Consider the following 57,671-nt stretch of genomic DNA (forward strand, 5'->3'; position numbering starts at 1 on the left):
CTTAGAGAATACCGTACTTATTCCCATATAGGCCAAAACTATGGGATTAGTGAAAGTTCAGCATATAAAGCTGTAAAATGGGTAGAAGATACCCTAGTTAAACACCCAAACTTTACTCTTCCATATCGTAAAGCTCTAATGAAGAGTGATATGAATTATGAAGTAGTCTTGATTGATGCTACTGAAAGTCCTATAGAAAGACCTAAAAAAAACAAAAATTCTATTATTCAGGAAAGAAGAAAAGGCATACACTAAAAACTCAAATAGTGGCAGATAAGAAAATGCGCCAAGTAATATGTACAGATTTTTCTAACGGTAAAAAACATGACTTTAGATTATTTAAGAAATCCAAAATTCTTATCCATCCTAAGGTAAAAGTGATTACTGATACAGGATATCAAGGCATACAAAAAATTCACAATAATTCTGAATTACCAAAGAAAAAAAGCAAGAAAAATCCTTTAACTAAAAATGATAAGACGAAAAAACAGCCAAAAAACACTGTGTAGTTTATTAACTGCAGCCTGTAAAAGTAATGTCTCAGGAATGAGATGTGAAAGAGATAAGATTTGAAGAGAAAATATGGCATATACCCAAAAAAACTAAGAGTAAAAGTGGAAAGACACTATATATAGGATTAGCTGATGCATTAATAACAATATTGAAATACCTAAAGCAAGAAACAAATAGTGAATGGGTATTGCCAAGCCCAAGAGATAATAGCAAACACTGATCAAATGAGGCAATACAATGTGCATGGGATAAAATTCGCAAAAAATCTGGAATACCGAATGTAACAATACATGATCTTAGAAGAACGTTTGCAACTTGGTCGATAAATAATAGAGAAGAACTACAGATAATAGCTGAAATGTTATGGCATAGTCGTATTTCAACAACAGCTAAAATTTATACTAAAATTAGTGTAGATAAGGTAAAAGCAGCTACAAATAAAGTTGTAAACAATATATTAACAAGTGATAATGCTAATACTGAACTAGACAAGATAATACCTGAAATCTTAGCATCATTAGGTCGCCAAGAAGAAAGACAGATAATAAACAGCTTATCTGAGAAATAAGGCTTGATATATTAGATAGATTTTGTAAATTTTTGAAAATCACAGTAGTAGAATGAGAAATCTCATTCTTCAATTGAGGCTGAAGGTAATTATGCAAAATCAAAAATTATGTTGGGCGTTATCAAGGCCGTTGAAGTATATGGGTTTGAGCATAGTTTTCTGGTTTACAATACTTCTATTAATTTATCTGCTAATTTATCTGCTAACCCTATATATAGAGTTTTACCATTTTTACTCTTAGTTTTTGGTATACACAATATTTTTTCGCTAAGGCTTATCTCATCCCATCTCATTCCTAATGTATTGCCACTACGAGATGCTGTGAATAAAGCTGTAAATAAAAACAGTTTTTCTGATATCTTTGATTGTTTTTGCTTTTCTGTTAATTGACTATTTTCTTTCTCTGCCAGCACTTTCATTACTCTTTCCATTTCTTCATTTGTTACATATCTAAATCTTGATTCTTGCTTGTACCTTTTTATTCCATGAACAGGATTTTTATCTATTAATCCCCACTCTATAGCCTTATTGAATATAGGATTTAAGTTCATAAGAATATTGTTTGCTGTCACATAGTGCTTTCTTGCTGTTATTTCATCAAAAATTTTTTGAATATCTTCTTTGGTAATCTTTGATATCTTTTTATTGTATAAAAATGCTGCATATATCTTTATTCTTTCAGCGGTTCTCTTCCAACTTTTATGATAAAGACTACTATATTCAGTATATTTTACATGCACCTGTCCAATTTCGTTTGTACTTTTATTTTATTTAATGCTGATTGTGTAAATTTAAATACTGTTACTGGCATATTTATCACCCTTCATTAATTTTAAATTGAAGTAATTAAATAATAACTTATTAATTTTTAAAATTAGCTTAAACTTATAGTCTGTAGTATGATTTTTATTTAATAGCAAATACTTTTGTAAAAATAAAAAATATTTTTAAGCGACGTTATCAACTGAAGGTTACTCTAAGCTTATCAACTATAAATTCAAGTTGCTTGATTAAAAATTAGCACTTCAACTAGCCAAATATTAGACATAAATTTCGTTATATTTTCGCAATTAACATTAAGATATTATTGTCATATTGACAAATAATATTAATACATCTACAGTTAAATTCATGTATCAATTGGCTAACTCAGCCATCCTTACATCATCTCCAAATCCTTATGTTTCACACTTATACTTTGAATACTTACCTAATTACGTAAGAGTTATAAGGACTTCTCAAGTTGTGTCATTAATCTTTACAAACTCGCTGACGCCTACGCCACCCGTGGTTGAAAATTTTTGAATTTTCACTAGTTTGACCTCCAATCTTCTTTTGCCTACTATGTAGTAGAGCATATTGGCTTCCACTACATCATACTTTCGGAGCTATCACGTTCACCATTTGGTTTCAGTTAGAATGTTTCACTGTCTACGCTTTACTACTGTCGTTACCTTCAACTGCACAAGACTCGCTATATGGTTGAGCTAGCTTCTCCTTCCATAACTAGGCTTTTAGCAGAAGATTAATTCACCTTATCTTGACTCACATACTATTCCTTACTTTGTATAAAATTCCATCTAGCTTTTATGATTGTACGAGAACATTGACTATATAAATCAAACTTTTTAGCTTTTTGATGATGCGCAAGTTGAATTGCATAACTGTTTATGCGCTAAGTGAGTCAAAAAAACTTTTTAAATACACCATCTATAACTCCGCTAATTTTACAAGTTTAAATTTTTGTAGCTTGATCTGGTAATAATACAGGTATTCCATTTTTAATTGGATAAGCTAATCTAGCTTCCTTGCTTATTAAAGTGCTACTTTTTTCGTCATAAACTAACTTACTTTTAGTAACTGGACATACTAAAATGTTGAGAAGGCTAGTAGAAATTTTCATAATTACTTATAGAACTTATGCAAGATGCTATTTAATAATAAAAATTCAGTAAAAATTACTTAACATCAAACTAATAATATTATGTAGTTAATTATGGATTAAAGCTAAGTAATTTAAATTAACCTGGCTCTACTAATTATCAATTGATAATACAGCTTGTTGCCAAGTAATTGGTTGGCCATCTAAATCTAGAACCACTTCGCCTGTGCTTTCATATTCAGCTGCTAAGAAAGAGCGAGATGAAGTTATTAATTTTACAGGCTTAATTTTTTGCTTATTATAAAAATAACCTTTGGCTACCTCACGAACAGTAGGGTTATTCTTAGATGCAGTTTTTGCTTTGCCCTTAGACATGTTTAACTCCTAATTATTAGATTGATGCTTTGGTGATAAATATAATGTTAAAAATTTAATCTTTAGTAAAATACTTCAAGTATAAGCGCTGCTAAAACTTTTATAATCAAGAAATAATGGTTGCGGAGATAGGACTTGAACCTATGACCTTCAGGTTATGAGCCTGACGAGCTACCACTGCTCTACTCCGCGTTAAACTTATAACTTAATATTCTTCTTAAATTTATAACGCTGATACTATATTACAATATATAACAACATTATACTAAAAACAACTATTTTTTAGTAGTGAATAACCCTGGAAACCGGTTATTAAATTCATTAATATCCTTATTTGATGTATCAAATACGTTTCTTCCTTTTCCAGTCCATGCAGGATGTGTTCTATAATCTACATCCATTAAAACCTCATCACCAGGATATGTAGACATAACTTCAAAAGTATCACCACTAATTTTAACCAATAGCCGTTTATAAGGAGGATGAATATTCTTTTTCATAATCAAAATTTAACTTTTACTTTCATTGTTTTTAATGATCTTCTTTACTTCTATAGCAGACTTAGATAAAGTTTTATCACTAGCAGATAAAAGATAACAATCTAATCCCCCAACTTTATCTAGCGTTCTCATTGCTCTTGCTGCAACTTTAAATTTAAAAGCCTTTTTAAGGCTATCACTAAACAAAGATACATTTTGTAAATTAGGTAAAAATTTACGCTTAGTTTTTCTTTGAGAATGAGATACATTATGTCCTGATTGAACACTTACACCTGTTAATTCACAAACTCTTGACATATTAATCTTAAAACTATTGAACTATTACAATGTTAAGTACCTTATACTAACACTTACTAGCATTGTGTCAAGCTATAATTTTATTTATTTATAAAATTATCTAGTTGTATGGAAAATTACTATATAATCTGTATAATTAATAATTTTTAGTATATTAATACAAAGATGCTACCTTGTAAAAGCTAATTTTGATATATTAAAACTTAACAAGTAAAACATACATGCATTTGCAACTTAAGAATTATGAATTCTGACTTACACAACTATTTGAAAGGAATTCTTTGGTTTTTTCTAGCATTATTATGTAGTGTGCTAAATGATATAATATCCAAAAAAATAGGCTTAAGCCTTAGCGCTGCTCAAATATCATTTCTTAGATCTTTTGGAAGCACTTTAGCACTAATACCATTTATATTGTTTACTGGTATAAAAACTCTTAAGAGCAAAACATTAAAAATACATTTTCTAAGAGGAATATTATTATTTTGCTCTCTATCAACATGGGTATATGGACTAACAATCACGTCTGTAGCATCAGTAACAATTATATCTTTTTCTATTCCATTAATTACATTAATTTTAGCTAATCTAGTACTCAACGAAGATGTTAAATGGTATAGATGGGTTGCGACTATATTAGGATTTATAGGAGTAATAATTGCAATACCAACAACTAAAACAATATTTGATATTAGAATTTTAGTGCTGTTCTTATCAGCATTTATTTTTGCTATACTTGATATTATTAATAAAAAATTTGTTAATAGCGAATCAATGCTATCAATGTTATTTTATTCTGCTTTTTTCACTACTATTGTAGCATTACCATTTGCATATTACTCATGGAAACCTCTAAACTATACCTATTGGCCTTTAATTTTTATTTTAGGTTGTAGCGCTAATTTAATTCTCTATTTTCTTCTTAAAGCTTTTAGTTTAGTAGATAGTAGCGCTGTTGCTCCTTACCGCTACATAGAGCTAATACTTTCTGCTATAGCTGGATTTTTATATTTTAACGAAGCAGTAAGCTATGATATTTTGTTTGGAGGGGCAATTTTAATTTTTTCAACTACTTTCATATTTTATACTGAAAAAGCTAATATCAACAAACATTAAAAATTATTAATTTTTAAATGCTAAACAAAAATTACAAAATTATTCTAAGTAGCTGTATTGCTAATATCTTCGAGTGGTATGATTATACGTTATTCATTCATTTCTCCATTACTATTGCAAACAACTTTTTTCCAAAAGCTAATCAATCAGCTATTTTATTAGAGGCGTTCTTAGTTTTTGCAGTAGGATATTTAGTTAGGCCAATTGGAGGTGTATTTTTTGGTATTATAGGAGATAAATTCGGCAGAAAAGAAGCAGTAGCAATGTCAGTAATATGCATTTCTTTACCAACTACAATTATCGGCATTCTACCTACTTATCAATCAATAGGAATCAGTGCTACTATTATTATCACCATAACTAGGTTGCTACAAGGATTATCTGTTGGAGGCAATTTAACCGGTTCAGTTTCATTCTTAATTGAACATAGCAATAAAAAAAATCATGGACTACTTGGTAGTTTATTGATGTCTAGCTTATGTATCGGTATATTGCTAGGATTACTAACATCATACTTAATTAAAGCTATCCTAACTCCAGAACAGTTTAATAATTGGGGCTGGCGCATTCCATTTTTACTCGGCTCTCCAATAATTTTACTAGGCATTTATATTAAATATGCTATTCAGGATACTCCAATTTTTAAGCAGATGCAAACTGCTAATAAAATTGAAAAGTTTCCACTCAGAAAAACTTTGAGATTACACTGGAAAGATATATTGATTTCTATTATGATTAACTCTACTGGATCAGTTATATTTTACTTTGAAGCAGCGTATTTAATAAATTACTTAGAGTTTAACAAAGGATTTGATAAAATAGCAATTGATTTTCTAAACAGATGTTGCTGTATAATAATGGCTATAGTTACACTGTTTAGTGGATGGCTATATGATCGAATAGGGGCTAAAAAATTATACACAACAATCATTACATTAATTATATTATCTATCGGATTCATAACTCAATTACTAGAGCAAGAAAACTTCAATCTGGTTATTTGTGCTCAAGTCGCAATAGCGATTTTAGCAGCATTATATATAGGGGCTGAACCAGCTATGCAAAGTGCATTGTATTCTAATAACATTAGAAATACAGCATTATCTTTATCATACAATATTTCAGTAAGTATTTTTGGCGGCACTGCTCCAATTATTTTTGAGTATTTAGTGCAAACTACAGGCTCTCTTAATTCTGTAGCATATTATATTATAGCTTGCTCACTTATAAGCTTGATAGGAATATGTTTATATAAACAAAGTTCAGATATATAAGAAATATGATAGAATATATTGAAAATCGATCTTGCTATAACCAAACTACTATAAAATAGTCATAATAGTTTGACTATCACTATGATCTAGATATACTTTTCAAGAAGTATATAACATAACTGTTTTATACTAGGTTAGCTATAGCATTCGCTTTTTCTGTTCTCCTATACTATTGCCAAGTGCCAAAGCAAATAACCAGATCACTTCTCTTTTAAGCAAAGCCTGACAGTATCTTTGGCTTTTTATTAATAACGACATTTAGTAGTTCACTTATGTTAACCTTACCATTCTAGCCTGCCTCTAACCACATGAGACTAGTAATCTAATCTTCCTCTCACGATTCCGATCCCCTTTCGAGTCGAGTACATTGTCCTAATAGCTTTTTTTTATATATCGAATCACTTCTTTGCATATATCAACACAGGCTACCTTGGCAGAACAACATGTTTAATCTATTTTCATAGTCAAACAATCATATACATAACTTCACATCTCACATTCTCAAAATATTTTAATTTGCTATTTTCAATATAACAAATTATAATTAATGTAGTTTTTATCAATTTATAGTAGTATTACTAATATGCCACGTACAGTTTCAGATTCATCAGAAGATAAAGAAGAACTATTAGTTACTAAAATAGCAGAATTAGAACAATCATTAAAAGGTTTAGAGCAACAACTCGACAAGTATATCAAGAAGCATGGACTTACTGAACAATCAAAGAATCTTCTAGATGGGCTAACGAGCTCACAGGAAGAACTAGAAAAGCTGAAATTAAATAACGAGCCTACTAATACTGAACCTATTTGGACATCATTAATAAAAGCACTTACTAAGTTTATATCAACAATCAAGGAATGGATAACAGGAGAACCAGATCAAAGTATATCCAACTCTATGAATAAAATTAGTAGTTTTATTGAAGAAGCTGAAAAGATTGTGCAAGAGGACCCTAGTATACTACAAAGCGTATATAATAAATTAAAAAAGCTTTATAGTAGTACAATAAGTAGTGATACTCCTGAAAAAGGTATTGGTGGTACCACAACTACATCCCCAGAAGAACCAGCGCATGCTTCATTCAAAGGTGGAGCTGCAGGATTTGCAGCACTTGCTGAACAATTAGCTGAGAAGTATGGGCATAGCAGCACAAGAGAGGAGGAGGATAGCAGCAAGAGCAAGCATACTAAAAAATCTTTACTAGCATCTTCTGAAAATTTAGCAAGCTCTTCTGCAGCTTTTTTAGAAACTGCAAAACTGCTAAGCAGCAGCAATCTTAATCCTTCTGCTACTCCAAAAACAACTCCAACTGCCAAAAGCAAAAAAGGTGGATATAGTAAGTAACTATGAATGTATTACGTTTGCGTTTTATTTAAAATTGGGAAAGAGAAAAACTTTTGTCCTGTAGAGTTTTATTTTACTAGCAATGCTTTTATGAGCAACCAGTAACAGTATAAAAATTCACACAATATAAGAAAAAAAAGAGTGAGGGAGGAAATGCATAGCAATACTAAAGCATTGCTATGCTCCTGCTATTTAAAGCAGCAGATCCAGCAATGGAATATTCTTAGATAAAACTATTTAGTTGCTGCATTGCTTCTTTTTTTATTTTTTCTTTAACAAGAATAGAGTCTAGTTATCACATAATTCAATAATGATTGAACATTAAACTGCTCTGCAGCAGGATCATTAATTAATAATTTAGGTATAAAGACATTACTTAGCATTGCAATACTAACTGACTTAGATGGTACATACCATAACTCACTTCTTGCACAATAATTACCATTATGACCATAAACTTTCTTTCCATTAGCCAATAATCCAATTTTTAATCCATACCCGTAATATGACTCTGTAAATAACTCATTTTCATCTGTATCATTAATCACAGCATGCGATGTTGTCATTTTTATATATGAATCCTTACTAACAATTTGCATATTATGTAAAGCTAAATTCCATTTATGGAGATCATGTACATTAGATATAACTCCTCCTGCAGAAAAAGTAGCAAGCACCCTACTCTGTAATTTTACTAATGATACATCTTTCTGATTCATATCCCGCTGAAACACGCATGTATCTGGAATTCTTTTACTACCTAGCATTTGTATCTTGAATCCTTCTCGAAAAGTTAATAGGTATGTATTATTCATTTTTAGCGGTTTAAATAAATTTTCAGCAAAAAAATCTTTTAGTTCTTGCTTACTCACATTCTCAATGATCAGACCTAAAATAAAATACCCTATATTAGAATAATGGTACTGCCCAACAGATTGTAACTGCTGATCAACAATGGAATTTAATATAATTTGTTTAATTTCCATATCACTCATTTCTGGTCTAAACAACTTTTTAGAAACATCTGAACTGTTTATACCTTTAGGATCTACTATACCGCTAGTATGACTCAGCAGCTGATGAATACTTACTGTATTACTCCAAGCAGGAATTTTGCCATTAAGCCAATAATTCTCAGGTATGTGCTTAGCAATACAATCATCTAACTTTAATTTCCCCTGCTCATGCAGAATCATAATAGCAACTGCAGTCATTGACTTAGTAACAGAAGCAATTGGCATCAAAACATCATACTTTATTTTATGTTGTTTTGTACTGCAATCAAAATGCCCTACTGCTCCTCGAGCAATAATTTTATTTTTATCAGTAGCAATATAATAACTAGCATTAATATTCATATTCTTTAGATAGTTACTAATATCCTTACTCATAGTTTTATTGCTTTTAGCAAAAGAAGCGCTTGGTATTAGTAGTAAAATCAATACTAATAAAATATAAAATTTTGTTATTTTCATTATCTTCATATCTATATTCTTTTATTAAAATAATTTATTTAATTCTTTCTTTAGATATTAACTTTAGCTGTAACTCCTGTAATTGTTTGTCAGTTACAGCTGCAGGAGCTCCCATTAATAAATCTTCAGCCTGTTGATTCATTGGAAATGCTATCACTTCACGAATATTAACAGAATTAGTTAATAGCATTAGTATTCGATCAATTCCAGGAGCAATTCCTCCATGAGGTGGAGCTCCATAGCTAAACGCCCTAATCATTGCTCCAAATTGCTTATCAACCTCATCTTTTGAATAACCAGCTATAGCAAATGCCTTATACATTAAATCTGGCTTATGATTTCTAATAGCCCCACTAGATAACTCAACTCCATTACACACTATATCATATTGAAACGCTTTAATACTAAGTAAATCCTCAACAGTTTTAGCTTTATTAAAAGCTTCTATTCCTCCTTGTGGCATCGAAAAAGGATTATGACTAAATGTTATTTTATTTATTTCAGAATCTAACTGATAAAAAGGAAAATCAATAACCCAACAAAATTTATAACAATCTGTTTTTATTATGTTTAGCTCTTCTCCTACTTTAGCTCTAATTTTAGCTGCAACTTTAGTAGCATCATTTTCTTTATCACAAATAAAAAATATTGCATCTCCATCCTGGCATTTAACCAGTTTTTTAATTTGAGCTAATAATGCTTCATCAAAAAATTTAGCTATAGATCCCTTAACACCATCATTAGTAAACTGAATGTACGCTAGCCCACTAGCACCAAGATGTTTAGCATATTCAATCATTTTATCAAAAAAGCTGCGAGGCCTATTAGCTGACATTGGTGCTGGAATTGCTCTTACAACAGCCCCACAATTAATACTATCTTTTAAGTTAGAAAACTCAGAGCATTGAAAAATATCAGTTACATCACTAATCTGAATAGGATTACGTAAATCTGGCTTATCTGAACCATACCTTAGCATTGACTCATTGTAAGTAATACGTGGAAATGGTATATCAGTAATAGAGTAATTAGAAAATTTTTTAAATGTATCGTAAAGAACTGGTTCAACAAGCCCAAAAACATCTTCTTGAGTAACAAAAGCCATTTCAATATCTAATTGATAAAACTCTCCTGGAGATCGATCAGCTCTTGCATCCTCATCCCTAAAACACGGAGCAATTTGAAAATATTTATCAAATCCTGACATCATTATTAACTGCTTAAACTGTTGAGGAGCTTGTGGTAAAGCATAAAATTTACCAGGATGCAATCTACTTGGTACCAAAAAATCTCTAGCTCCTTCAGGAGAGCTTGCTGTAAGTATAGGTGTTTGAAATTCAATAAAACCATTACTGAGCATCTGATTTCTTAGCTCTTGAATCACTTTTGATCTTAACACAATATTCTGATGTAATCTTGCTCCACGCAGGTCAAGAAAGCGGTACTTTAACCTAGTTTCTTCTGGAGCTTCATATTCACCATTAATTTGTAAAGGTAACTCTTCAGCAAATGATTCAACAACATAACTGCTTACTACTACTTCAACATCGCCAGTACTAATATTCTTGTTAATAGTTTCATTACTTCTAGCAACAACAGTCCCATCCACAGTAATCACAGTTTCAAATTTTATTTTACTAATTTCTGCTTGGATAATAGAACAATCATCATTGAATACAAGTTGAATAATACCATAATGATCTCTTAAATCAATAAACAATAAACCACCATGATCACGCCTTCTATATAACCATCCTGATAACTTAACTTGCAGCCCAACGTGGACTAAATTAAGCTCCCCGCATGTATGTGTTCTGTATTTATTCATATTAAATTATTAGTTATATTTTAATACTTAAAATGATTTTAGATACCAAATGATACAAAATACATTTCATCAATTTTGTATCTAAAAACTAGAAGGTATGATTATAATACTTACAGAGTATAATTACAAATGTCAACATCTCCAAATTATAAATAATAACTTCAAATTATATATTTAATAATAGATCGAATAAGCAACCTCAACTACATTTAGCTTAAATAACAATTCATTTAACAATAAAAAAATATTTAGTTTTAGACTTTAGACTTAAGTTAAATTTATGCTTCAGTATTATTTTCCTGTAATTCTTCCTCCCTAGCTGCAATAATTTCTTTATCACGTTGCCGTGCTATCTTTTTAATTTCATTAATATAAAACCCTGTACCAGCCGGTATTGTTTGCCCTACAATGACATTTTCCTTCAATCCTTCAAGCTTATCTACTTTACCAGCAATAGCAGCTTCAGTAAGAACTCTTGTAGTTTCCTGAAATGAAGCAGCAGATATAAACGATTGAGTTTGTAATGATGCTTTAGTAATACCCTGTAATATTGGACGATATTGAGCTTCCCTTAATCCTTTTGCTTTTAATTTTTTATTAGTATTAATTACTTCTCGTTTATTTACTTTTTCTTCAATAACAAAATTACTATCTCCTGAGTCAGTAATTTCAACTTTTTGAAGCATTCTTGTAATAATAACTTCAATATGCTTATTATCAATTTTAACTCCTTGAAGTCTATAAACTGCTTGAATTTCATTGATTATATATAATCCTAATGCTTCAACACCCATAACTTTTAAAATATCTTGTAATACTGGGCTTCCTTCAATCAACATATCACCTTTTTTAACAACATCACCTTCATTTACTGTCACATGCCTACCTTTAGGTAGAATATATTCAATAGGCTCATGACTCTCATCATTAGGATGCAGTATTAAGCGACGCTTAGACTTATAATCTTTGCCAAATTTTACACAACCATCTATCTCAGCTATAACAGCATGATTTTTAGGTTTACGAGCTTCAAATAATTCTATTACTCTTGGCAAACCACCAGTAATATCTTTAGTACCAGCAAACTCTCGAGGAATACGAGCTAAAATATCTCCAGCACTCACATTCACTCCTTCTTCAACACTCAATATTGAATTCACTGGCAAAAAGTATTCAGCTTCTAATCCATTTGATAAGGTAAGAGGCTGCTTATTCTGATCTAATAAGCAAATTCTAGGTCTTAAAACAACCTCACCTCTACCTTGTTTAGGCTCAATAATTACTCTATTAACAATACCAGTAGACTCATCTATTATATCCTTAACTGAAACTCCATCAATCATATCTTTAAACATAACATAACCAGATTTTTCAGTAACAATAGGCATTGCATATGGGTCCCACACAACTAAAGCTGTACCTTTAGTAACTTCTTGTCCATCAGTCACGAGTAGTATAGAACCATATTGAGCTTTATATCTTGTTATTTCTTGACCTACATTATCAGCCAATATTACCTCACATGATCTACTCATAATAACAGACTTGTTATTAGAGTTTACTACAAAATTTGGATTTATAATCTTAACTCTACCATCAACTATTGCTTCAAAAGATGAAGCTTCAACTCCTCTAGTAGCTGCACCACCAATATGGAACGTTCTCATAGTTAACTGAGTTCCAGGCTCACCAATAGATTGAGCCGCAACAATACCTACTGCTGTTCCTATAGCAACTAACTTACCAGTAGATAAATCACGACCATAACATTTAGCGCATACTCCTTCTTGCAGTTCGCAAGTAAGAACAGAACGTACCTTAATAGAGTTAATTCCTGCTGTATTAATTAACTCAACCTTATACTCATCTATCATCTCTCCTTGTTGTAATATCAACACCTTTGTAACTGGACAATAAACATTACTAACTGCTACTCTACCTAAAACTTGCTCTGCTAAAGTAACTACAATTACTCCTCCTTCAACAACAGCAGTAATGATAAGTCCATTTGTAGTACCGCAGTCCTCTCTTTTAACAAAATAACCATGAGCAGATTCGCTTAACTTACGAGATAAATGGCCTGAAACTTTTGTCTTTACAGCAGTATCAGCTAAACCTTTACGTGTTCCTGGAATTCCAATAAAACATTCAAAAACTGTCAATCCTTCACAAAAATTAGACAAGATAGGTCTATCAATAATTTCTCCTGACGCCTTAGCTATTAATCCTTTACTCCCTATTAACTGTTTAATTTGAGTAACAGAAGATCTAGCTTCAGAGTCTGCCATCATAAAAATTGAATTTAATCTTTCCTGATTAGTTAATCCAACAGAAGTTTGGTCTCCAGCAGCAATGCCTTTCATCATATCATTCGCAACTCTGTCAGTATATCTTGACCATGCATCAATCACTTTATTATATTTTTCACCAGAAGTAATTAATCCTTCAGAGTATTGCCTCTCAAATTCCTGAACCTCAAGTAAAGTATCATTGACATGTTTAGATTTAGTCTCAGGAACTATCATGTCATCCATACCAAATGAAATACCTGACATACAAGCATACTTAAATCCCAATTTCATAAGCTTGTCAGCAAAAACAACAGTAGCTTTTTGACCATAGTAACGATATACCATATCAACAATGGCTGAGATACCTTTTTTAGTCATTACTTTATTAACTACATCAAAACTTATACTATCACCATCAGGTAATAACTCGCCTAAAATTAATCTGCCTGGAGTAGTATTAACTAAAGCCATAACCTTATCTCCATCAGCATTAATAATATATTTTCTAAATTTTATCTTACTATGTAAACTCACAACTTTATTAAACAGAGCATGATGTATTTCTGCCATGCTACCAAATAATCTGCCTTCTCCAACTTCACCATCAATAGATAAAGTTAAATAATAAAGGCCTAGCACTATATCTTTATCAGGAACAATAATCGGCCTTCCATTAGCTGGACTAAGAATATTATTGGTTGACATCATCAATACTCTAGCTTCTAACTGTGCTTCAGTAGAAAGAGGAACATGCACTGCCATCTGGTCACCATCAAAATCAGCGTTAAAGGCTGTACAAACTAAAGGATGTAACTGTATTGCTTTATCTTCAATTAATACAGGTTCAAATGCTTGTATACTCAAGCAATGCAACGTAGGTGCGCGATTTAACAGTACCGGGTGGTGTTTAATTACCTTTGCTAATGCATTCCAGACATCTGGAGTTCCTAACTCAACTATTCGCTTAGCTGCTTTAATAGTAGTAGCAATACCACAACGCTCAAGCTCAGCATAAACAAATGGCTTAAAGAGCTCCAGAGCCATTTGTTTAGGCAAACCGCATTGATGTAATTTTAATTCTGGACCAACTACTATCACAGAACGCCCAGAATAATCTACTCTTTTACCAAGTAAATTTTGTCTAAACCGCCCTTGCTTACCTTTAAGCATATCACTTAAAGATTTAAAAGGACGCTTATTACTATTTTTAACAGCTTTACCACGTTTCCCATTATCAAATAAAGTATCCGCTGATAACTGAACCATTCTTTGCTCATTACGCAAAACAATACCAGGAACTCCATCTTCTTCTTTTTTCAAATATTTTAATCGATTATTACGGTTAATCAATCTTCTATAAAGCTCATTTAAATCTGAAGATGCAAATCGCCCAGCATCTAGCATCACAAGCGGCCTAAGTTCAGGTGGAATAATAGGCAATACAGTAACTATCATCCACTCTGGTTTATTACCAGAACCTATAAAATCTTCAATAAGCTTTAATCGTCTAAGAATTTTTTTTCTTTTAAAGTCAGAATTAATAACATTATTAACTTCTTCTTGCAATGCATTCCGTAAACTTTTCAAATCCAATTCAGCTAACAAAGTACGTATAGCTTCAGCCCCTATACCAACTATAAAATTATCTTCACCATATTCATTCTGTGCTTGCTGAAGCATTTCCTCAGTTAATAAATCACCTTTATGCAAAGGCGACAACCCAGGATCCATAACTATATAAGCTTCAAAATATATTACCCTCTCTAAATCTTTAAGATTCATATCTAATAAAATACTTATACGCGAAGGTAATGACCGCACAAACCAAATATGAGCAATTGGGCTAGCTAATTCGATATGCCCCATTCTCTCTCGTCTGACTTTTGAAGTCGTAACCTCTACCCCGCATTTCTCACAAACAATACCTCGATATTTCATCCGTTTGTACTTGCCACATAAACATTCATAATCTTTAACTGGCCCAAAAATTTTTGCACAAAACAAACCATCTTTTTCAGGTTTAAATGTACGATAATTAATTGTTTCTGGTTTTGTTACTTCTCCATAAGACCATGAACGTATCTGCTCAGGACTGGCAATATTAATCCTAACCTGATTAAATGCTTGTGAACTATCAGCTTTGTTAGTCTTTTTAAAAAAATTAGCAATATCGACCATAACAATACTTTCCCTAAAAAATAACCTTAAACTTTTTTTAATTCATTGAACTAATGAATTTTTATAGAGCTTTAAGAAATAACTCAATAACAAATATTACTCTAAAAGATAAAATTAATAATTCTCATTTTGATTCTCATCTTCTTCATCATTCTCCTCTAACTGAATATTAAGACATAGAGACCTTAATTCTTTAATCATAACATTTAACGACTCAGGAACACCAGATACAAAATTGTTGTTACCACGTATTATTGCTTGATACATTTTAATTCTACCTTCTACAGAATCAGATTTAGTTGTCAAAAGCTCCTGAAGTGTATAAGCTGCACCATATGCTTCCAGTGCCCAACACTCCATTTCTCCAAATCTTTGACCTCCAAAGTGAGATTTACCTCCTAAAGGTTGCTGTGTTACGAGACTATATGGTCCAATAGAACGAGCATGTATTTTTTCATCAACCAAATGATGCAACTTCAATAAATATTGATAACCTACAGTGCATCTTCTATCAAAATATTCTCCAGTCCTACCATCAATAAGCCTCACTTGTCCAGACTTATCTACATCAGCTAACTCAAGCATTTGCTTTATATCTGCAATTTTTGCCCCATCAAACACTGGAGTCGAAAAATATATTCCTTGACGCAACTCTTGACATATCTCAATTAATTGTTGATCATTTACTTGGTCAATAGTATCAGCAATACTATTATTTGCATATATCTTTTTTACAAATTTTCTAATTTCATCAGTACATTGATTATTACCAGAATAATAATCATCAACCATCTTTCCAATCTTCCGTCCTAAATTCACTCCAGCCCAACCTAAATGAGTCTCTAAGATTTGTCCAACATTCATTCTAGCAGGTAACCCCAACGGATTTAATACTATATCAACAACGGTACCATCTTCAAGAAATGGCATATCTTCCTCAGGCACTACTTTAGAAACTACACCTTTATTACCATGCCGCCCGGCCATTTTATCTCCAGGCTGCAACCTATGCTTGATAGCAATGAAAACTTTAACAACCCTTAAAGCTCCTTGAGGTAAATCATCACCACATTGAATTTTCTCTATTTTACTATTAAGCTGACTCGTTAATTGAGCACGAGTAGTTTCATAATGACACTTGATTTCTGAAATCTCATCCATGATACTGCTATTATCTGCTTTCAATTTCAACAATTGCTCGTTAGTTAACTTATTCAGCATAGCTTCATTAAGCTTATCTCCAATTATAATGCTATCTAAACTACAAGCAGCTACTTGCCCTACTAATAGCTCCTTTACCCTAACAATAGTAAAATGTTGAATAACTGCTAACTCATCCTCATAATCTTTGACTAATTTTCTAATTTTTTGCTTCTCAATTGCTAAAGTTCTCTCATCTTTATCTATACCACGACGTGAAAAAACTCGTACATCAATTACAGTTCCAGTAATTCCAGGAGGAACATACAGTGATGAATCCTTTACTTCAGAAGCTTTTTCACCAAATATAGCTCTTAATAACTTCTCCTCTGGAGTCACTGGTGACTCGCTTTTTGGTGTTACCTTACCAACTAAAATATCACCAGTTCGTACTTTAGCTCCAATATTTACAATACCAACCTCATCTAAATGACGCAAACTTTCGTCATTAACATTAGGAATATCTCTAGTAATTTCTTCAGGACCTAAACGCGTATCTCTAGCAACAAGCTCTAACTCTTCAATATGAATTGACGTGTATATATCCTCTTTAACAATTCTTTCAGAAACTAATATAGAATCCTCAAAAGTATACCCATTCCAGGCAATAAATGCTACTAAAACATTACGCCCTAAAGCTATCTCTCCTTTATTAGTAGCTACCCCATCAGCAATAACATCACCTTTTTTTACTATGTCTCCAACATTTACTAATACCTTTTGATTAATACAAGTATTATAGTTTGATCTCTGAAATTTTTTAAGATTATATATATCAACACCAGGAGCTCCAGCATCCTTTTTAACTGAAGTTTTAACAACTATTCTAGTCGAATCTACTTGTTCCACAATTCCATCATGTAAAGCAGCAACAACTGTCCCAGAATCATGAGCAACAACAGATTCAATTCCAGTCCCAACTAAAGGAGCTTGACTCTTTAACAATGGCACAGCCTGCCTTTGCATATTAGCTCCCATCAACGCACGATTAGCATCATCATTTTCTAGAAATGGAATCATAGAAGCAGCAACTGATACAACTTGCATAGGAGTTAAATCAATAAAATCTACTTCTTGAGCAGGCACCATAACAAAATTACCATCATAGCGACAACTAACTAATCCATCAATAAGACAGTCATTAGTACATAAAGAAGTATCAGCTTGAGCTATTTTATATCTTCCTTCCTCAAGCGCAGAAAGATATACTACTTCATCTGTAACACGTCGATTGATAACCCTGCGATAAGGACTTTCTATAAATCCATACCTATTAATTTTAGCAAAAATAGCTAAAGAATTAATTAATCCAATATTTTGACCTTCTGGAGTTTCAATCGGACAAATACGACCATAATGAGTTGGATGTACATCCCTAACTTCTAAAGCAGCTCTATCACGATTCAATCCACCTGGACCAAGCGCAGATAATCTTCTTATATGAGTTATCTGCGATAAAGCATTTGTCTGATCCATAAACTGAGATAATTGAGAAGTCCCAAAAAATTCTTTTATTACAGATGTCAATAATTTAGCATTAACTAAATCGTTAGGCACAACAGCATCAATCTCAACACTTCCTATTCTCTCTACAATAAATTTTGCAATTCTAACCAACCCAGTTCTAAATTGATTTTCAACTAACTCACCTACTGATCTAACTCTACGATTACCTAAATGATCAATATCATCTACTAAAGCTTTACCATCTTTAATGTCAACCAAAAGCTTAATTATCTTTTTTATATCCTCTACAGTTATACATGTATTTTTTAAATCTACATCCAAATTCAGCCTAGAGTTAATCTTAATTCTTCCAACTTCAGAAAGATCATATCTATTATTATCAAACAGTAAACTATCAAGTAATCCACGACTAGCTGCAGTTGTAGCCATTTCACCAGGCTTCAATACTCGAAATATCTCCACTAATGATGATTTTTGATCCTTATTTTTATCTAGAAATAAAGTATTACGCACATATGGACCACATTGCCCACCTACTGCTAAAACCCTAACAGTCGTAATTTGCAAATCATTTACTATTGTTAGGATATCATTAGTAATTTCTTCCCCTACACCTAATAATACCTCACCAGTTTGATTATTAACTAAATCTTCAGCTAACAATTTCCCAACCAAACTATCATTCTTAACTAATATTTGCTTGACTCCTTTATCAGCAAGCATTTTTGCTATCCTAAATGTAATCTTTTGACCCGCATTTAATAATACCTTACCAGTCTGTGCATCAATTAAATCATAAGCCAAATGCTTAGTACTAACTAATTCAGGTAAAAAGTCAACAATCCACCCATTCTCACTTTTTTTATAAGCTGCAGATTCATAATAAAAATTTAGTATGTCATGTGATGACATACCTAAAGCCATAAGCAAAGTAGTAACATAAAGCTTTCTTTTGCGATCAATTCTAAAATATAATAAATCTTTAGCATCAAATTCAAAATCTAACCATGAACCACGATAAGGAATAACTCTTGCTGAATATATTAATTTACCAGTAGAATGTGTTTTCCCATCATCGTGATCAAAGAAAACTCCTGGAGATCTATGCATCTGTGATACTACTACTCTCTCAGTACCATTAATAATAAAAGTACCATTAGCAGTCATTAATGGAATATCCCCAAAATAAACTGCTTGCTCTTTTATACCCTTGATTTCTTTAGAATCGCTTTTATCACTATCATCTAATACAATAAGACTTAAAGTAATTTTTAAAGCAGCAGTATAACTCAGCCCCCTTTGAATACATTCCTCAACATCATATTTAGGCTCATCAAAATCATACCTTACAAACTCTAATATTGCACTTCCATCTAAATCATGAATAGGAAAAATAGAATTTAATACCCCTTGCAATCCCTTGTTTTCACGGCAATCTACAGGCACTCCTAGCTGCAAAAATTCTTTATTATAAGAATTTTTTTGCACTTGAATAAGATTAGGTATCGAAGACACCAAATTTATTTTACCAAAATTTTTTCTAATACGTTTCTTAGATAATAAGTATTGCATATATAATATTATTTTCCTAAATAGCTATAAAGTATAAGCCTAGATTTCATTTATACAACTAAAGATTTAAAACTAATTCTACATCCTGCACTTTCTGTTATATATCAATCTCATACCAAAATTTTATACTGCATGTAACAAGCGCAAAAACAACAACACAACTTAAAGCAAAACATCGATTATAAAGATAGAGTTATACTATCAGCTTCTAAAATAAAATTAAAAACTAAGTAACATAGCGATATAAATAAACCTAAATATATAAAAAATTATTATTTTAACTTATATTTCACATACATATTTAACTAAAATAACCTATTTTAACTCCACTTTAGCTCCAACATTTTCTAACTGCGACTTAATATCTTCAGCTTCTGCTTTACTAATAGATGCTTTTATAACTTTCGGAGCACTATCCACCATTTCTTTAGCTTCTTTTAATGCAAGCCCAGTAATATTCTTTACTATCTTAATAACATCAACCTTTTTTTCCGGAACTGTTGCAAGTATAACATCAAACTCATTTTTCTCTTCTTCAGATTCCTGAACAGGAGCCATAGCAGTAGCTACTGGAATATTACTTGGAATAGAAGACACTCCCCACTCTTCTTCAAGAACTTTGGTTAATTCTAATAATTCAATCACAGAAAAAGTTGATAACATATCAACAGCTTTCTTTACATTCTCAGACATAGTTTTTGACATAATTTTTTACCTTGATAAACATTAAGACTTATTATTTACATAATTTTTCAATATAGTTACTAATTTTACCAATGGAGCATGCGAAACTGTTGCAAATCTTCTTATTGGTATTTGTAACAAACTTAAAAAATTACCTTTATGTGATTCAGATGTAGCTAAACTAGCTAATTGCTCTATATCATTCATTGTAGCAACTTTCTGATCAACAAAGCCACCCACTACCTTTAAACTAGGATACTGATCAGCAAATCTTAAAATAACTTTAGGAACAGTAATATAATCCTCAGAGTAAGCTATAGCTATCGGCCCAGAAAAAATATCAGCTTGCTTTATCTTCAAATTAGCTACTGCAATTTTTGCAAGAGTATTTTTAACAATTTTTAACCTAGCACCAGATACACGCAAATCTTTACGTATTTGTGTTAACTGAGCTACAGTTAATCCATGATAATGGATAGCAACAATTGTGTTAGCATTTTTATATATTCCCTCTAAAAACTTAACAAACTCCTTTTTTTTAGAATACAACATTAACTATCTCCTTTCATTACCGCTTTCAGTAAAATTAGAAATTTCAAGTCTTACAGAAGGCCCCATAGTTGTAGATAAGTATATCCCCTTCAAATAAGTTCCTTTTGCTTCAGAAGGTTTACTTTTTATTATCGCTGAAACCAATGCGTTAATATTAGCTTCTATTTCATCAATAGAAAATGAAATTTTTCCAATTCCAGCATGAATATTCCCAGCTTTATCAACCTTGAATTCCACTTGCCCACTTTTAACTTTTTTAACAACAGCAGCAACATCATTAGTAACAGTACCTAATTTAGGATTAGGCATTAGCCCTTTTGGCCCTAAAATTCTAGCAACTTGACTAACAGCGACCATCATAGCTGGAGTGGTAATATAAACATCGTAATCAATATTTCCTGATTTAATTGCCTCAATAATATCAAGAGACCCAACTATATCAGCTCCAGTTGTTTTAAACTCATCTAATTTCTCTTCTTGACAAATTACAGCAACTTTTACTGTTTTCCCAGTGCCAGATGGCATAGCAGCTATGCCACGCACTACTTGATTAGAATGATTAGGATTAATCCCAAGTTTAATTGCAATGTCAACAGTTTCATTAAATTTTGCAAATGATATTTCTTTAATAATTGAGCATGCTTCACGCACATCATAGCACTTTTGCTTATCAATCTTTGACTTAGCGAGTCTAATATTCTTGCTATAAACATAGCCACCTTTAGCTATTTTATTATTTATATTTAACATTTCTTAGCTCTCAACTATTTCCAAACCCATTGATTCAGCAGACCCTTTGATAATCTTAGTTGCAGCTGCCAAATCATTAGCATTGAGGTCATTCATTTTTATTTTTGCAATTTCTTCACATTGAGATACAGTAATCTTAGCAACATAAGGATCTTTCTTAGGAGCAGCAGAACCTTTATCAATATTAGCATATTGCTTTAAATAATAAGATACTGGAGGAATCTTAATAACAAAAGTAAAACTTTTATTTTCATAAGCAGTAATTTCTACAGGAACTGGAATACCAGACTCCATTGATTGAGTACTAGCATTAAAAGCTTTGCAAAACTCCATAATATTCAACCCTCTTTGCCCTAAAGCTGGACCTATAGGTGGCGAAGGATTGGCTTTACCTGCTGGTATAACAAGCTTTATTAAACCTATAGCCTTACTAGTTACCTTCTTTTTCATCTTTATTTAGCCTAAATTAACAAAATTTATTTTTAAAATTTAATCATTTTTCAACTTTTCCACTTGAGAAAAATCAACAGTTAACTCAGTAGAACGCTGAAATATACTTATTGAAAGTTTTAAAATCTTTTTTGCATAATCAACTTCTTCAATTCTGCCAACAAAAGTTTCAAAAGGGCCATCATTAACTCTTACCTCCTCTCCAATTTGATATTTCTCTAAAAAGGAAGGATCTTGAGCTTTATTTTCTAATTGAACCATCATCTCTTGTACTTCTTTTTCAGTAACTTGTACTATCTTACTTTCATTCCCTGGAAAACGATTCAGCTTTACTACTTTTTGCATAAAGTCTTTTACCTGATCAATCATATCCATCTTAATTAAGATATAACCTGGCATTGTCTTCTTATTAACATTAATAGCTTTTCCTCTTTTCATTTTCACTACTTGTATACCAGGTATAATTATCTCTTCAAAACAATGAGCAATCCCCTTCTTGGCAGCTTTTTCTAAAATAGTTTGCTTAATGCTACTCTCTGAACCAGATGTACGAATTATATACCATTGATATGCCACAATTTTTACCTTACCCAATAATCTTTTTTAGTAGCTATAATTTACTTCCCTATATTCAGTAATAGTTGCACAACATTATAGATACCATAATCAAGTATTACGCACAGTATACTAAATAAACCTACAGCTACTAAAACAACTAATACAGACATCCAAACTTCTCTAATATCCACCCATACTACTCTCATAGCTTCACTTTTTACCTGTTTACAAAACTCAATCATTCTTTTTACTTTCAACATCTCTTTCAAAAAAATATCTTAACTTAATATTACACTCATTGAACTCTATTTTATATAGAAGTGGCAGGAGAGACAGGACTTGAACCCGCAACACCCGGTTTTGGAGACCGGTGCTCTACCATTGAGCTACACTCCTAATTAAATAAAATCATATAATAACACCAAGAAATAGAGCCCAATTCTATAACCTTTTTTTGATAAGAAAAAAAATATAGTTAACATTATGCAACAAATTAAATCAATCTCTATCTTACTTATTTTATAATTTTAGAGACTTTGCCAGCACCAACAGTTTTACCTCCTTCACGAATAGCAAAAGACAACCCTTGATCCATAGCAATAGGCGCTACTAAATTAACACTTAGTGTAGCATGATCCCCAGGCATCACCATCTCTTTTCCAGATAATAACGCTATCTCACCAGTAACATCTGTTGTTCTACAATAAAACTGAGGCCTATAATTTTGAAAAAACGGAGTATGCCTACCACCTTCTTCTTTAGTTAAAACATAAACCTCAGCTTCAAAACTAGAATGCGGAGTAATAGTTCCAGGCTTAGCTAAAACCTGCCCCCTTTCTACATCTTCACGCTTTATCCCACGTAATAATATACCTACATTATCTCCAGCCTGCCCTTGCTCTAACTCCTTCTTAAACATCTCAACACCAGTACATATCGTCTTCTGAGTACTACGCAATCCAACTATTTCTACTTCATCACCAACTTTAATAACCCCCCTCTCAATTCTTCCTGTAACTACTGTACCACGACCCAATATTGAGAACACATCCTCTATCGGCATTAAAAACGGCTGATCTAAAACTCTAGTAGGCTGTGGTATGTAATCGTCTATGGCATCCATTAATTCTAATATACCTTTCTTAGCATTAGAATCACCATTTATCGCTTTTAAAGCTGAACATCTAATTATAGGAACAGTATCACCTGGAAAATCGTATTTCGTCAACAATTCCCTTACTTCCATCTCAATTAATTCCAACAATTCTGGATCAGCTTGATCTATCTTATTTATACAAACTATAATACTTGGCACTCCAACTTGCTTTGCCAATAACACATGCTCCCTTGTTTGAGGCATAACACCATCAACACCAGATACAACTAATATCAAGCCATCAGTTTGAGATGCTCCAGTGATCATATTTTTAATATAATCAACATGCCCAGGACAATCTACAAGCGCATAATGTCTCTTCTTACTTATAAACTCTACATGAGCAGTCTGTATTGTAATCCCTCTAGCTCTTTCTTCTGGTGCAGAATCAATTTCATCATAATTCTTCACCTTTACAGCACCATCACTTAACTCTGACGATACTATAGTTATTGCTGTTGCTAGTGATGTTTTTCCATGATCAACATGCCCTATTGTTCCTATATTACAATGCGGCTTATCTCTATTAAATGCTACTGCCATAATCTTTTATAATTTATAATTACTCCATTGTAAATAATTTTTCTATTAAACTTTATATTATCTTAGAAAAACTTAAACTTAACTACTAAATACAAATACTAAATATTTGCTATAATTGCAAGAATTAATTTTATATTACATTAATTAACATATAATTCTTCAACTAATTTTTTTTATTGACTATTAGTTATCACATTCTTTAACAAAAGTTTTTTTCTCTCAACAATTAAAGATTCAACTAAATTATTCAACTCTCGAATAGCAAGCATCTTATAATCTTTATATTCAATAACAGGCCCTAGTATAATCTTTATTATTCCTGGCTTAATTAACAAACTCCTTGCAGGCCAGAACACTCCAGCATTATGGGTCATCAATACAATAGGCACTTTAGATAAACTAGCTAATTTCACACCACTAGGCTTAAATTTTTTATCTACATCTATCGGCACTCGCGCTGACTCAGGAAACATTATCATCCATAAGCCATCTTTAATCTTTTGCTGCCCAATAGTTAAAATTTTTCTTACAGACCAAAAATCATTTCTATTAACATGAACTGGATCCATTAATCTTAATCCCCAACCAAATACTGGAATATTGAATAACTCACGCTTCACTACCCAACTTTGCATAGGAAACAACAGTAATACTACAGCATTCTCCCAAAAAGATTGATGATTAGATAACACCACTGCCGGTCCTAATGGCAACTTAGCATCATACCTAACTTGAAAATTTAGCCCACAAATTATTTTTAAAAGATTAATAAAAATCTTCACATATAACTTAGCTATAAAATACTTCACCTTATAATTATTTCTTGAACATAATAGTACAACAAACATAACAGGCAAAAATGCAACACTAACAATGGATATCATTATAAAAAACAAGCCAGTACGTAAATAAACCATAAAACTGCATTTTAGCTTCATAAAGTAATTACCATAACACTTAAACTATTCTATAATATCGAACCTTAATTCTACAATCTTACTTCTTCATTACAAAATTTAAATATTTCGTGATTTTCTTAATCTAGCAATCAATCATCTTTCCCAAACATCCACAAAAATATCAACTAAAAAATCATTTAAAGTCATAACAAATCATGAGATTGTCTAGCCTTAAATGCTGCCAACAAAGTACCTTCATCTAAATAATCTAACTCACCACCTAACGGAATTCCGGAAGCCAATTTTGAGATTTTTAAATTTTCATCTTTCAAATAATCAATAACAAAAAAAGCAGTCATTTGCCCATCTATTGTTGAGTTAGTAGCTAAAATTATTTCTTGTACTTTATACTCACGAATACGATTCAATAACTTAGGTAATTTTAGGCTATTAATAGCATCGTTACCGCTAACAGCAGATAATGTTTTCCCTAAAACATGATACCAGCCTTTAAAAACCTTACTACGTTCTAAAGCCCAAAGATCTGCTACAGACTCAACTATAGCTATGATTGATGAATCACGCTCAGAATGTCTGCAAATATTACAAATAGAAACTACATCTAAATTTCCACAATAATCACATTCCATAATATTATTTAACACAGAAGTTAATTGATTATTAAGATTTTTAATTCTAACTTCCTTATCTTGCATTAAATAAAGCACTATCCTCCTAGCAGAGCGGTTACCTAATCCAGGCAACTGAGCAAAAGAAAATATTAATTCCTCTATTATATTAGAATCTTTATGCATTACAATAATCTTTTACGCTTTTAGCTTTTATACTCTTCCTTCACCTTACTATACTCTTGCTTCTTAAGAAACACCTTATGAAGTTATCTTAATCAATTTTCTTTTGATGCTTTAGCAAAAACGGCAATTGCGTCAAGAAAAACAACACTGTCAAAGGAAAAACTCCAAATACCTTAAAGGCAACCCAAAAAGCCTCAGAATAACAACGCCATGTAACTTCATTTATTACAGCCATAAAAATAAGATAGAAAGCAGATCGCAGTGAAAAAGTTAACCAATGCCGATCATCCATTTGAAATAATTGTGAGAATACTGGCTTTAGTAAAGGCAATTTTTTTAAGTAGCCAATATATAATATCAATGCCAATATTATGTATAATATTGTTGGCTTCATTTTAATATATTTAAAATCATTTAACCATATCGAAATTATACCTGAAACAAGCAACACACCTCCTGAAATTAATAGCGGCAATGAAACTTGTTTATAAATAATATAGCTAATAAGCAGTGATATACATGTTGACACCATAATACATAAAGTTGCCATACCCATATCACTACCAATGTTATAAGTCACAAAAAAAACTATGACAGGACCAGATTCTAATAAAATCTTTAACATTTTTTATTTTTTCCACTTTTTTTGAAATTGATTTAGATTATCCATTGAACAGCAATAATGCAGCATATATAACCCTAACAAAGTTGAAATATAAAATATAACTTGTAGTGTATTTGGAGTAGCAGTATATCCAATTAACACTTTTAAAAATCTACCGAAAAAACTGCCATCTAATACTAACCATGAAGAATCCCATAAAACTTCTGAACAGCTTGTAATTATGCCAGATGATGTCATAATAGCAGCTGCGTCCGAGGACATAGCTGCTGCTATAAAAATTAATACTCCAAGAGATACTTTAAACAAATATTTTGGCGCAATAATTATCAAACCATTATATAAACCATATCCTATTAATACTGCGCTTATACCACCCATCATACCACCTATTAAATAATTAGTAATACATACCATCTTATCAGTTGCAATAATACCACCAAGAAAAAGCACTATCTCAACCCCTTCACGCACAACAGTAGCAGCAACCATTAATGATATCGCCAATTTTGATTTAATTCCAACTTGAATACCATTTTGCAAATCACTAAATCGCTGTTTTAGTTCATTATTATAGTTCATCACCCTAACAATTGTATATGCAACCATAGCTATAGCTATGAAAATTATTGCAAGAGAAAAAAATTCCGCTCCTAACCCATCAAACATAAGTGATATTTTAGCAAAAATCAAAGCAACTAATATAGATATAATACTACCAATGACAATTCCTAAAATAATATAATTTCGAGAATTTATTATACTTCTAGTAGCAATGCTAATAATACCAATAAAAATTGAAATCTCTAGCATTTCTCGAAAAACTATTATTGATACTTTAGCCATAACTTATGTGTTGTTTGATTTACTTGTTTCACTCTACAATAATTACTCCTTGAGCAGTTTCTTCATTAAATTCTCCGAAAAACTTATAACTACCTTGCTTAAGAGGCGGCAATATTATTTTTACTGTACTATGAGCAGGAATAATTTTTTCTCTCTTTAAATCTCGGCTTTCGAACTCTTCAACAGAGTCATCAAGATTTTCTATGATTAATTCTATTCTCTTATTAGCATGTACATGTATTTCGCTAGGCTCAAATTTATGATCTTTTATTACCAATTTACACAGCTCAGAATCACTATCTGAACGCCAAGATGCTAAAGTTAGCAATACAAGCAATAAATATACACCTATCGATAACTTAGCAAACCAATTTTTTACACCAGCATTATTCATTTTAAAACAATTTAAAATTATAGAAACATAATACTACAGCTAAAAAATCAAAATCCAATATTTATTATAATCACTTTCCAATATTTGGAAATTATTATAATGCTATCTACTGTTTACTTTGTATAATTTTCTTAGGACAAGTTAAGAAAAACTTAAGCCCTATAATAGATGCAATAATATCAATTCTATCTTTGACATACAACAATTTTTATTAATAAATCTTGACACTATACAAAATTTATCTCATTTTCCATTAAAGCTCATTAAAGTTTACTGTATACTGTTTTTAGTATTATAATAAAGTTTATTAAATAGTTTTAAATAATTCGATATCAAAACATAAGTGAATTTCATTTAAGCTATGCGAGCCTGTAGCTCAGCTGGTAGAGCACTTGACTTTTAATCAAGGTGTCCCGGGTTCGAATCCCGGCAGGCTCACCATTTTAATATATGCATAGAAGTTATTATCCACTATTCCAAGGCTTATAATGCATCGCAGGAGCAAAGAAGTTACCTTGCATATAATTCACATTAATATCCATTAAAATTTTTGCAATCTGTCCATTTTCAACAAATTCAGCTACGGTTTCTATTCCACGTCCTGCTGCTGTTTCTACTAAGGTTTTAACTATAGATTTATTATAATAATTATCATTAATATCTCGTATAAAGCAACCACCAATCTTAATTATATCTACTTGCAACATCTGCAAGTGCTTAAACGAAAAAAAGCCTGCTCCAAAATCATCAATTGCAACTTGACAACCTTTATTATGCATTGCTTCAATAAATTCTATAGTTTTAATTACATCATTATTAAAAGCAGTTTCAGTAATTTCTATAGTTAATCTATCTGCTACTGGATACGATGATAGCAATTCATCAGCCATTGCTATCAAACTAGAATCTAATACTCCTATATTTGAGATGTTAACAGCAAGCGTTAAATCTGGAACAGAACTTAACTCTTTAATAGCAAACTGCAAAACCATCTTATCAATAACATTAATAAAACCATTCTTTTCTGCCAACAAGATAAACGGCTCAGCAGAAGTTAACTTATTGGCAGCATCTAGAATTCTCAATAAACACTCATAATATAATATTTTTCCAGTTCTAGACTCCACTATCGGCTGATAAGCAAACAACAACTTTTCACTCATTTGAGCCTCTTTAAATAGAGCTAATGCCTTAAATTCTTTCTTCAGCCCTGTTGTAAATTCTAAAAAATTAAATTCCGAATAGTAACCTAAAAAACTACTATCATCCAAGTAACTCTTTAAATATTTTATCAATAATAACAACTTAGTACCATATTCTGGAAATTTTATACTTGATATTTTACATTTTAAAAACAATTTATCCTTGTCAAAAGTAACCATTTGTGATTTATAATAAATATCATATGCTATAGTTGAAACTTTACTCCTATCAATTTTAGGAAAAACAATGATGAAATAATAGTCCCACTGAAACACATAGTGTTTACTTACATACACTTTACATATAGTTGATAAAATTAGTTTAAACTTCTGGAATATTTGCTTTAACCTTTTATTTGCTGCTATCAATAGCAAATTATTATAGTTTTGTATCTTAATTAATAGCACAACTCCACCACCATGGTTTATAAAATCATCAAATACATTAGTAACCTTTAACCATGGTCGAGTAGAACAAAAATTATGCCTCATCATCTTTCAACTCAATTAACAAAATTTATAATAAAAAAATCTAAATAACAGTATACTATTTTTAAAAACTATCACTGATAAATAATCAACTACTTTGTAGTATTAGTACTAACTATCTGCTTAGCAATTCTAAACACTTTACCAAAACCTCATACACCTTGCTTAGGCTCAAACATAATTAAAACTCATCAACAAAAATTTCGCAAATTTTCAAGAAATAACCTTGCACGATGGGACTTTGGATTCTTAAAAAAATCTTGTGCAAGCTGACATGCCAGAACCTGCCCCTTATCCATAAAAATTATTCTATCAGCAATAACTTTAGCAAATGCAATATTATGAGTTACAACTACAATAGTCATACTATGTTTTAACTTAGCAATAGTATTAACTACCTCCATAACCGACTCTGGATCAAGAGCTGAAGTCGGCTCATCAAATAACATAACCTCTGGATTCATCATTAGCGCTCTACAAATCGCCACTCTTTGTTTTTGCCCTCCTGAAAGTTTAGAAGGCATATCATTTTTTTTGCTTTCTAGACCAAATGACAGTAATAATTCATCAGCTTTCATTATTGCATTTTGTGCAGACATTTTAAAAACTATTTGTGCAGCATAAATTAAGTTTTTAAGAACCGTAAAATGAGGAAACAAGTTAAAATGCTGAAACACAATACCAACTCTAGACAATAATTCCTTTTTATTTGATTGGTTAATTTGTTGCCCATTAATAAAAATCTCACCACTACTAATATTTTCCAATTGACAAATACACCTTAATATAGTCGACTTACCGCTTCCAGATGGGCCTAAAATAATAGCAGCCTCATTTTTAAAAAGTTCAAAATTAACATTATAAAGAGCTGAAAATTTATCAAACTTTTTTGAAACATCTTTTAATTTTATTACACTAATCATATTTCAACTTTAACTTTTTTTCTAACAACTGAGCCAAAAAACTTAAAATTAATACTAAAATATAATAACATAATGCAACACTAATCATAGGAGTAAAGAAATCATATGTAGCTTGAGATAAAATTTTAGCTCTACCCATTAAATCCATACCCCCTAATACTGAAATAATAGATGATTCTTTAAGAAGATTAATAACTTCATTAACTAATGAAGGAATAATTTTTCTAAGAGCTTGCGGTAAAACAATATCTTTCATAATATAAAAATAAGGTATATTAAGAGCTAATGCAGCTTCAATTTGCCATTTATCCACTGAATTAATTCCAGACTTAATAATTTCTGCAACATAAGCACCAGAATTTAATGAAAACACTAATACGCCGGCATAGAACACATTACTTAACTTAAAGGAAAAATATATTACATATAACTGTATTATTAACGGAGTACCACGAAAAACTGATATATAAATATTAGCTCCAAATTTTAATAGCTTATATTTAGACATTCTGCTAACTGTTAATAAAACAGCAATAACAAACCCAAAACAAACAGCACTAAAAGCATATTGCAAAGTAACAGGAATTCCTAACGCAATATTACTAAGCACATGACACAAAGTTTTAATAATAAAAACCTCCCTTGTTAGTACCAATAATCATATTCATAAATAAAACAATTTGTCAAAATCATATTTCACTACCTAGCTCACGCGAGCAAGTAATAATCTAGAATAGAACAACTTCAATAATATAGCAAAACAATTTTTAATATATTATAACGATATGCAAAAATGTTTATAGATACTTAATTTGTTTCATATTATATTTTTTTATCATATTCTTTAATTACAGCAATTATAGCTACATAAAATAATTGAGAACTGAATATGATTCTTCATTAGAAATTTTCTAGTTAATAGATGATTTTTGCAAGTATTCTGAAGAAGTAATAAAAATATATGATACCAAACCCTCATAGAAAAAGCAATTTATCATATAAAATCGTAGCTACAAGGCATGCGCAAAAACGCTTTTCCTTCCAAAGAACCGCACGAGCGAATTACTCAGCATAATGCTCAGACAATTTACCATATAAATACGTCTACGAAGATTATTAACCTTTTGTAATTTCTTTCCAATTTATTGAATGCTAATAGATTTTTTTGAAATTATCCTTAGTACTAATTATTACATTTGCATTTAGCATTCAACTTTTTTAAAGTAATAGTGAAATTCGATCAGATTAAAGAGCTAAAGGAAAGGAACATTCTCAAAGATGGTAGATATTTTGAGGAAAGCTGATAGTCTTAAGAAATCAAAAGATGGGCGTAAAAATAAGCTCAATTTGGAGGAACAGTTGCTGATGGTGTTAGAATACCTTAGAGAATACCGTACTTATTTCCATATAGGCCAGAACTATGGGATTAGTGAAAGTTTAGCATATAAACGCCAGATTAGGATAAGGTAGTTATGGTTTGTTCTTACTCTTTAAGCTTCATCTTATAATCAATAACAAAGGTGAAATAATATCAGTTAAAATTACTAAAGGCAATAAAAGCGACCTATCTATGGCTTCAGTTATTTCTGAAGGCCTATCTGGTAAATTGTTTGGTGATAAAGCTTACATATCTAAAGAGTTATTTCATCAACTATTCTCCAATGGTCTACGTTTATTTACTAATCTTCTTAAAGATATGAAAACATATTTATCAGACATAGATGATAAGCGTTTATTATAGCTATTTACAATGAAGTTTGAGCATAGAAAAAGCGACAATAGCATCATAAGATTTACCAACATGATATTTTATATGCAAACTTCATTGTAAATGACTATAAATAAACGTTCCTTAATTAAATCTGTCTTTAATGTACTAAAAAAAACTTATCCATTTAGAGCATACTCTACATCGCTCTCATATTAATTCCTTTGTTCATATAATTGCTTTTCTTGCTAGTTATTCTATCTCCAAACTTTATCCCTATCTTATCTCCTCTTCTTCTTCCTTATCCTAAATTAGCGTAGAAAAAGATGGATATATATTAGAGTATTTATTTCCTTATTCTCCTGATTTAAATCACATTGAAAAAAGCTTTCAAGCTAAATCAAGAAGAATGAAATATCGCTGTGACGTAGTTACGCTTTTTGAAAAGTATATAATAAACTGTTTTATACTGGTTTGGCTATAGTATCTAAATTTACTGTTGACTAACGCAATTTAAAGTTGTATTTAAGCTTCTTAAAGAAAAAAATACGAGATTATTTTATGTACATAAAAACTAGACATATACTTTCTTTCTCTCAATCAGATTCAGTTGATAATTTTGACAGCCATACAAATCTTCCAAACCTACCAGCTATTGATTTTAGTAATATTGGCATTGGGAATCCTAAGTTTGTTGCTTCTGAAGAGAGTTTATCAGTTGCTAAGCTACCCAAAGCAGATTATGTTGCTATCGTATGGACAAACGCTGAATTTGCAGCCTTGAATCATGTTTTTTTTTCCAATAACAGCAGTATAAAATATAGAGAAGCTGATAGTAATGCTTTTAACAATACTAACTGGCGCTTATACAAATCTGGATATCAAGATTTTATGCATGCAGTTGAGTTAAATGGGGCTGTTCTTCCTTCTAAAAAACTAGAAGCTTGGGGAAGATATGCAATATTTCAATTATCAAATGGAAAAACACTTTTATTATACAAGTCAGATATGCATCCATCAACAGATGGGCTAATTACAAATATTAATGACGATACTGTAGCAAAAAAGTTTAATTGTGAAATAAATCAAGTGCCAACTACTGTATTAATTGAAAAAATTATTCATGAAACTTCTCCTAGTCTTATAATAACAAGCGGTACAGCTGGTGGAACTGTAATTGAAGATGTGATTGGCACTGTCAATATTACAAATCAAGCGCTATGCGAGCTTAATAAAGGTCATGGAATAAATTTTGAAAATGCTGTATATAAAGGTATTAAAATTAATAATAGCTGCTATACCTCAAAATGGAAACCACAAATAACATCACAATTATCAAAATTCTTTACTAAAGTTCCACTCAATAATAATGAACTTGAAAAAATATACGAAAAACTAATTCGCCATGAAGTGACTAGGCACTATGATATTTCGCAAATAAAGTTAAGCGATTTATTAAATGACTCTATTGATCCTGAATTAGCGCTTCATCCAAAGCTAAACAATCTGTGTGATAAGAAACCAATATTGTCTACGAATACTTTTGAAGTTGCAAATACTAGTGGTAATCATAGTAAATATGCTGCTCAAGAAATGGACGATGCATTTGTAGCAGTGGTAGCTGATTATATGAAAGTTCCTTTTGGAGTAGTAAGAAATATATCAGATCCTGTATCAAATTGCATAGTTGCTAATTTATCAGGATCAGCATTAAGTGACGTACAAAAAAGTTGGTGTTCGCTAATATATAGAGTATATGGGCTGTATGCTAGTGTAAACAGCGCTCTTACTATTGCTTGTTTGCTTAGCAAGTAACTCAAGTGTGTTAATATTTTCATAACTATTTTTTGTTAACTAGAATGTCTCTGCTATGAGGATCATAATAAGTTCTATATGCCTTCATAGTTAGAGACATATCGTGCATTAATTTAAAATAGACTTCTTTCGAAACTAGAGAATGATGTAGAATAGTGTTATAAAGATCTGATTGGAGGTAATAACGAAATTCGATCAGATTAAAGAGTTAAAGGATGAAAAATTTCATCTATTAACAGGAGTAAGGAAGGTAACATTTTCAAAGATAGTGGATATTTTGAGGAAAGTTGATGGTCTTAAGAAATCAAAAGGCGTGAGTAAAAATAAGCTCAATTTGGAGGAACAGTTGCTGATGGCGTTAGAATACCTTAGAGAATACCGTACTACTTATTTCCATATAGGTCAGAAGATGTAGCTATTAAGTGTAATCCAGATTGTATAGAAGCTTGTATTAATAAAGGAATTGCTTTAAGGGAATTATGACAATATCAAAAGGCAATTGAAAATTATGATACTGCTATTCGATACAGACCAGATGATGCAGAACTTATGTTAATAAAGGAAATGCTTTAAAAAAGCTGGAAAAGCTACTAGAAGCTATAGAAAATTTTTAAGTATCGACCAGATTTTTTAGATGCTTACAATAATAAAGGAACTGCTTTATATATACTAGAACAATATCAAGATGCAATAGAGAATTTTGATTTGGATATTAAGTATCAACCAGATTTTTCAGACGCTTACAATAATAGACTTCTTTCGAAACTAGAGAATGATGTAGAATGGTGTTATAAAAATCTAATTTGAAGTAATAATGAAATTAGATCAGATTAAAGAGTTAAAGGATGAAAAATTTCGTCGATTAACAGGAGTAAGGAAGAGGACATTTTCAAAGATGGTGGATATTTTGAGGAAAGCTGATGGTCTTAAGAAATCAAAAGGTGGACGTAAAAATAAGCTCAATTTGGAGGAACAGTTGCTGATGGTGTTAGAATACCTTAGAGAATACCGTACTTATTTCCATATAGGTCAGAACTATGGAATTAGTGAAAGTTCAGCATATAAAGCTGTAAAATGGGTAGAAGACACCCTAGTTAAACACGCAAACTTTGCTCTTCCAGGCCGTAAAGCTTTAATGAAGAGTGATATGAATTATGAAGAGTCTTGATTGATGCTACTGAGAGTCCTATAGAAAGACCTAAAAAAAACAAAAATTCTATTATTCAGGAAAGAAGAAAAGGCATACACTAAAAACTCAAATAGTGGTAGATAAGAAAACGCGCCAAGTAATATGTACAGATTTTTCTAACGGTAAAAAACATGACTTTAGATTATTTAAGAAATCCAAAATTCTTATCCATCCTAAGGTAAAAGTGATTACTGATACAGGATATCAAGGCATACAAAAAATTCACAATAATTCTGAATTACCAAAGAAAAAAAGCAAGAAAAATCCTTTAACTAAAAATGATAAAAAGAATAATCGGTAGATTCGCAGGAGAAAGAGTTGTAAATGAAAACGTTATTGGTGCGCTAAAACGCTTCAAAATTATTGCTAATAAATATCGAAGTTGAAAAAAATTTTATGCCAAACCTATATAAATCTTCATACTGATACTATCTGCCTTAGAAGACCAATTTTACCTATAGTACATCTTATAATCAATAATTAACGCATAGAAGCAACAAGGATAAGCATTAGACCTCTTTCGAAACTGGTTAAGGTAGTTCAAAATTATTGCTGACAAATGTCGAAATAGACGTAAAAGATTAGGTCTTAGATTTAATTTGATCTCTTGCATTTATAATTTTGAACTACCTTAACCAGTTTCGAAAGAGGCCTAATAAAGGAATTGCTTTGAATAAATTGAGGCGACATCAAGAAGCAGTGGAAAGTTGTAACCTGGCTATCAAATATGATTCTGATAATGTGTACGCATACCAGTTAGCAAATGAACTTGCAAAAAAAATTAAAAAAAGCAATCTCAGCATCATAATGGATGTGTGTAGTATAGTTCTCAAGTATCTCTCTTTTGCTGGCCATGATATTTTTTAGCATAAAATATTGCTTTTTCAACTCTATCAAGATCAATTTTGGTGTTAAATCTTACATTAGACCTCTTTCGAAACTGGTTAACATAGTTCAAAATTATAAATGCCAGAGGTCAAATTAAATCTAAGACAGAATCTTTTACATCTATTTCGATATTTATCGGCATTTATCGGCAATAATTTTGAACCGTTTTAGCATACAAATAACGTTTTCATTCACAACTCTTTCTCCTGCTAATCTAAGGTTATTCTTTTTATCATTTTTAGTTAAAGGTTTTTTCTTGCTTTTTTCCTTGGTAATTCAGAATTATTGTGAATTTTTTGTATATCTTGATATCCTGTATCAGTAATCGCTTTAACCTTAGGATGAATAAGAATTTTGGATTCCTTCTTTTAATGTTTTGACTTCACTTGGTATTTCTTCTATCCATTTCGCTCTCAAGTCTACAGCTTGTTCTATTCTAGAAATCGCTTCTCTTGACTCATGATTTTCCGTAAAAGTTATAGATTCTTTCGTTTTACCACTTTCAGATAAAAAATACGAAACAAGCATTATTGTGATGCTTATAAAAATTAAGGCAATTACTAGCTTTCAGCGAATAATACTCGTTAGTTCTGATAATTTGCTATTAGACCTAACATCAGATTCAGCATTTGGTTTGTTATTTAGCTCTAAATCTTCTTTAACACTGATTTTCATATGTTCTTAGAATACTACTTATATCGGCATAGATTTAATTTAAGTATGATAATTAGTTGACTAATTTTGAATATAGTATCATAATTATTATGTTGATAGCTGTATGGCTACACAAAATTTATAGATTTGTGAGGAAAGTCCGAGCTCCATAAAAGCATAGTGCTGGGTAACGCCCAGCAGAAGTAATTCTAGGGAAAGTACCACAGAGAATATACCGCCAAATAAATTAATTTGGTAAGGGTGAAAAGGTGAGGTAAGAGCTTACCGGTAGTTTAGTAATAAATTACGCATGGTAAACCCCACTAGGAGCAAGACCAAATAGAAGCAACATAACTAATAAGTTAGAAGGCGTTTTTATCTAGTTGCTTGGGTAGGTCGCTTGAGGTAAATAGTAATATTTATCCCAGATAAATAGCCGTAATTAATATATTAATTAATATATTTTACAGAACTCGGCTTATAGGCTATCAATACAATTTAGATTATGTAAAATACATGAGAAAAGTATATTATTATCCTTTATGTCCTTTTTCAAGACAACTGCGAATTATATTAAAAGAAGTAGATTCAGTATTTACTTTGATAAAGGAGGAATTTTGGTTAAAGAAAAAAGAATTTATTACTCTTAACCCAAATGGCAAGTTGCCTGTGTTAATTGAGACATCAGGATTAGTAGTATATGATATTTTTACTATTATTGAATATCTAAGGGAAATTGACCCAAACTTTCATTTTATATGCAATGAGCCAGAAAAAAATGTCGCAATTAGAAAGCTGTTTACTTGGTTTAATGATAAATTTTATCATGAAGTCACAAAAATAATATTAGATGAAAAATTAATTAAATTTTTAAAAAATTACGGTTCACCAAGATCTGATTTGTTAAAAATAGCTAAAACAAGTCAAAAAGTTCATTTTAATTTTATTACCAATCTTTTACAATCAAATTCATATTTAGCCGGAGATCAAGTAACTATTGCAGATATTGCTGCAGCTAGTCATATCTCAGTAATTGATTATTTTAACGAAGTTATTTGGGATTATTATCCCAGCGTTAAAAACTGGTATGTATTGATAAAGTCTAGGCCTAGTTTTAAGCCTTTATTACAAGATTATACCCCTGGTTTTTTTCCGCCTAAATATTATGCTGAACTAGATTTTTAAGTTAAGTATATAGTATTAATCACACATATCTAAATTGTGCTAAATTAATGTAATTTGCCAAAGATATATAGCTTAATTTGCTAAGGTAGTTATAATAGATATCTTTCGAAACTGGTTAAGGTAGTTCAAAATTATAAATGCAAGAGATCAAATTAAATCTAAGACCTAATCTTTTACGTCTATTTCGACATTTGTCAGCAATAATTTTGAACTACCTTAACCAGTTTCGAAAGAGGTCTAATGTAGATGTTTCGTTTTATAATAATTGTTTAATAGTAGTTTGGCTATATAATAATTTACAGCCTCTAATTTCTATTAGAAACTCAGCTATAACTGCTTTATGAAAACTTATATTATACCTCTTTCGAAACTGGTTAACGTAGTTCAAAATTATTACTGATAAATATCCAAATAGACGTAAAAGATTCGGTTTTTGATTTAATTTGATCTCTGGCATTTATAATTTTGAACTACGTTAACCAGTTTCGAAAGAGGTCTATTATCTATATTAATGTTTGTCTAGTAGTTAAGTCTTGGGTCAACATAGCCTATGCGTAAACATCAAAAATATTTTTATTGCAATTGCTTTTAAATAAAAAAAGAAGCAATAACCTGCCAATTACAAAGGCCAGCTATCGTACTATGAATATTCTACTACTTTTTGTAAAATGATAGGATATTATGACACTTTAGTTTAGAAATTTGTTCGTACATTGAAACTAATTTTTTCTAATAAAGAGTTAACAAAGCCAATTTCACTTTCTTTAACAAAATCATTAGCTATATTTGTAAACTCATTGATTACGACTTTATATGGAGTGCTAGTAAAAAATTTTAATTCACAAGTGGCAACACGTAAGATTGATAATAGAATTAAATGTAGGTCTTTAATTTGCCAATTGTCTGCAAGATAAGATGAAATTATCATGTCAATGGTTTCTAAGTTGTCTATAGTTTCATTCACTAACTTTGTTAGATAATTTGTCCTTAGCTTAAAGCAAGGTATAGCAGAATCTAATTCAAGATCTTCTAAAGAACTTTTATCTTTATAATATGTAATAATAAAATCTATTATAGAATCTATTGTAGGCTCTGAGCCCAAAATTTGATAACTATAAACTCCTTGAATACTTGCAATTCTAGTTATAGTCTTAGTATTAATCTTAATCATATAATAGAGCAACCAATTTGATATTAAGAGCAGTTATTTTGCAAATAGCTAAGTAGTTCATTATGTATTATTACACATTCATTACTAGTATCTAAGTCTTTGATTCTATAACTTTGTTCTCGCACTTCGATTGCTCCAATAAATATCACCTTACTTGCCTTAATGTAATTAGCTCGATTTAATCTTTTTGAAATGCTGTCCTGCAAATCAATTACAGTTGTAATATTATTATTTCTTAATTTTTGCAGCAACATAATACCATGTTGGTGATGTTCCTCATCTACTGGTATAATAACTATAGGTCTTACATCCACTGGAGTATAATTAGTTAAAAGTGCTAATCTTTCTATTCCAGCAGCAAAACCGATAGCAGGCAACGTTTTTTTGCCACTTGCTAATTTACCTCCCATTTGTTCGAATAGTCCATCATATCTCCCTCCTCCCAAAACAGTAGATTGAGCGCCAATTTGAGTTGATACATACTCAAAAACTGTATGACAGTAATAATCTAACCCGCGCACTAAATTAGCATTTACAGTATATTTAATACCACAAAATTCTAAATATTCTAGCACTTTATCAAAGTAACATCTAGCTTTAATAGTGTAATAATCATGTATGCTAGGCGCTGAAGCAGATATTTTTTTATCCTGCAAATTTTTAGAATCTAAAATTCGTAGTGGATTTTCAATAAGACGACTTTGACTATCTTGCGATAATTCAGTTCTGTATTTACTAAAATACTCAACCAAAGCTTGTTGATATTTTGCTCTTGATTCCATGCAGCCAAGTGAATTTATTTCTAAGTTCACTTTATCAACTAAATTTAATGTTTTTAATATATCATGAGCTAGCAACACTATTTCTGCATCACTGAATGGAGAATCGTCACCAATACACTCCAAATTAATTTGGTGAAATTGACGCTGTCTACCAGCTTGAGGATTATCATATCTAAATGCTGGTCCTGATGAAAAAAATTTTAATGGTAGTTTTTTATTTTGTAGATTATTATAAATAACTGCCCGCATAATACTTGCAGTAAACTCTGGCCTTAAACTAACACTACGATTTCCTTTATCAAGAAAAACATACATCTCTTTACTAAGAACATCTGAGTCTTTGCCTAAAGTACGATTAAATATTTCTGTGTATTCTATGATTGGAGTAGATATAGGTTGAAACCCATATAACTTACTTAAATTCCTAGAAACGCTAACAATATAGTCATGTTTTCCAAATTCTTCAGGTAGTAAATCTTTGCTACCTTTAACTGGCTGCAATTTGATTGACATTTTTAATGCCTGCTAGAAGAGATTTTAAAATAGTTACTGCCAAAAAGTTCAGAGAATACTTTGCCAATCATTCTTTCAACATTTATAGCTGATTGTGTAAAATATATTTCCCCTTTGTCTGCAATATAATTTTCCTCTATTCCAGGAATAATAGTAATATACTTCTCCCCTAGTAGTCCTCGGTTCATAATTATTGCTTGAGAATCATTAGGAAGATTTATATCTGCAGATAGTTTTAATTCTACAGCTACATCAAAAGATAACGGCACTAGAGTTAATTTTTCAACTGTGCCAATCTTAATACCAGATACGAATACACTGCTCCCCTTGTTTAATCCTTCAACATTCTGAAAAGTAGCAAAAACAGTTTTAAAGTTATTATCTTTTATATAATAATCATTATATGTTTTATAACCAAAATATATGCATAGTGTAACAAATAGCATTACACAAAAGCCTATAAATGTTTCTAAATAACTATACTGCATATTCTTATTTTTTTGGTTGCCAAGATTTATAATCAGAAGATACTTCTTGTCTTAACAAGCTATCACCATTTCTTATTAATGGAGAATATGAAAATTCCGTACCAGTCATATTTGGTATTCTGTTAATTTGCCAATCATACTTTTTAAAATTTGCTAGATATGGAGCATGATCAGTCATATAATGCAGCCATTGATACCACTCGCATGGTATTGATGAAGGATCTTCTATACCATTAAAAATTATTATTCTCTTTTTATTCTTTAAATGATTACTTTTCATTAAAGAAATATAATAATTATTACCATATTGGTCAACACCAACAAACTTACTTGTATATCTAATCAAGAAATTTCTTAGTATTTTCATTATTTTTAACTATTTTCATTGCTTCAATTTTTCCATTAGTTGCTAATTTATCAGCAATTTCATTACCTATATTGCCAGAGTGTCCCCTCACCCAATGCCAACTAACTTGGTGTTTTTGAATCAAAGTATATAACGACTGCCATAAATCAACATTACAAACCAATTGCTTATTGCTTGTTTCCCAATTATTTTTTATCCACTTTTTTATCCATTTAGTAATACCCATTTGAACATACTGACTATCAGTATATAATTCTACTTTACAGCTATACTTAAGAAGCCGCAACGCCTCTATTGTTGCTGTTAACTCCATTCTATTATTTGTAGTATTTATGTTAGATCCATAAACTTTTCTTTCATGATTCTTATAACTTAAATATACACCCCAACCTCCTGGTCCTGGATTACCGCTGCATGCACCATCTGTATATATCTTAACTGGAATGTTATTAGTAGCAGAGCAAGCATAGTCAATCACTAGATTTTCTTCCTAAAGCTGTCGAGACTAACAACTTTATTTCCTACTATGTCTTTCATATTTTTCAACTTTTCATTTGTGGCTACTAACTGATCGCAATATTGATTTTTATTTTCTTTGTTACTGTCCTCAACAATACCATCTACATTTTTATAAAGCTGCTGCTTATACTTATTTACATAATAAAACAGCTTGATTCTTAGCTGAGCTTCTGGATCAATAAACATAATTATTGATTTCCATGGAACAACAATTTTTTCAATTTTACCACTAAAACTTAGACAAACTGAAAAAAAATCACTCTCAATTACTAAATCTGAAAACTGATGTTGTAACACAATAGTCATTTGTTCTAAATACTTAACTCTTAAGTGTTCAGATATTTTTACACCTGGAAATGTTGTACAAAATGATATATAAAAATAATTATCTTCAAAATTGCAGTTAGTAGAAGCAAACTTAAGAGCTTGTTTAACAACATTTAACATTGATTGATCAATAAGTTCTTCGTAATTGATTTTTTTCATTGTTATTTACCAAGACTCTAAGTTTAATATCTTATTTAAATTTACTTATCAGACTTATGAATCATATTATTATAGAGTAACACTTATCAAATGTCCATAATTTTACTAATCACGCAACTTTACTGTTTTTATTTAAGATGACAAACAATAGCTTTGTTTTTTTCCCTAGCTTCATTAACCCCCTGTTGTAATTTATCAACTAAGCCTGTATATACCTTATTACCAATGACTGTGAGTGGTACTCCATTTAAATTACACTTAGAAGCTATATTATTAATCATAGACAATATATTCTGTACATTAGAGCTATTAGTTAAATTATTAACTTTATCAACATCTATTTCAGCTTCAACTAAGATATTTTCAATATCCTGTAAAGTAACTTTAGTTAAACTCATTATTTTATTATGGAATATATGAAATTTACTTGGAGCTATTTCGTAGACTGCTAAAGCAATTTTAGCAGCATGTTCTGATAGCCCTCCCAAGATTGTTAAAGGTACCCATATAATTTTTATATCTTCATTTTCAACAATTAACTTATTAACTATGTTATTTAATAGTTTGCAATATTTACAATTATAATCATAAAAAATAGTTATAATTATATCACCATGTGTATTGCCAACCATAGGCAAGTTATGAGTATCATGCAAAATTTTGAGTTGTTCACTAATAGCATTAGCAAGATACTCTTGTTCTTGCTGCTGTTGCTTTTGTTGCATAATTTCGATAGACTCTATAATTACCTCAGGATGACTAAGAATATATTGTCTTATCTGATCATTAATTTTTTCAGGAGTTAGCTCATTAGCTTGATATGGAACTAGCTCTATTGTAGTTGATGCATCTTTTAATAATTTAGCGCAAACTATACTAATGCTATTACACAGAATCATTAGTAATAATATTATTATAGCAACTGTTTTTTTATATAAGGATAATATCATCATAATTATTACAAATTTAGTATTTTTATTAAAAAGTTACTTTATCATCGACCTTAAGTAGCCAGTTTCTAATAAATTAATATACACCATAATCTGCACCTCTACTTTAATACTTAGTAGCAATTAATAATATTATTTTGAAATGCAATACTTCTCAAACTTATTAGTTTCATCCTTATACAAATCAGCTTGAGGTAGTGGAGCTTTTTTATGTAAAATCTGTGGCCATTTCTTAGAAAATTCCTGACCAAGCTCTATCCATTTAATTAACTCTTCAGCTTCTGGTTTTATAGCTCCTACTGGACATTCTGCTTCACAAACACCACAATCAATGCATTTTTCAGGATCAATAACAACCATCATTTCTCCTTCATGAAAGCAGTCTACAGGACAGACTTCTACACAATCAGTATACTTGCATTTTACACAAGAATCTGTAACAACGTAAGTCATAATATTACCTAAAACTCGTAGAATTAAATAACTTTAATCGAATAAATAGTATATTTACTCTACAAATAATTACAATAATAAAATAAATTACAAATGCTAAGAACATTACTATCAGAGGTTTTAACATTGAAATATGAATAGCTGGTCCTCCGATTTTTAGAACGCTAGATTGTTGATGTAGCGTGCTCCAAATGTTAACTGAAAATTTAACGATAGGTATATTAATAACTCCAATTAGAGAAGTTACTGCAGCTGGCTTTTCACAGCGTAATATATTATCTCCAGCATTTACTACTATAATATAACTTAGATATAATAATAACAATACTAGCGTTGATGTTAATCTAGCATCCCATACCCACCAAGTACCCCAAGTCACTTTTCCCCAAATTGAGCCGGTAATCAACGTAATTGCTGTAAAACAACAACCGATAGGAGCTGCTGATATAGCAATTATATATAACATTCTAATCTTCCAAACTATTGATCCAAAGCTGCATATAGCCATTATAACATATATCATTACTGCTAACCATGCTGATGGAACATGTATATACATTATTCTTACTAACTCTCCCTGCTGATAATCAATTGGAGAATTAAAAAGCGCTAAATAAATACCATAGCTAAAAATAGCTACAAATATAACTATCAAATAAGGTAATATTTGTCGTGATAACTGTAAAAAAATTTTAGGATTAAGTAACTTAAGCATTATTGATCACTATAGTAGATAATATATGGTAATTTATATGACGATCACGTCTATAGCTTGGATACAATTTTGGTAACAAGTAAGTATTATCTTGATAAACTTTAACTATCTCAACATTTTCTTCTAATAATTTTGCTTGTACAAGACCTACCAAATCAAATAAAAATTTACCATCAAAGTCTAATGGTTTAAAAAAAGATTGATAATCGCTATTTTCTTGTATAAAAGCACTATACAAATTTTGATCAACTTCATAAGAAGCTTGTTGAATAGCCGGTCCTATTATAGCTTTTATATTAACCATATTATTTAAATTTCGCATTAAGTAAATAACATTCTTTAGAATATTAGCTTTAGTACCTCGCCAACCACAATGAGCTGCTCCAATTGTTGTGCCATCTCTATCAAACAATAGAACAGGCACGCAATCAGCTGTTTGAATGCTCAGTATTAACTGCGAAAGATTAGTAACTACACCATCAGCAACAGGTTCATGTATACAGTTAATCTCCTTAGCGTAATATACACTATTGCCATGTTTTTGATTTAAGATCATCAGACCTTTGGCTGAAAAATAATTGATAACTAACTGCCTATTATTTGCCACTTGCTTAGAATTAATAGTTTTATTATCCTGATGTGAAAGTGAGTATACTCCGCTAGATTGTATAAAACTTTTATCAAAAAATTTATAGGATATATTGTCAGGTATTAAGTTTTGCATGCAGAATAACGATTTTCCATTAAGCCTATCAAATAATTTAAAAAAAGTAAACGCATTAGAGCAATTGCAAAAAAAATTAGCACAAAATTTTAATTACAAGATTAGAGTTGGCGTAGAAATAGAATTTTACTTAGAACCAAATGACGTCAAACAAAAATTATACTCATATCTCAAACCCTATAATTTAAAAAAAGAAAGAGGATACTGTCAATATGAAATTGAAATTTCACCTACTGAAGACCTAACATACTTAGCTCAATCAATTAATAATACTATTACCAAAATTCAGTTAATGGCTAGATCATATAATGGAGTATCAAAGTTTGATGCTAAACCATATCTATCTGATTATGGTAATGCATTACATTTTCACATCGAATTGTTAGATTGCAACAATTTAAACGTCTTTGAACAAGATTCTAATATTCTAACCTCAACAATTAATAGTATTTGTCATTATATGAAGGAAACTTTTTTAGTATTTGTCCATCGTGAAGAAGATTTTTTAAGACTAAATAAAAATTTCATGGCCCCAACTCATATTGCTTATGGTGGCAATAATCGCACCGTTGCAATTAGGATTCCAAACAGCTTACCTTTAAGAATAGAGCATCGTTTAGCATCACCGTTAATTTGCCAATATTTAGCATTATACACTATATTAAAGTCAATATATCTTGGAATAAAAGCACCTGATAAAATTAATAGCTATACAAAAATCTATGGCAATGCTTATGATAGTCAATACAACTTAGAACTACTACCAAATAACATTATTACTGCCACTAACTGTTTTAATATAAAATTTTTTGAAATGAATGAAATATAGATAAGCATCACGTGCTTAGAACATGAGCATGATATATGCAAAATTTTAATTCCTAAATTAAATAATTAAGTCTCAAAGAGCTTTTAAGATGATATAGCTAAGCCAGTATAAAACAGTTATGTTATATATTTTTTACAAAGCATATCTAAGTTACAGTGATATTGCATTCTCTTGATTTGGCTTAAAATCACTTTTTCTCAAAAGATTTAAATCAGGAGAATATAAACGTCAATTTAGGATAAGGAGTCAGGAGAAGAAGAAGAGATAAGATGGGGATTAAGTTTAGAGATAGAATAACTAGCAAGAGAAGCAATTATATGAACAAAGAAATTAATAAGAGAACTGTACATAGTATGATCTAAATGCATATGTTTTTTTAGTACATTAAAGACAGACTCAATTAAAGAACGTTTATTTAATAGACCTCTTTCGAAACTGGTTAAGGTAGTTCAAAATTATTGCTGATAAATATCGAAATAGACGTAAAAGATTCGGTCTTAGAGTTAATTTGATCTCTGGCATTTATAATTTTGAACTACCTTAACCAGTTTCGAAAGAGGTCTATTAAATAAACGCTTATCTTCTATGTGCAATAAATATGTTTTCATATCTTTACGAAGATTAGTAAATAAACGTAGACCATTTGACAACAGTTGATGAAATAACTTTTTAGATATGTAAGCTTTATCACCAAACAATTTACCAGATAAGCCTTTAGAAATAACTGAAGCCATAGATAGATCGCTTTTATTGCCTTTAGTAATTTTAACTGACATTATTTCGCCTTTATTATTGATTATAAGATGAAGCTTAAAGCCTAAGAACCAGCCATAACTACTTTTACCAATTTTAGAAATTTTGTTAAAAACTCTATTGCTTGAGGGACGTGTATTATGACAAATTGCTAACTTTGTAGAATCGATGTAATATATACCAGTCTCTTCTCCTTTCAGATAATGCATTAATACGACTAATGGTAGCAACATTCTAGGCCACAGTTGTATTATTCTACTATAGCTTGGTAAGCAAAAGTATCCTTTATACTTATAACTCAAGTAATATAGATAATAGATATCTTTCGAAACTGGTTAAGGTAGTTCAAAATTATAAATGCAAGAGATCAAATTAAATCTAAGACCTAATCTTTTACGTCTATTTCGACATTTGTCAGCAATAATTTTGAACTACCTTAACCAGTTTCAAAAGAGGTCTATTCTCTCTTTGTATACATTTTATTCTCTACTTTTCATATTTTCCATTATCCTAATCTGGCGTTTATTAGAATTTTTAATAGAATTTCTAATTATTTCTAAAGCATTCACTGAAAATTCTCTGCCAGAATATCACCATAACATCAGTTGCCTATGCATTTTAGCCATAAACTTACTTACTATTTTAATATAGATGTTCCAACTGCACCATTATGTGCTGCAGCTGTTCCAGTAAAAGGTAAAGCATTCCTTGACATCTAGCACATCAAAAAGCATAAGCACTTGCTAATAAACCAGTGCTGCAACTCATGCAATCTCAAGCTATACATGCTTGATAAGCAGCTACATTTTGAAACAACAGCGTTTCTGAATTTAAAATCGCAGATTTAGCATCGTCACTCCATAATGGATCAAACTTTGTTAAATATGCTATATCGACTGCAGCCATTTCCAGACAAATAAAATCAAGCAAAATTTTTAGCCAATAAATCACTGGGTAGACATACCAGTGAATGTGATAAAAAGCACTTCCTTCAGCCTCATCTTTCATGCCTTTCTGCGTAGCGCTTCCAAATAACAAACCTCCAAGACCTACCATACACATTGGTGACTTTGTAACATCTACAAGGCGTACTGGCTCACAAAATCCTACAGGAATACTAGGTACAGGCACTGGAATTCCTGGTTTAGGACAAATGAACCTAATTTATTTTTTGCTTTAAAAGTGATTTTTCGATGTTTTGAAGAAAGTATGATTTCGTTAATAAAAATCATATAAAATAATAAAAAAATATTCAATTTTAAGTTGTAAATTACTTATTTTATGTATATTATCTTTGTAAGATATAATTAATTTCAAGGTAAAAATCTATTGAGTAATTATTTGCTATTTTACATTTACTTACCTGGCAATTCTATACAGAAGCTTTTCAAGTGTCTAATTGTCAATAAAAAAACTAATTTAGGAGATAACGATGGGTAATACTGCTTTACATGAAGCTGTTAAAAGTGGCAATATACAAGCTGTAAAATCAATTCTTTGTGAGAACAGTAGCTTAGATTATGTAAATTCAAGTGATGATGTTAGTCATAACACAGCTTTACATTATGCTATCAGAGCAGGCAACTTAGAAGTTGCAAGCATTTTATTAACTCATGGAGCTAATCCTAATGCGCAAGATATATATGGTAACACTCCTTTGCATTCTGCTTGTTCTAGAGGAAATTTAAATGTTATAAAGACTCTATTGAAGCATGGAGCTGATCCTAATGTACAAAATTGCAATCTTGATACTTCTTTTCATATTGCAGCTCATCACTGCAAAGTTGAGATTATAAAACTTCTATTATTGAAGAATGGAGCTAATCTTAATGTAGTAGATACTACAGGTATAACTCCGTTCAGTGAATGTCACACGATGTTTATGGCGGATCCAGAGAAAAATCAAGAAGTTATGCGGTTGTTAGTTGCTGAAATTGTTAAGTTAGAGCACAGTGATGTAAAGATTAGTGAAGATGATTTAGAAGGACTTGATTTAAATAAAAGACTTATTAGTAACTCAGACTTGCTCAAAAAATTTCAACAAGAATGTTGTAAAGAAATAGAAAAAATGAAGTCTGCCCATGTTAACGAAAGTAGCTTATCTGTTTGGGATATATTTATACTGCAAAAAGATAAATCAGAGCTAATAAGATGTAGTTATCAGCATAGTGAGATTACAAAGCTTACGAATGAGTTTCATATGTATTCTCAATTTATTGTAAAGTCTATTGCAGAAGCGACAGGAAGAACTAGGCTACTACAAGGAGCAGCTGAATCAATGGATGAGATATTTGAATCTAATCATGATGTTTCTCAAGAAAGTCAGACATCTTGGCTTTACTTGCCACCAGAATTAAAGCTGATGATATTAGAGAATTTAAGTACCAATGATTTAATAAAACTCCAATGCTTTGATGAAGCAGAAGCTGTACTTAAATGAGCATATGCTCTATATGAGGGAGAATAGTGCAAGTGTCAAAGCCATCTGTAACATTGGTTGTAGATGGTTTGTTCCATACTGAAGTGCAGCCATGGCTGCTAAAATAGACGGAAAGTTAGATAAAAAATCTGATCTAGCCTCTTTGATCAACTATCAGAAATTTCAAGCTTTAGCAAATTATTAGCCTCTAACTCATATTCTACCGCATATACATCACTAAACTTTACTAAAGCAATAAACCCTATCATAAACCTCAAAACTCTAATCTCATTTTCTTTAATGCCATTCAACAACAAAAGGTAATTAGAACTTTGCTGTAAGTCAAAAGGTAAGTTTTATTGACAGCGACATGCTTACTATCGCTAAACCAATAACAAGGCGTTTCACTAATTAATACTCCATCCTTTATCACTTCAACATTCTTTAGAAAAAAAACTGAAGGCACATTTAAGCCTTTAACAAATTGCAAGTGATCATGAAAAAATTTATTTAAAGATTCAGTATTACTAGATACCACTTTCATATCTCTTATTTGTCTTTTCACCTCATTTGGAGAAGTAATAAACAAGCTTTTCATCACAAAAATTGCCCATTCTTTTAAATCTGATACCTTTAATTGTTTTTGCTCTTCTGTTAATTGATGATCTCCTACTCTTTTAGCACTTTCATGAGTCTTGCCATTTCTTCATTTACTATATATCTAGATCTTGATTTTTGCTTGTGTTTTTTTATTATATACAGGATTTTTATCTAATAATCCCCAGTCTATAACCTTATTGAATATAGGACTTAACAGTTTTAGAATATTGTTTGCTGTTACATAGTGCTTTCTTTCTGTTTTATTTAATCAAAAATTTTCTGAGTATCTTCTCTGATAATCTCTGATATCTTTTTATTGTATAAAGATGCTGCATACTTCTTTCTCTAAGAAATATTTTTAAGCAACATTATCAACTGAATGCTACTCTAACCTTATCAACTATAAATTCAAGTTGTTGGATTAAAAATTAGCACTCCAATTAGCTAAATGTTATACATAAATTTGCGCTATATTTTCACAATTAACATCAAGATATTATTGTCATATGACAAATAATATTAATACAGCTACAGTTAAATTTCGTGTATCAACTTAAACGAGAATAAACTAAATAGCAGCTTTTATAAAGCGTATAAGGCTTATAATAACTCTTACTCTAACTTATTTCTTCTAGTTAAAATCATCTTGAACATGAAATGTACTATCACAGTACTGTTCTTATGGATGGAAAGCGCTATCTAGCTTATCTGCCAGCTTAAGCTTATTCTTTAATGAAGCTTCTAACTTTGAATTCACGTTTTTTTGACTATAATTATTTGATGCTGGTTTGGTAGGTGCGTTTTTTTCTTTACGTGATTTTATTTTGATATATTTTTCCTAATTTTTTTATCTTTCTGAATTACTAACATTGCAAATCTTATGCAGCAAAAAATTACTTTCCAACAAAAAAGGCTAAGATAATCATGGATGAAGTTAACCTCAAAATTAAAGACCGTAAAATGCGTACTCGAAGTTTTATTGAAATTGGAGGATTAGTTGCTAATGTTAAGCTTGATCAGTTACCAACAAATACTTTATTTGGTGCAATTGTTTCACTAAAAGAAACTTTAACGTAACATCCAAATGTTCAAGATTATTGGACTATGGTTGGTAAAGATATTTTTGATAAAGAACAGCAAAATAAAGCTGCATTGATTTTAAAATTTCCCTCTGAACTATATTAAAACACCGTCACATTCGCCTTCATGGCTTAAAATGAAATAGTTTTCGTCAAGAATGGTGCCGCAGTTATGTTAAGGATATTGAGGCTTAAAGCATAGCATTCTTAATATTCAGTATAAACTAGAGCTTATATCTTAGTTTTTTAATACCTATACAACAAATATAGCTTGATAATTCAGCTAATGTAATTTATAAATCAGGAATGTAATACAATTTTTAAATATATAGTGTGGTTATGCGAATCAGTGATACTAGTGATTCTATTCAAATCTTGCCTAACAGCAGTAGTTTAGCTGAATTAATAAATTTAGTTTACAGTTATATATTTAACTATGAATGATATAATAATTTATTATTGCTTGGATGGGATAACAGTACATATCGGAACATTCATGATAAAGTTATTCAGCTTTGCACTACTGATATAGATCAAATTGGTGTTATAAGTCAAGATGATAGTTTGATATGCTTAGAATACTTTTGTAGAGACCAAAGCAAACGAAATGTATATACACTAATAAATTTTGATTGTAATATACTAAGATCAATAGTAGATAAGCATTATATATTATCATCTATATGCAAAAGAATAAAACTAACTTAACTATTGTATATAATATAATCAGAATAAAGGTTTACAGGAACAATTAGATAGCTTAACTCAACAATGTTGCAACAATAGCTACTATTCTGATAGTAGAATTAATTTTTTAGATATTGATCAGTTTAGAGATTTTGTAGGTGATATATTAGGCCTCTTTCGAAACTGGTTAAGGTAGTTCAAAATTATTGCCGATAAATATCGAAATAGACGTAAAAGATTCGGTCTTAGATTTAATTTGATCTCTGGTATTTATAATTTTGAACTACCTTAACCAGTTTCGAAAGAGGTCTATTATTAATTGATGATTCAGAACATATACAGCAAATATTTTTTACTAAATGACAGCTTTAGCAGGAAGAAGATACAGTAATGCTTTACCAAAAAATTCTTATTTTTTCATAATTTTATTATTGATAATACAAAATATAATATTAAAATGAAGGTGTTTTTATTGCCAAAATTTTTTTTATGGTTTCATCTAATATTATTGCTATTGCATCTGATCAAAAAGAGTACGAGTTAAAAACAAAAATTTGTCAACATTTATCTGAGCAAGAACGTTTTATTAGTTTTTCAGTCCTTGATCTAGGAGGTAATAATAATCAGCAGGTTGATTATCCAGATATTGCCAACTTATTATGTGATACTATAATTAATAATCGAGCTAAATATGGTATTTTAATTTGCACAACAGGTATTGGCATGAGTATCGCTGCAAATAGGCATTCTGATATTAGAGCCGCTTTATGCTTTAATGAATATATGGCAGAGCAATCGCGTTTGCACAATAATGCTAATATCTTAATTATAGGAGCCAAGGTTTCTAATTTTAGGTCTGTTATTAATATGATTTCAAAATTTATAACTACAAAATTTGAAGGTGGCCGCCACTTGACTAGACTTGAAAAGCTTAGATAGAAATGGATTCACTTATTACATATGGTAGTAGACACAAGAGTCATAACTTTACATATCACTAGTTACGCTAATTTAGGATAAGAAAAAATATGAAAGGTAGTGAGTAAAAGGTATGCAAGAGATAATGTATAATTATATATTATCTGTAGTTTCAATTAATAACAGTTTATTTATTGCTCATATTTCTACAAATATTCTTTCATAATACTATACTTAATAACCTGAACATTCACCATATCTCCTATTTCTAATTGTTTCTTATCCTAAAATTGCATTTACAGACATGTGAGCAATAAATAAACTGTTATTAATTGAAACTATATTTAAAGATATTACATAACATCTCTTGTAGACCTTTTGTATTATACTTTTCATACTTTTTCTCTAAACTAACGTTAGTTAGGTAGGAACAAATGAGTGCGTAGTAGTTTAGTTATCACCATTTCTATCATTCGCCACATCAAAGTAATAGACCTCTTTAGAAACTGGTTAAGGTAGTTCAAAATTATAAATGCCAGAGATCAAATTAAATCTAAGACCGAATCTTTTACGTCTATTTCGATATTTATCATCAATAATTTTGCTACCTTAACCTGTTTCGAAAGAGGTCTAATGTACGGATTTTTCCATATTACGCTTTCCTGATACATCATATCTGAGTAATAAAAAAGCCCTTGTATAAGAAGTCTTTAATGAAGGTAGCGTTATTATTTGAGAGCATAATTTTAACACCTTTATTGTTTAGTTCATAAACAAAATCTCGTAGTCTAATTTGTTCTTTTTCATCAAATGAATTCTGGTATAGAAACGCTCTCCAGATTGGTAGCAAGGTGAATCAAGATAAACGAAATCACATTTTTTAGGTTCTATAAACGAAAAATCCATTGGACAAATTGATACATTAGTTAAAAGTTTGCTACATTTATTTATTCTAGAGCAAATATGAAGCTTATATCGCTTATTAGAAAATGTTTAAGCGGATGTACTATCTCTGTTTAGCCTATAAAATTTCCATAAATTACCATGAGACTTATTTAAAAGAATGAGCAATTTTAATGTTATATAGCGCACGATTGTTAATCAGAATTGCCCCAAGTATCATTTGCTCTGCCTGAATATTACTTGGAGCAATCTTTGCAAGATCTTTTTCCATATCACCCTTTAAATTTTATTAAAATTACTAAACTTAACTAACTCAAAAGAAAATCCTTGAGCTTTAAAAGCGGACTCAAGATCTTTCAGATAGTTCTCTCTGATGTAACTATCTTCAAATTCTGTTTTTGCTTTGATGAATATTTTTTTGTTAACACTATCTTCATTTATAACTTCTAATTTGCTAAACCATGATTTATCCATAGCTTGACCGTAACTTTTAATCAAAGATTCTCGTACTTTGTACCAAGTTGAGTTGGAGCCCAGTTGTTTACTCAGATTCAAGAGATACTCTTCTTCATTGATTTGTTTCTGTGAAACAGTTTTGAGTTGCTCAAATGGTTTAACTTGCAATTCTTGAATTTCGTATCCATATACATCTTGTACAGCTTGTAATATCTTTGATCTATCACATTCTGTTAGTGTGATATTTTTAAGCAACTTAACAAAAAACCTAGTTCGAACCGCTGGCCCAAAACTACAAGAAGTCAAAATTTGATAAGCCATAGCTGCTTCAAAAGAACCAGCAATTTTATGCTTCAACTGACTTTCCTTACTAAGATTTGCGCTTGTTTCAATTTGAGTAAGATATTTTTCCTTATTAAATTCGTTATCAAATTTACAGTTGTCTCTATTTGCCTGATCAGTAGTTCGTAATTCATTCGCTAACACTTTTGCTATATAGTTTAGAACTGATGCTTTACAGCCAAAATGATAATTCGAATATCGACCTGCTAGCTTTAATAGCAATTTGTTGATAAAGTATATGTTAAAAACCTTTATCAGACTTGTGTTGCAGTGCAACTGCATCTTCTGGTGTTAGTGGGTAAAACTCTTTTAGCCTGTACTTTTTGAACCATTCTTTTTTACCATTCGAAGACTTGAGAATCTTTGTTATTAGTGATTTAATGTCTTGATTACAATTTTTAGTTGAAGTTCGTATATCATTTTCAAAATCATCAACATTTTGAAAATTTTGTTCTTCATTTTCATTTTTTTTATTCTCTACTAACTCACCTTCAGTAGATCTAGATATTTTAGATTTTTTTATATATCTATATATGTCCCTGAAAAAAGTTTCAGGTTGACCTGAAATTTCTTTCATGTTGGGACGAAATTTTTGTTCTGGTAAGGCTATATTTTCTTCTTTTCCTTTTTCACTATAGTGCTGAAAATTTTTCAGAATTTTTATGCAAGGTACATTACGTAACTTAACATTGTCTTTAATTATTGTCCTATTTTCAACTTCAATAAAACCTGCATCTCTTAATTCTACTAAGCATTGCCTAACTCTTCTTTGACCAACATTCAGCTTATCTTCATAAAGCTGATAACTTTCCTGTAATTCATCTATATCTTTGTTGTAATAGATATGTAGTCTAAATACTATGAATGATAAAAGCTGTTTAGATGTTTTACTTAATGCTTTTCCATTATCTCCAGTTAGCTTCCTCCATTCTGGCGGAATGATATTTCCAATAAAGTTATAAAATATTGTGTCATTATTGTTACTGTTTTTTTAATAATATTACAACTATTAGTTAAAAAGTCGAATACTGCAGGTCGCATTTTTCATCTCCAAAAATACAGCTATAGTAGGTGTTTTAGAAAATAATTTTTTTACAAATTATCCTCAAATTTTTATACAAAAGGTTGACAAAAGGTTGACAAAAATTTTTATACCAAACCTAAATAAATCTTCATACTTATACTATCTGCCTTAGAAGACCAATTTTGCTTATAGAATATCTTATAATTAATAATAAATGTGAAATAATGGCAGCTAAAATTACTAAAGGTAATAAAAGCAATCTATCTGTAGCTTTAATTATTTCTAAAGAGTTTTTTGCTAAATTGTTTTGGTGATAAAGCTTACATATCTAAAGCATTTTTTCATCAACTCTTCTTCAATGGTCTACGTTTATTTACTAATCTTCGTAAAGATATGCAAACATATTTATTAGACATAGATGATAAGCTTTTATTAAATAAAGGTTCCTTAATTGAATCTGTCTTTAATGTACTAAAAAAACATATCCATTTAGACCATACTAGACACTGTACTCCTTTTAATTTCTTTGTTCATATAATTTCTTCTCTTGCTGCTTATTCTATCTCTAAACTTAATCCCCATCTTATCTCTTCTTCTCCTGACTCCTTATCCTAAATTGACGTTTGAAAGCAATAACTTCAGATAAGCCATAGGCAATAATATGAAATTATCAGGAAAATGTAATACGTGAAACCCATACGTTACGTTTGATGTAGCATGTGATGGAAACTGTGATAACTAAACTACTGTGCCTTAACTTGCCCATCCTTAGATGCGAAGATAATGGCAATATTTCTTTGTTAAATGACAAGATATACTTGCTAGCAATATTAGAGCAGCAAATATTAAATATACAGTACTGAATTGAGATTGTACTTAATGTAATGTATTAAAAATTATAACAAAAAATTGTGCTTTATATACCACTATGATTATACTTTTCATTTCCATTACTCAGCTCTAATCTACCAATTATATCAAACTCAGGTTATAATTTAAGGTGTTTTAGATAAACTTTTACTAGATTTGATAAAAATACTTTTTTCATCTAGTATGTTTTTTACAATGGTTGTTTTATAGTTACGATAAAGTAAGTGCACAGAACCAGTTAAAGTAATTTTTGCGCGATTTAAAAATTATATTTACCATACAGTGTTTTAATGATAAAATTGCTTTTGATAATTTTAGTTAGTGATATATACTTCTATAAGTAACTAAGTAATTACTTAAAATAAAAAGATATGGCAAGATTTCCGATTACTATAAAAGGTTTTCATAAGCTTGAGCAAGAACTTAAGCATTTAAAGTATGTTGAGCGGCTTAAGATTACAACAGACATATCTACTGCTAGAGAGTTTGGAGATTTATCTGAAAATGCTGAGTATAAGGCAGCAAAGGAAAGGCAGTTATTAAATGATAAAAAAATTTACGACTTAGAAAATAAATTAGCAAATGCAGAAGTTATTGAAATAACTAAGATTAATAGTAACTCAGTTAAGTTTGGTGCGCGAGTAGTATTATTGGATCGAGATACTGAAAAGGAGGTAGTATATCAAATTGTTGGAGAGTATGAAGCAGATATTACACAAAACCTTATTTCTATAGCATCTCCAATAGCACAAGCATTGATTGGAAAAAAGGCAGGAGATATTATTGAAGTTATTACTCCTAAAGGTGGAAGATTTTATGAGCTACTAAAAGTTCAATATGTTGATTTTTAAAGTAATGCATTTAATTCATAGTTACATATAAAATAAAGAAATTGTTATGGATAATGAAATAGATAATTTACCAATATCAGCTTCAGATACAGATAATGGATTTTATATTTACTTACAAAAGATTAATAGAATCCCTTCTTTGACTGCTGATGAGGAATATATGCTTGCAAAGTCTTATTTTGAGCAAAATAACTTAAAAGCAGCGCATTCATTAGTCAAAAGCCATCTTAAGCTGGTTGCTAAAATAGCTTTGTCTTATCGTGGCTATGGTCTTCCAGTAGTTGATTTAGTTTCCGAGGGGAATATAGGGTTACTACAAGCAGTAAAAAAATATAATCCTGAACTTGGCTTTAGGTTGTCTACATATGCAATTTGGTGGATTAAAGCTGCAATACAGGATTATATTTTACGATCATGGTCTCTAGTAAAATTAGGAACAACAGCAGCTCAAAAAAAACTGTTTTTTAATTTAGGTAAAATTAAAAATAAAATTACTAAGCTGCATGCAAGAGCTATTAATTCATCTGATTATAAGCAAATTGCTGATGAGTCAGGAGTATCAATAG

51 protein-coding genes, 3 tRNA genes, 1 other RNA gene and 22 pseudogenes (2 of these 77 running past the window's edge) are annotated in these 57,671 nt (G+C 30.5%); 26 read left to right on the top strand and 51 right to left on the bottom strand.

Annotated elements, in window-relative coordinates:
- The 3 genes and pseudogenes from DK405_RS02980 to DK405_RS14950 all read left to right on the top strand — a co-directional run.
- Nucleotides 1–479, top strand: a pseudogene (locus DK405_RS02980) (IS5 family transposase); its annotated part reaches 168 nt to the left of the window's first position; the annotation flags it as partial.
- Between the two features lie 74 nt (nucleotides 480–553).
- Nucleotides 554–733, top strand: coding sequence for a hypothetical protein (locus DK405_RS13775; RefSeq protein WP_064613290.1), 180 nt, complete (start codon nucleotides 554–556; stop codon nucleotides 731–733).
- A gap of 12 nt (nucleotides 734–745) precedes the next feature.
- Nucleotides 746–1,081, top strand: a complete 336-nt coding sequence (locus DK405_RS14950) for a tyrosine-type recombinase/integrase (RefSeq protein ID WP_080946426.1) — start codon at nucleotides 746–748, stop codon at nucleotides 1,079–1,081.
- A gap of 164 nt (nucleotides 1,082–1,245) precedes the next feature.
- Here the strand turns inward: DK405_RS14950 and DK405_RS03000 are convergent, their stop codons facing one another.
- The 6 genes from DK405_RS03000 to rpmB all read right to left on the bottom strand — a co-directional run bounded on the left by DK405_RS03000 (nucleotide 1,246) and on the right by rpmB (nucleotide 4,135).
- Entirely contained in the window at nucleotides 1,246–1,821 is a 576-nt protein-coding gene (locus DK405_RS03000) for a tyrosine-type recombinase/integrase (protein WP_052691621.1), read from the bottom strand.
- Between the two features lie 995 nt (nucleotides 1,822–2,816).
- Entirely contained in the window at nucleotides 2,817–2,984 is a 168-nt protein-coding gene (locus tag DK405_RS03015) for a Trm112 family protein (RefSeq protein ID WP_080946428.1), read from the bottom strand.
- A gap of 132 nt (nucleotides 2,985–3,116) precedes the next feature.
- Entirely contained in the window at nucleotides 3,117–3,338 is a 222-nt protein-coding gene (locus DK405_RS03020; RefSeq protein ID WP_011944324.1) for a hypothetical protein, read from the bottom strand.
- A gap of 117 nt (nucleotides 3,339–3,455) precedes the next feature.
- Nucleotides 3,456–3,530: transfer RNA gene (locus DK405_RS03025), tRNA-Met, on the bottom strand.
- An 83-nt stretch (nucleotides 3,531–3,613) separates the two neighbouring features.
- Entirely contained in the window at nucleotides 3,614–3,838 is a 225-nt protein-coding gene (gene rpmE, locus DK405_RS03030; protein ID WP_012462202.1) for a 50S ribosomal protein L31, read from the bottom strand.
- Nucleotides 3,839–3,847: 9 nt separating this feature from the next.
- Nucleotides 3,848–4,135 carry a 50S ribosomal protein L28 gene (rpmB, locus tag DK405_RS03035; protein ID WP_045912101.1) on the bottom strand — a complete coding sequence of 96 codons (288 nt, stop codon included), beginning with the start codon at nucleotides 4,133–4,135 and terminating at the stop codon, nucleotides 3,848–3,850.
- Between the two features lie 243 nt (nucleotides 4,136–4,378).
- Here rpmB and DK405_RS03040 point away from each other — a divergent pair, with 243 nt between their 5' ends.
- The 3 genes from DK405_RS03040 to DK405_RS03050 all read left to right on the top strand — a co-directional run bounded on the left by DK405_RS03040 (nucleotide 4,379) and on the right by DK405_RS03050 (nucleotide 7,873).
- On the top strand, nucleotides 4,379–5,251 hold the full coding sequence (locus tag DK405_RS03040; RefSeq protein WP_045912102.1) for a DMT family transporter: 873 nt from the start codon (nucleotides 4,379–4,381) through the stop codon (nucleotides 5,249–5,251).
- A 17-nt stretch (nucleotides 5,252–5,268) separates the two neighbouring features.
- A complete protein-coding gene (locus tag DK405_RS03045; protein WP_045912103.1) occupies nucleotides 5,269–6,525 on the top strand; it encodes an MFS transporter in 1,257 nt (418 codons plus the stop codon).
- 583 nt (nucleotides 6,526–7,108) lie between these two features.
- Complete coding sequence (locus tag DK405_RS03050) at nucleotides 7,109–7,873, top strand: hypothetical protein (RefSeq protein WP_045912104.1); 765 nt, start codon at nucleotides 7,109–7,111, stop codon at nucleotides 7,871–7,873.
- Nucleotides 7,874–8,145: 272 nt separating this feature from the next.
- On the opposite strand, the gene DK405_RS03055 is transcribed toward DK405_RS03050, so the two are convergent.
- The 17 genes from DK405_RS03055 to DK405_RS03135 all read right to left on the bottom strand — a co-directional run bounded on the left by DK405_RS03055 (nucleotide 8,146) and on the right by DK405_RS03135 (nucleotide 28,153).
- Nucleotides 8,146–9,357, bottom strand: coding sequence for a serine hydrolase domain-containing protein (locus DK405_RS03055; RefSeq protein WP_045912105.1), 1,212 nt, complete (start codon nucleotides 9,355–9,357; stop codon nucleotides 8,146–8,148).
- A 25-nt stretch (nucleotides 9,358–9,382) separates the two neighbouring features.
- Nucleotides 9,383–11,176, bottom strand: coding sequence for an aspartate--tRNA ligase (gene aspS, locus DK405_RS03060; RefSeq protein ID WP_045912106.1), 1,794 nt, complete (start codon nucleotides 11,174–11,176; stop codon nucleotides 9,383–9,385).
- 278 nt (nucleotides 11,177–11,454) lie between these two features.
- Nucleotides 11,455–15,645 (bottom strand): DNA-directed RNA polymerase subunit beta', encoded by a 4,191-nt coding sequence (rpoC, locus tag DK405_RS03065; RefSeq protein ID WP_045912107.1) that lies wholly within the window; start codon nucleotides 15,643–15,645, stop codon nucleotides 11,455–11,457.
- 114 nt (nucleotides 15,646–15,759) lie between these two features.
- A complete protein-coding gene (rpoB, locus tag DK405_RS03070) occupies nucleotides 15,760–19,884 on the bottom strand; it encodes a DNA-directed RNA polymerase subunit beta (RefSeq protein ID WP_045912108.1) in 4,125 nt (1,374 codons plus the stop codon).
- Between the two features lie 315 nt (nucleotides 19,885–20,199).
- The gene (rplL, locus tag DK405_RS03075) at nucleotides 20,200–20,589 is read right to left on the bottom strand and encodes a 50S ribosomal protein L7/L12 (protein WP_080946207.1); all 390 of its coding nucleotides are present in this window, start codon (nucleotides 20,587–20,589) and stop codon (nucleotides 20,200–20,202) included.
- A gap of 21 nt (nucleotides 20,590–20,610) precedes the next feature.
- Nucleotides 20,611–21,120 (bottom strand): 50S ribosomal protein L10, encoded by a 510-nt coding sequence (rplJ, locus tag DK405_RS03080; protein WP_011944334.1) that lies wholly within the window; start codon nucleotides 21,118–21,120, stop codon nucleotides 20,611–20,613.
- Nucleotides 21,121–21,123: 3 nt separating this feature from the next.
- Nucleotides 21,124–21,870 carry a 50S ribosomal protein L1 gene (gene rplA / locus DK405_RS03085; RefSeq protein WP_045912109.1) on the bottom strand — a complete coding sequence of 249 codons (747 nt, stop codon included), beginning with the start codon at nucleotides 21,868–21,870 and terminating at the stop codon, nucleotides 21,124–21,126.
- Between the two features lie 3 nt (nucleotides 21,871–21,873).
- Nucleotides 21,874–22,320: a 50S ribosomal protein L11 gene (gene rplK, locus DK405_RS03090; protein ID WP_045912110.1), complete on the bottom strand. Its 447-nt coding sequence runs from the start codon at nucleotides 22,318–22,320 to the stop codon at nucleotides 21,874–21,876.
- 39 nt (nucleotides 22,321–22,359) lie between these two features.
- On the bottom strand, nucleotides 22,360–22,914 hold the full coding sequence (nusG, locus tag DK405_RS03095; protein ID WP_045912111.1) for a transcription termination/antitermination protein NusG: 555 nt from the start codon (nucleotides 22,912–22,914) through the stop codon (nucleotides 22,360–22,362).
- 23 nt (nucleotides 22,915–22,937) lie between these two features.
- Complete coding sequence (secE, locus tag DK405_RS03100; protein ID WP_012462216.1) at nucleotides 22,938–23,138, bottom strand: preprotein translocase subunit SecE; 201 nt, start codon at nucleotides 23,136–23,138, stop codon at nucleotides 22,938–22,940.
- Nucleotides 23,139–23,199: 61 nt separating this feature from the next.
- Nucleotides 23,200–23,274 (bottom strand) — tRNA-Trp (locus DK405_RS03105).
- Nucleotides 23,275–23,392: 118 nt separating this feature from the next.
- On the bottom strand, nucleotides 23,393–24,577 hold the full coding sequence (tuf, locus tag DK405_RS03110) for an elongation factor Tu (RefSeq protein WP_064613288.1): 1,185 nt from the start codon (nucleotides 24,575–24,577) through the stop codon (nucleotides 23,393–23,395).
- A 173-nt stretch (nucleotides 24,578–24,750) separates the two neighbouring features.
- Nucleotides 24,751–25,359, bottom strand: a complete 609-nt coding sequence (locus DK405_RS03115) for a lysophospholipid acyltransferase family protein (protein WP_231967608.1) — start codon at nucleotides 25,357–25,359, stop codon at nucleotides 24,751–24,753.
- A gap of 320 nt (nucleotides 25,360–25,679) precedes the next feature.
- Nucleotides 25,680–26,291, bottom strand: coding sequence for a recombination mediator RecR (recR, locus tag DK405_RS03120; protein WP_011944341.1), 612 nt, complete (start codon nucleotides 26,289–26,291; stop codon nucleotides 25,680–25,682).
- A gap of 88 nt (nucleotides 26,292–26,379) precedes the next feature.
- Complete coding sequence (locus DK405_RS03125) at nucleotides 26,380–26,916, bottom strand: septation protein A (RefSeq protein WP_012462220.1); 537 nt, start codon at nucleotides 26,914–26,916, stop codon at nucleotides 26,380–26,382.
- A gap of 3 nt (nucleotides 26,917–26,919) precedes the next feature.
- A complete protein-coding gene (locus tag DK405_RS03130) occupies nucleotides 26,920–27,759 on the bottom strand; it encodes an FTR1 family iron permease (RefSeq protein WP_045912743.1) in 840 nt (279 codons plus the stop codon).
- A 28-nt stretch (nucleotides 27,760–27,787) separates the two neighbouring features.
- Nucleotides 27,788–28,153 (bottom strand): cupredoxin domain-containing protein, encoded by a 366-nt coding sequence (locus DK405_RS03135; protein ID WP_045912744.1) that lies wholly within the window; start codon nucleotides 28,151–28,153, stop codon nucleotides 27,788–27,790.
- A 365-nt stretch (nucleotides 28,154–28,518) separates the two neighbouring features.
- Here DK405_RS03135 and DK405_RS03140 point away from each other — a divergent pair.
- A tRNA-Lys gene (locus DK405_RS03140) sits at nucleotides 28,519–28,594 on the top strand.
- Between the two features lie 23 nt (nucleotides 28,595–28,617).
- Here DK405_RS03140 and DK405_RS03145 read toward each other — a convergent pair.
- The 3 genes from DK405_RS03145 to DK405_RS03155 all read right to left on the bottom strand — a co-directional run bounded on the left by DK405_RS03145 (nucleotide 28,618) and on the right by DK405_RS03155 (nucleotide 31,386).
- On the bottom strand, nucleotides 28,618–29,763 hold the full coding sequence (locus DK405_RS03145; RefSeq protein ID WP_231967609.1) for an EAL domain-containing protein: 1,146 nt from the start codon (nucleotides 29,761–29,763) through the stop codon (nucleotides 28,618–28,620).
- Nucleotides 29,764–30,035: 272 nt separating this feature from the next.
- Nucleotides 30,036–30,767 carry an amino acid ABC transporter ATP-binding protein gene (locus DK405_RS03150; protein WP_045912746.1) on the bottom strand — a complete coding sequence of 244 codons (732 nt, stop codon included), beginning with the start codon at nucleotides 30,765–30,767 and terminating at the stop codon, nucleotides 30,036–30,038.
- Nucleotides 30,760–31,386: an amino acid ABC transporter permease gene (locus DK405_RS03155; RefSeq protein WP_011944347.1), complete on the bottom strand. Its 627-nt coding sequence runs from the start codon at nucleotides 31,384–31,386 to the stop codon at nucleotides 30,760–30,762. The genes DK405_RS03150 and DK405_RS03155 overlap by 8 nt, the downstream gene beginning before the upstream one ends.
- Nucleotides 31,387–32,024: 638 nt before the next feature.
- Between DK405_RS03155 and DK405_RS03160 the strand changes: the two are divergent.
- The 9 genes and pseudogenes from DK405_RS03160 to DK405_RS03195 form a co-directional block, all read left to right on the top strand.
- Nucleotides 32,025–32,216: pseudogene (locus tag DK405_RS03160) on the top strand (helix-turn-helix domain-containing protein); the annotation flags it as partial.
- Between the two features lie 19 nt (nucleotides 32,217–32,235).
- Nucleotides 32,236–32,505 (top strand): annotated as a pseudogene (locus DK405_RS03165) (transposase); the annotation flags it as partial.
- A 102-nt stretch (nucleotides 32,506–32,607) separates the two neighbouring features.
- Nucleotides 32,608–32,785, top strand: a pseudogene (locus tag DK405_RS13790) (IS982 family transposase); the annotation flags it as partial.
- Nucleotides 32,786–33,036: 251 nt separating this feature from the next.
- A complete protein-coding gene (locus DK405_RS03175; RefSeq protein WP_045912749.1) occupies nucleotides 33,037–34,290 on the top strand; it encodes a hypothetical protein in 1,254 nt (417 codons plus the stop codon).
- 181 nt (nucleotides 34,291–34,471) lie between these two features.
- Nucleotides 34,472–34,696, top strand: a pseudogene (locus DK405_RS03180) (transposase family protein); the annotation flags it as partial.
- An 83-nt stretch (nucleotides 34,697–34,779) separates the two neighbouring features.
- A pseudogene (locus tag DK405_RS15680) lies at nucleotides 34,780–34,863 on the top strand (hypothetical protein); the annotation flags it as partial.
- A gap of 241 nt (nucleotides 34,864–35,104) precedes the next feature.
- Nucleotides 35,105–35,862: pseudogene (locus DK405_RS03185) on the top strand (IS5 family transposase); the annotation flags it as partial.
- A gap of 156 nt (nucleotides 35,863–36,018) precedes the next feature.
- A pseudogene (locus DK405_RS03190) lies at nucleotides 36,019–36,114 on the top strand (IS5/IS1182 family transposase); the annotation flags it as partial.
- Nucleotides 36,101–36,346, top strand: coding sequence for a hypothetical protein (locus DK405_RS03195; RefSeq protein ID WP_231967942.1), 246 nt, complete (start codon nucleotides 36,101–36,103; stop codon nucleotides 36,344–36,346). The pseudogene DK405_RS03190 and the gene DK405_RS03195, both read left to right, overlap by 14 nt.
- Here DK405_RS03195 and DK405_RS13795 read toward each other — a convergent pair.
- The 3 genes and pseudogenes from DK405_RS13795 to DK405_RS03210 form a co-directional block, all read right to left on the bottom strand.
- Nucleotides 36,312–36,437, bottom strand: a pseudogene (locus DK405_RS13795) (HD domain-containing protein); the annotation flags it as partial. The gene DK405_RS03195 and the pseudogene DK405_RS13795 sit on opposite strands and share 35 nt — an antisense overlap.
- A pseudogene (locus DK405_RS03205) lies at nucleotides 36,424–36,732 on the bottom strand (transposase family protein); the annotation flags it as partial. The pseudogenes DK405_RS13795 and DK405_RS03205, both read right to left, overlap by 14 nt.
- Complete coding sequence (locus DK405_RS03210; RefSeq protein WP_045912599.1) at nucleotides 36,704–36,895, bottom strand: hypothetical protein; 192 nt, start codon at nucleotides 36,893–36,895, stop codon at nucleotides 36,704–36,706. The pseudogene DK405_RS03205 and the gene DK405_RS03210, both read right to left, overlap by 29 nt.
- Nucleotides 36,896–37,133: 238 nt before the next feature.
- Between DK405_RS03210 and rnpB the strand changes: the two genes are divergently transcribed.
- Together rnpB and DK405_RS03220 are read left to right on the top strand one after the other, a co-directional pair.
- An RNA gene (gene rnpB / locus DK405_RS03215) (RNase P RNA component class A) lies at nucleotides 37,134–37,518 on the top strand.
- Nucleotides 37,519–37,537: 19 nt separating this feature from the next.
- Nucleotides 37,538–38,206: a glutathione S-transferase family protein gene (locus DK405_RS03220; RefSeq protein ID WP_045912600.1), complete on the top strand. Its 669-nt coding sequence runs from the start codon at nucleotides 37,538–37,540 to the stop codon at nucleotides 38,204–38,206.
- A gap of 115 nt (nucleotides 38,207–38,321) precedes the next feature.
- Here the strand turns inward: DK405_RS03220 and DK405_RS03225 are convergent.
- The 11 genes and pseudogenes from DK405_RS03225 to pgeF form a co-directional block, all read right to left on the bottom strand.
- Nucleotides 38,322–38,417 (bottom strand): annotated as a pseudogene (locus DK405_RS03225) (IS5/IS1182 family transposase); the annotation flags it as partial.
- Between the two features lie 483 nt (nucleotides 38,418–38,900).
- Nucleotides 38,901–39,389 carry a transcription antitermination factor NusB gene (nusB, locus tag DK405_RS03235; protein WP_052691707.1) on the bottom strand — a complete coding sequence of 163 codons (489 nt, stop codon included), beginning with the start codon at nucleotides 39,387–39,389 and terminating at the stop codon, nucleotides 38,901–38,903.
- A gap of 11 nt (nucleotides 39,390–39,400) precedes the next feature.
- Complete coding sequence (gene hisS / locus DK405_RS03240; protein WP_045912603.1) at nucleotides 39,401–40,672, bottom strand: histidine--tRNA ligase; 1,272 nt, start codon at nucleotides 40,670–40,672, stop codon at nucleotides 39,401–39,403.
- Between the two features lie 2 nt (nucleotides 40,673–40,674).
- On the bottom strand, nucleotides 40,675–41,160 hold the full coding sequence (gene mlaD, locus DK405_RS03245; RefSeq protein WP_045912604.1) for an outer membrane lipid asymmetry maintenance protein MlaD: 486 nt from the start codon (nucleotides 41,158–41,160) through the stop codon (nucleotides 40,675–40,677).
- A 4-nt stretch (nucleotides 41,161–41,164) separates the two neighbouring features.
- Nucleotides 41,165–41,527, bottom strand: a complete 363-nt coding sequence (locus DK405_RS03250; RefSeq protein WP_045912605.1) for an NADH-ubiquinone oxidoreductase subunit NDUFA12 family protein — start codon at nucleotides 41,525–41,527, stop codon at nucleotides 41,165–41,167.
- A complete protein-coding gene (rnhA, locus tag DK405_RS03255) occupies nucleotides 41,499–42,005 on the bottom strand; it encodes a ribonuclease HI (protein ID WP_012461769.1) in 507 nt (168 codons plus the stop codon). The genes DK405_RS03250 and rnhA overlap by 29 nt, the downstream gene beginning before the upstream one ends.
- Nucleotides 42,005–42,532 carry a ClpXP protease specificity-enhancing factor SspB gene (locus DK405_RS03260; protein ID WP_012461770.1) on the bottom strand — a complete coding sequence of 176 codons (528 nt, stop codon included), beginning with the start codon at nucleotides 42,530–42,532 and terminating at the stop codon, nucleotides 42,005–42,007. The genes rnhA and DK405_RS03260 overlap by 1 nt, the downstream gene beginning before the upstream one ends.
- A 128-nt stretch (nucleotides 42,533–42,660) precedes the next feature.
- Nucleotides 42,661–43,482: a DsbA family protein gene (locus tag DK405_RS03265; protein ID WP_231967611.1), complete on the bottom strand. Its 822-nt coding sequence runs from the start codon at nucleotides 43,480–43,482 to the stop codon at nucleotides 42,661–42,663.
- A gap of 132 nt (nucleotides 43,483–43,614) precedes the next feature.
- On the bottom strand, nucleotides 43,615–43,935 hold the full coding sequence (fdxA, locus tag DK405_RS03270; RefSeq protein ID WP_012461772.1) for a ferredoxin FdxA: 321 nt from the start codon (nucleotides 43,933–43,935) through the stop codon (nucleotides 43,615–43,617).
- Between the two features lie 4 nt (nucleotides 43,936–43,939).
- Nucleotides 43,940–44,650, bottom strand: a complete 711-nt coding sequence (gene ccmC, locus DK405_RS03275) for a heme ABC transporter permease CcmC (RefSeq protein WP_045912607.1) — start codon at nucleotides 44,648–44,650, stop codon at nucleotides 43,940–43,942.
- Nucleotides 44,643–45,374: a peptidoglycan editing factor PgeF gene (gene pgeF, locus DK405_RS03280; protein ID WP_045912608.1), complete on the bottom strand. Its 732-nt coding sequence runs from the start codon at nucleotides 45,372–45,374 to the stop codon at nucleotides 44,643–44,645. Before pgeF ends, ccmC begins: the two co-directional genes overlap by 8 nt.
- On the opposite strand from pgeF, the gene DK405_RS03285 reads away from it, so the two are divergent.
- The gene (locus DK405_RS03285) at nucleotides 45,373–46,203 is read left to right on the top strand and encodes a type I glutamate--ammonia ligase (RefSeq protein ID WP_045912609.1); all 831 of its coding nucleotides are present in this window, start codon (nucleotides 45,373–45,375) and stop codon (nucleotides 46,201–46,203) included. The two genes, pgeF and DK405_RS03285, sit on opposite strands and share 2 nt — an antisense overlap.
- 233 nt (nucleotides 46,204–46,436) lie before the next feature.
- Here the strand turns inward: DK405_RS03285 and DK405_RS14955 are convergent.
- The 3 pseudogenes from DK405_RS14955 to DK405_RS03310 form a co-directional block, all read right to left on the bottom strand.
- Nucleotides 46,437–47,276, bottom strand: a pseudogene (locus DK405_RS14955) (IS982 family transposase).
- A 15-nt stretch (nucleotides 47,277–47,291) separates the two neighbouring features.
- Nucleotides 47,292–47,387: pseudogene (locus DK405_RS03305) on the bottom strand (IS5/IS1182 family transposase); the annotation flags it as partial.
- A 162-nt stretch (nucleotides 47,388–47,549) separates the two neighbouring features.
- Nucleotides 47,550–48,108 (bottom strand): annotated as a pseudogene (locus DK405_RS03310) (TraU family protein); the annotation flags it as partial.
- 280 nt (nucleotides 48,109–48,388) lie between these two features.
- Here DK405_RS03310 and DK405_RS03315 point away from each other — a divergent pair.
- Nucleotides 48,389–49,396, top strand: coding sequence for an ankyrin repeat domain-containing protein (locus DK405_RS03315; RefSeq protein WP_045912610.1), 1,008 nt, complete (start codon nucleotides 48,389–48,391; stop codon nucleotides 49,394–49,396).
- A 12-nt stretch (nucleotides 49,397–49,408) separates the two neighbouring features.
- Here DK405_RS03315 and DK405_RS15685 read toward each other — a convergent pair.
- Together DK405_RS15685 and DK405_RS13800 are read right to left on the bottom strand one after the other, a co-directional pair.
- A pseudogene (locus DK405_RS15685) lies at nucleotides 49,409–49,537 on the bottom strand (TraC family protein); the annotation flags it as partial.
- Nucleotides 49,538–49,656: 119 nt separating this feature from the next.
- Nucleotides 49,657–50,000: pseudogene (locus tag DK405_RS13800) on the bottom strand (TraE/TraK family type IV conjugative transfer system protein); the annotation flags it as partial.
- A gap of 843 nt (nucleotides 50,001–50,843) precedes the next feature.
- Here DK405_RS13800 and DK405_RS03335 point away from each other — a divergent pair.
- From DK405_RS03335 to rpiB, 3 genes and pseudogenes are all read left to right on the top strand, one after another.
- Nucleotides 50,844–51,296, top strand: a pseudogene (locus tag DK405_RS03335) (conjugal transfer protein TraD).
- A gap of 641 nt (nucleotides 51,297–51,937) precedes the next feature.
- Nucleotides 51,938–52,033: pseudogene (locus tag DK405_RS12995) on the top strand (IS5/IS1182 family transposase); the annotation flags it as partial.
- Between the two features lie 197 nt (nucleotides 52,034–52,230).
- Nucleotides 52,231–52,680: a ribose 5-phosphate isomerase B gene (gene rpiB / locus DK405_RS03350; protein ID WP_012460767.1), complete on the top strand. Its 450-nt coding sequence runs from the start codon at nucleotides 52,231–52,233 to the stop codon at nucleotides 52,678–52,680.
- A 489-nt stretch (nucleotides 52,681–53,169) separates the two neighbouring features.
- Here rpiB and DK405_RS03355 read toward each other — a convergent pair.
- From DK405_RS03355 to DK405_RS14965, 6 genes and pseudogenes are all read right to left on the bottom strand, one after another.
- Nucleotides 53,170–53,262 (bottom strand): annotated as a pseudogene (locus tag DK405_RS03355) (IS5/IS1182 family transposase); the annotation flags it as partial.
- Between the two features lie 70 nt (nucleotides 53,263–53,332).
- Nucleotides 53,333–53,685 (bottom strand): annotated as a pseudogene (locus DK405_RS13805) (DNA adenine methylase); the annotation flags it as partial.
- A gap of 49 nt (nucleotides 53,686–53,734) precedes the next feature.
- Nucleotides 53,735–53,833 (bottom strand): annotated as a pseudogene (locus tag DK405_RS14960) (DnaB-like helicase N-terminal domain-containing protein); the annotation flags it as partial.
- An 8-nt stretch (nucleotides 53,834–53,841) separates the two neighbouring features.
- Complete coding sequence (locus DK405_RS13810) at nucleotides 53,842–54,582, bottom strand: DnaA N-terminal domain-containing protein (protein WP_231967612.1); 741 nt, start codon at nucleotides 54,580–54,582, stop codon at nucleotides 53,842–53,844.
- A gap of 19 nt (nucleotides 54,583–54,601) precedes the next feature.
- Nucleotides 54,602–54,937 carry a hypothetical protein gene (locus DK405_RS13815; RefSeq protein WP_231967613.1) on the bottom strand — a complete coding sequence of 112 codons (336 nt, stop codon included), beginning with the start codon at nucleotides 54,935–54,937 and terminating at the stop codon, nucleotides 54,602–54,604.
- A gap of 338 nt (nucleotides 54,938–55,275) precedes the next feature.
- Nucleotides 55,276–55,401, bottom strand: a complete 126-nt coding sequence (locus tag DK405_RS14965; RefSeq protein WP_269459337.1) for a hypothetical protein — start codon at nucleotides 55,399–55,401, stop codon at nucleotides 55,276–55,278.
- Nucleotides 55,402–55,578: 177 nt separating this feature from the next.
- Here DK405_RS14965 and DK405_RS03375 point away from each other — a divergent pair.
- The 3 genes and pseudogenes from DK405_RS03375 to rpoH all read left to right on the top strand — a co-directional run.
- Nucleotides 55,579–55,999 (top strand): annotated as a pseudogene (locus DK405_RS03375) (transposase); the annotation flags it as partial.
- 626 nt (nucleotides 56,000–56,625) lie between these two features.
- Nucleotides 56,626–57,105: a transcription elongation factor GreA gene (gene greA / locus DK405_RS03380; RefSeq protein WP_012461804.1), complete on the top strand. Its 480-nt coding sequence runs from the start codon at nucleotides 56,626–56,628 to the stop codon at nucleotides 57,103–57,105.
- Nucleotides 57,106–57,151: 46 nt separating this feature from the next.
- Nucleotides 57,152–57,671, top strand: the 5' portion of a protein-coding gene (gene rpoH / locus DK405_RS03385; RefSeq protein ID WP_045912782.1) for an RNA polymerase sigma factor RpoH. Its footprint extends 380 nt past the window's final position; only the first 520 of its 900 coding nucleotides appear in the window; the start codon lies at nucleotides 57,152–57,154; its stop codon lies beyond the right edge, outside the window.

The organism is Orientia tsutsugamushi (genome assembly GCF_900327275.1).
Taxonomy (GTDB): Bacteria; Pseudomonadota; Alphaproteobacteria; order Rickettsiales; family Rickettsiaceae; genus Orientia; species Orientia tsutsugamushi.

What these genes read in the sequence shown, in the direction of transcription:
- DK405_RS03015 (WP_080946428.1), bottom strand. Translation starts at nt 2,984, where the DNA reads ATGAAAATTTCTACTAGCCTTCTCAACATTTTAGTATGTCCAGTTACT.
- DK405_RS03020 (WP_011944324.1), bottom strand. Translation starts at nt 3,338, where the DNA reads ATGTCTAAGGGCAAAGCAAAAACTGCATCTAAGAATAACCCTACTGTT.
- rpmE (WP_012462202.1), bottom strand. Translation starts at nt 3,838, where the DNA reads ATGAAAAAGAATATTCATCCTCCTTATAAACGGCTATTGGTTAAAATT.
- rpmB (WP_045912101.1), bottom strand. Translation starts at nt 4,135, where the DNA reads ATGTCAAGAGTTTGTGAATTAACAGGTGTAAGTGTTCAATCAGGACAT.
- DK405_RS03040 (WP_045912102.1), top strand. Translation starts at nt 4,379, where the DNA reads ATGAATTCTGACTTACACAACTATTTGAAAGGAATTCTTTGGTTTTTT.
- DK405_RS03045 (WP_045912103.1), top strand. Translation starts at nt 5,269, where the DNA reads ATGCTAAACAAAAATTACAAAATTATTCTAAGTAGCTGTATTGCTAAT.
- DK405_RS03050 (WP_045912104.1), top strand. Translation starts at nt 7,109, where the DNA reads ATGCCACGTACAGTTTCAGATTCATCAGAAGATAAAGAAGAACTATTA.
- DK405_RS03055 (WP_045912105.1), bottom strand. Translation starts at nt 9,357, where the DNA reads ATGAAGATAATGAAAATAACAAAATTTTATATTTTATTAGTATTGATT.
- aspS (WP_045912106.1), bottom strand. Translation starts at nt 11,176, where the DNA reads ATGAATAAATACAGAACACATACATGCGGGGAGCTTAATTTAGTCCAC.
- rpoC (WP_045912107.1), bottom strand. Translation starts at nt 15,645, where the DNA reads ATGGTCGATATTGCTAATTTTTTTAAAAAGACTAACAAAGCTGATAGT.
- rpoB (WP_045912108.1), bottom strand. Translation starts at nt 19,884, where the DNA reads ATGCAATACTTATTATCTAAGAAACGTATTAGAAAAAATTTTGGTAAA.
- rplL (WP_080946207.1), bottom strand. Translation starts at nt 20,589, where the DNA reads ATGTCAAAAACTATGTCTGAGAATGTAAAGAAAGCTGTTGATATGTTA.
- rplJ (WP_011944334.1), bottom strand. Translation starts at nt 21,120, where the DNA reads ATGTTGTATTCTAAAAAAAAGGAGTTTGTTAAGTTTTTAGAGGGAATA.
- rplA (WP_045912109.1), bottom strand. Translation starts at nt 21,870, where the DNA reads ATGTTAAATATAAATAATAAAATAGCTAAAGGTGGCTATGTTTATAGC.
- rplK (WP_045912110.1), bottom strand. Translation starts at nt 22,320, where the DNA reads ATGAAAAAGAAGGTAACTAGTAAGGCTATAGGTTTAATAAAGCTTGTT.
- secE (WP_012462216.1), bottom strand. Translation starts at nt 23,138, where the DNA reads ATGTTGAAAGTAAAAAGAATGATTGAGTTTTGTAAACAGGTAAAAAGT.
- tuf (WP_064613288.1), bottom strand. Translation starts at nt 24,577, where the DNA reads ATGGCAGTAGCATTTAATAGAGATAAGCCGCATTGTAATATAGGAACA.
- recR (WP_011944341.1), bottom strand. Translation starts at nt 26,291, where the DNA reads ATGCATAAAGATTCTAATATAATAGAGGAATTAATATTTTCTTTTGCT.
- DK405_RS03125 (WP_012462220.1), bottom strand. Translation starts at nt 26,916, where the DNA reads ATGTTAAAGATTTTATTAGAATCTGGTCCTGTCATAGTTTTTTTTGTG.
- DK405_RS03130 (WP_045912743.1), bottom strand. Translation starts at nt 27,759, where the DNA reads ATGGCTAAAGTATCAATAATAGTTTTTCGAGAAATGCTAGAGATTTCA.
- DK405_RS03135 (WP_045912744.1), bottom strand. Translation starts at nt 28,153, where the DNA reads ATGAATAATGCTGGTGTAAAAAATTGGTTTGCTAAGTTATCGATAGGT.
- DK405_RS03150 (WP_045912746.1), bottom strand. Translation starts at nt 30,767, where the DNA reads ATGATTAGTGTAATAAAATTAAAAGATGTTTCAAAAAAGTTTGATAAA.
- DK405_RS03175 (WP_045912749.1), top strand. Translation starts at nt 33,037, where the DNA reads ATGTACATAAAAACTAGACATATACTTTCTTTCTCTCAATCAGATTCA.
- DK405_RS03210 (WP_045912599.1), bottom strand. Translation starts at nt 36,895, where the DNA reads ATGCTTGTTTCGTATTTTTTATCTGAAAGTGGTAAAACGAAAGAATCT.
- DK405_RS03220 (WP_045912600.1), top strand. Translation starts at nt 37,538, where the DNA reads ATGAGAAAAGTATATTATTATCCTTTATGTCCTTTTTCAAGACAACTG.
- hisS (WP_045912603.1), bottom strand. Translation starts at nt 40,672, where the DNA reads ATGTCAATCAAATTGCAGCCAGTTAAAGGTAGCAAAGATTTACTACCT.
- mlaD (WP_045912604.1), bottom strand. Translation starts at nt 41,160, where the DNA reads ATGCAGTATAGTTATTTAGAAACATTTATAGGCTTTTGTGTAATGCTA.
- DK405_RS03250 (WP_045912605.1), bottom strand. Translation starts at nt 41,527, where the DNA reads ATGAAAATACTAAGAAATTTCTTGATTAGATATACAAGTAAGTTTGTT.
- DK405_RS03260 (WP_012461770.1), bottom strand. Translation starts at nt 42,532, where the DNA reads ATGAAAAAAATCAATTACGAAGAACTTATTGATCAATCAATGTTAAAT.
- DK405_RS03265 (WP_231967611.1), bottom strand. Translation starts at nt 43,482, where the DNA reads ATGATATTATCCTTATATAAAAAAACAGTTGCTATAATAATATTATTA.
- fdxA (WP_012461772.1), bottom strand. Translation starts at nt 43,935, where the DNA reads ATGACTTACGTTGTTACAGATTCTTGTGTAAAATGCAAGTATACTGAT.
- ccmC (WP_045912607.1), bottom strand. Translation starts at nt 44,650, where the DNA reads ATGCTTAAGTTACTTAATCCTAAAATTTTTTTACAGTTATCACGACAA.
- DK405_RS03285 (WP_045912609.1), top strand. Translation starts at nt 45,373, where the DNA reads ATGCAGAATAACGATTTTCCATTAAGCCTATCAAATAATTTAAAAAAA.
- pgeF (WP_045912608.1), bottom strand. Translation starts at nt 45,374, where the DNA reads ATGCAAAACTTAATACCTGACAATATATCCTATAAATTTTTTGATAAA.
- DK405_RS03315 (WP_045912610.1), top strand. Translation starts at nt 48,389, where the DNA reads ATGGGTAATACTGCTTTACATGAAGCTGTTAAAAGTGGCAATATACAA.
- rpiB (WP_012460767.1), top strand. Translation starts at nt 52,231, where the DNA reads ATGGTTTCATCTAATATTATTGCTATTGCATCTGATCAAAAAGAGTAC.
- DK405_RS13815 (WP_231967613.1), bottom strand. Translation starts at nt 54,937, where the DNA reads ATGAAAGAAATTTCAGGTCAACCTGAAACTTTTTTCAGGGACATATAT.
- DK405_RS14965 (WP_269459337.1), bottom strand. Translation starts at nt 55,401, where the DNA reads ATGCGACCTGCAGTATTCGACTTTTTAACTAATAGTTGTAATATTATT.
- greA (WP_012461804.1), top strand. Translation starts at nt 56,626, where the DNA reads ATGGCAAGATTTCCGATTACTATAAAAGGTTTTCATAAGCTTGAGCAA.